Annotated in this window: 60 protein-coding genes (2 of these 60 running past the window's edge); 36 read left to right on the plus strand and 24 right to left on the minus strand. The window is 63.4% G+C overall.

Features of this window, described 5'->3' with window-relative positions:
* A protein-coding gene (locus tag ABIB73_RS01695) for a hypothetical protein (RefSeq protein ID WP_354220801.1) crosses the window boundary here: on the minus strand, window positions 1-107 show its 5' portion. It extends 19 nt beyond the left edge of the window; the window shows 107 of its 126 coding nt (coding positions 1-107); it begins with the start codon at window positions 105-107; its stop codon lies beyond the left edge, outside the window.
* A 394-nt stretch (window positions 108-501) separates the two neighbouring features.
* Entirely contained in the window at window positions 502-1,170 is a 669-nt protein-coding gene (locus tag ABIB73_RS01700; protein ID WP_354220803.1) for a hypothetical protein, read from the minus strand.
* 322 nt (window positions 1,171-1,492) lie between these two features.
* On the opposite strand from ABIB73_RS01700, the gene ABIB73_RS01705 reads away from it, so the two are divergent.
* The 3 genes from ABIB73_RS01705 to ABIB73_RS01715 all read left to right on the plus strand — a co-directional run bounded on the left by ABIB73_RS01705 (window position 1,493) and on the right by ABIB73_RS01715 (window position 2,849).
* Window positions 1,493-1,663 (plus strand): hypothetical protein, encoded by a 171-nt coding sequence (locus ABIB73_RS01705; protein ID WP_354220805.1) that lies wholly within the window; start codon window positions 1,493-1,495, stop codon window positions 1,661-1,663.
* Window positions 1,664-2,138: 475 nt separating this feature from the next.
* Entirely contained in the window at window positions 2,139-2,381 is a 243-nt protein-coding gene (locus tag ABIB73_RS01710) for a hypothetical protein (RefSeq protein WP_354220807.1), read from the plus strand.
* A 228-nt stretch (window positions 2,382-2,609) separates the two neighbouring features.
* Window positions 2,610-2,849, plus strand: coding sequence for a hypothetical protein (locus ABIB73_RS01715; protein ID WP_354222521.1), 240 nt, complete (start codon window positions 2,610-2,612; stop codon window positions 2,847-2,849).
* Between the two features lie 139 nt (window positions 2,850-2,988).
* Here ABIB73_RS01715 and ABIB73_RS01720 read toward each other — a convergent pair whose 3' ends face one another.
* Window positions 2,989-3,264 carry a hypothetical protein gene (locus ABIB73_RS01720; protein ID WP_354220809.1) on the minus strand — a complete coding sequence of 92 codons (276 nt, stop codon included), beginning with the start codon at window positions 3,262-3,264 and terminating at the stop codon, window positions 2,989-2,991.
* 104 nt (window positions 3,265-3,368) lie between these two features.
* A complete protein-coding gene (locus ABIB73_RS01725) occupies window positions 3,369-4,289 on the minus strand; it encodes a LysR family transcriptional regulator (protein WP_354220810.1) in 921 nt (306 codons plus the stop codon).
* A gap of 107 nt (window positions 4,290-4,396) precedes the next feature.
* Here ABIB73_RS01725 and ABIB73_RS01730 point away from each other — a divergent pair, with 107 nt between their 5' ends.
* From ABIB73_RS01730 to ABIB73_RS01780, 11 genes are all read left to right on the plus strand, one after another.
* Window positions 4,397-4,720 carry a Dabb family protein gene (locus ABIB73_RS01730; RefSeq protein ID WP_354220812.1) on the plus strand — a complete coding sequence of 108 codons (324 nt, stop codon included), beginning with the start codon at window positions 4,397-4,399 and terminating at the stop codon, window positions 4,718-4,720.
* Window positions 4,717-5,796, plus strand: coding sequence for a maleylacetate reductase (locus tag ABIB73_RS01735; protein ID WP_354220814.1), 1,080 nt, complete (start codon window positions 4,717-4,719; stop codon window positions 5,794-5,796). Before ABIB73_RS01730 ends, ABIB73_RS01735 begins: the two co-directional genes overlap by 4 nt.
* A gap of 5 nt (window positions 5,797-5,801) precedes the next feature.
* Window positions 5,802-7,175 (plus strand): amidohydrolase family protein, encoded by a 1,374-nt coding sequence (locus ABIB73_RS01740; protein WP_354222523.1) that lies wholly within the window; start codon window positions 5,802-5,804, stop codon window positions 7,173-7,175.
* Between the two features lie 21 nt (window positions 7,176-7,196).
* A complete protein-coding gene (locus ABIB73_RS01745) occupies window positions 7,197-8,099 on the plus strand; it encodes an NAD(P)-dependent oxidoreductase (RefSeq protein WP_354220816.1) in 903 nt (300 codons plus the stop codon).
* A gap of 15 nt (window positions 8,100-8,114) precedes the next feature.
* Window positions 8,115-8,999 carry an intradiol ring-cleavage dioxygenase gene (locus tag ABIB73_RS01750; protein WP_354220818.1) on the plus strand — a complete coding sequence of 295 codons (885 nt, stop codon included), beginning with the start codon at window positions 8,115-8,117 and terminating at the stop codon, window positions 8,997-8,999.
* A 63-nt stretch (window positions 9,000-9,062) separates the two neighbouring features.
* Complete coding sequence (locus ABIB73_RS01755; RefSeq protein WP_354220820.1) at window positions 9,063-10,454, plus strand: FAD-linked oxidase C-terminal domain-containing protein; 1,392 nt, start codon at window positions 9,063-9,065, stop codon at window positions 10,452-10,454.
* Window positions 10,451-11,989: a sugar ABC transporter ATP-binding protein gene (locus tag ABIB73_RS01760; protein WP_354220822.1), complete on the plus strand. Its 1,539-nt coding sequence runs from the start codon at window positions 10,451-10,453 to the stop codon at window positions 11,987-11,989. Before ABIB73_RS01755 ends, ABIB73_RS01760 begins: the two co-directional genes overlap by 4 nt.
* A complete protein-coding gene (locus ABIB73_RS01765) occupies window positions 11,982-12,932 on the plus strand; it encodes an ABC transporter permease (RefSeq protein ID WP_354220824.1) in 951 nt (316 codons plus the stop codon). Before ABIB73_RS01760 ends, ABIB73_RS01765 begins: the two co-directional genes overlap by 8 nt.
* Window positions 12,929-13,906: an ABC transporter permease gene (locus tag ABIB73_RS01770; RefSeq protein ID WP_354220826.1), complete on the plus strand. Its 978-nt coding sequence runs from the start codon at window positions 12,929-12,931 to the stop codon at window positions 13,904-13,906. Before ABIB73_RS01765 ends, ABIB73_RS01770 begins: the two co-directional genes overlap by 4 nt.
* Before the next feature lie 42 nt (window positions 13,907-13,948).
* Complete coding sequence (locus ABIB73_RS01775) at window positions 13,949-14,926, plus strand: sugar ABC transporter substrate-binding protein (RefSeq protein ID WP_354220828.1); 978 nt, start codon at window positions 13,949-13,951, stop codon at window positions 14,924-14,926.
* A gap of 72 nt (window positions 14,927-14,998) precedes the next feature.
* A complete protein-coding gene (locus ABIB73_RS01780) occupies window positions 14,999-15,286 on the plus strand; it encodes a YciI family protein (protein ID WP_354220830.1) in 288 nt (95 codons plus the stop codon).
* Between the two features lie 166 nt (window positions 15,287-15,452).
* Here ABIB73_RS01780 and ABIB73_RS01785 read toward each other — a convergent pair whose 3' ends face one another.
* The 3 genes from ABIB73_RS01785 to ABIB73_RS01795 form a co-directional block, all read right to left on the minus strand.
* A complete protein-coding gene (locus tag ABIB73_RS01785; protein WP_354220832.1) occupies window positions 15,453-15,845 on the minus strand; it encodes an NUDIX hydrolase in 393 nt (130 codons plus the stop codon).
* 150 nt (window positions 15,846-15,995) lie between these two features.
* Window positions 15,996-17,114, minus strand: a complete 1,119-nt coding sequence (locus tag ABIB73_RS01790) for an AI-2E family transporter (protein WP_354220834.1) — start codon at window positions 17,112-17,114, stop codon at window positions 15,996-15,998.
* A 161-nt stretch (window positions 17,115-17,275) separates the two neighbouring features.
* Complete coding sequence (locus ABIB73_RS01795) at window positions 17,276-18,001, minus strand: outer membrane protein (RefSeq protein ID WP_354220836.1); 726 nt, start codon at window positions 17,999-18,001, stop codon at window positions 17,276-17,278.
* Window positions 18,002-18,264: 263 nt separating this feature from the next.
* Here ABIB73_RS01795 and ABIB73_RS01800 point away from each other — a divergent pair, with 263 nt between their 5' ends.
* Window positions 18,265-18,492 carry a hypothetical protein gene (locus tag ABIB73_RS01800; RefSeq protein WP_354220838.1) on the plus strand — a complete coding sequence of 76 codons (228 nt, stop codon included), beginning with the start codon at window positions 18,265-18,267 and terminating at the stop codon, window positions 18,490-18,492.
* Between the two features lie 45 nt (window positions 18,493-18,537).
* On the opposite strand, the gene ABIB73_RS01805 is transcribed toward ABIB73_RS01800, so the two are convergent.
* The gene (locus tag ABIB73_RS01805; protein ID WP_354220840.1) at window positions 18,538-19,446 is read right to left on the minus strand and encodes a hypothetical protein; all 909 of its coding nucleotides are present in this window, start codon (window positions 19,444-19,446) and stop codon (window positions 18,538-18,540) included.
* Window positions 19,447-20,752: 1,306 nt separating this feature from the next.
* Here ABIB73_RS01805 and ABIB73_RS01810 point away from each other — a divergent pair.
* Window positions 20,753-22,801: an acetoacetate--CoA ligase gene (locus ABIB73_RS01810; RefSeq protein ID WP_354220842.1), complete on the plus strand. Its 2,049-nt coding sequence runs from the start codon at window positions 20,753-20,755 to the stop codon at window positions 22,799-22,801.
* Window positions 22,802-22,809: 8 nt separating this feature from the next.
* On the opposite strand, the gene ABIB73_RS01815 is transcribed toward ABIB73_RS01810, so the two are convergent.
* On the minus strand, window positions 22,810-23,022 hold the full coding sequence (locus ABIB73_RS01815; RefSeq protein WP_354220844.1) for a hypothetical protein: 213 nt from the start codon (window positions 23,020-23,022) through the stop codon (window positions 22,810-22,812).
* Between the two features lie 207 nt (window positions 23,023-23,229).
* Here ABIB73_RS01815 and ABIB73_RS01820 point away from each other — a divergent pair, with 207 nt between their 5' ends.
* A complete protein-coding gene (locus tag ABIB73_RS01820; RefSeq protein WP_354220846.1) occupies window positions 23,230-23,532 on the plus strand; it encodes a hypothetical protein in 303 nt (100 codons plus the stop codon).
* A gap of 5 nt (window positions 23,533-23,537) precedes the next feature.
* Here ABIB73_RS01820 and ABIB73_RS01825 read toward each other — a convergent pair whose 3' ends face one another.
* Entirely contained in the window at window positions 23,538-23,771 is a 234-nt protein-coding gene (locus tag ABIB73_RS01825) for a hypothetical protein (RefSeq protein WP_354220848.1), read from the minus strand.
* Between the two features lie 340 nt (window positions 23,772-24,111).
* Window positions 24,112-24,399 carry a hypothetical protein gene (locus tag ABIB73_RS01830; protein WP_354220850.1) on the minus strand — a complete coding sequence of 96 codons (288 nt, stop codon included), beginning with the start codon at window positions 24,397-24,399 and terminating at the stop codon, window positions 24,112-24,114.
* 188 nt (window positions 24,400-24,587) lie between these two features.
* Here ABIB73_RS01830 and ABIB73_RS01835 point away from each other — a divergent pair, with 188 nt between their 5' ends.
* The 3 genes from ABIB73_RS01835 (at window position 24,588) to ABIB73_RS01845 (ending at window position 26,203) form a co-directional block, all read left to right on the plus strand.
* Entirely contained in the window at window positions 24,588-25,175 is a 588-nt protein-coding gene (locus ABIB73_RS01835; protein ID WP_354220852.1) for a formyltransferase family protein, read from the plus strand.
* 184 nt (window positions 25,176-25,359) lie between these two features.
* A complete protein-coding gene (locus ABIB73_RS01840; protein ID WP_354220854.1) occupies window positions 25,360-25,710 on the plus strand; it encodes a hypothetical protein in 351 nt (116 codons plus the stop codon).
* Entirely contained in the window at window positions 25,655-26,203 is a 549-nt protein-coding gene (locus tag ABIB73_RS01845; protein WP_354220856.1) for a hypothetical protein, read from the plus strand. Before ABIB73_RS01840 ends, ABIB73_RS01845 begins: the two co-directional genes overlap by 56 nt.
* Window positions 26,204-26,255: 52 nt before the next feature.
* Here ABIB73_RS01845 and ABIB73_RS01850 read toward each other — a convergent pair whose 3' ends face one another.
* Entirely contained in the window at window positions 26,256-26,654 is a 399-nt protein-coding gene (locus tag ABIB73_RS01850) for a RidA family protein (RefSeq protein ID WP_354220858.1), read from the minus strand.
* Window positions 26,655-26,797: 143 nt separating this feature from the next.
* On the opposite strand from ABIB73_RS01850, the gene ABIB73_RS01855 reads away from it, so the two are divergent.
* Together ABIB73_RS01855 and ABIB73_RS01860 are read left to right on the plus strand one after the other, a co-directional pair.
* Window positions 26,798-27,673: a DMT family transporter gene (locus ABIB73_RS01855; protein WP_354220860.1), complete on the plus strand. Its 876-nt coding sequence runs from the start codon at window positions 26,798-26,800 to the stop codon at window positions 27,671-27,673.
* A gap of 201 nt (window positions 27,674-27,874) precedes the next feature.
* Entirely contained in the window at window positions 27,875-29,299 is a 1,425-nt protein-coding gene (locus ABIB73_RS01860) for a caspase family protein (RefSeq protein ID WP_354220862.1), read from the plus strand.
* A gap of 65 nt (window positions 29,300-29,364) precedes the next feature.
* Here ABIB73_RS01860 and ABIB73_RS01865 read toward each other — a convergent pair whose 3' ends face one another.
* The gene (locus ABIB73_RS01865) at window positions 29,365-30,324 is read right to left on the minus strand and encodes a LysR family transcriptional regulator (RefSeq protein WP_354220864.1); all 960 of its coding nucleotides are present in this window, start codon (window positions 30,322-30,324) and stop codon (window positions 29,365-29,367) included.
* Window positions 30,325-30,448: 124 nt separating this feature from the next.
* On the opposite strand from ABIB73_RS01865, the gene solA reads away from it, so the two are divergent.
* The 5 genes from solA (at window position 30,449) to ABIB73_RS01890 (ending at window position 34,955) form a co-directional block, all read left to right on the plus strand.
* Entirely contained in the window at window positions 30,449-31,618 is a 1,170-nt protein-coding gene (gene solA, locus ABIB73_RS01870; RefSeq protein ID WP_354222525.1) for an N-methyl-L-tryptophan oxidase, read from the plus strand.
* A gap of 78 nt (window positions 31,619-31,696) precedes the next feature.
* A complete protein-coding gene (locus tag ABIB73_RS01875; protein ID WP_354220866.1) occupies window positions 31,697-32,509 on the plus strand; it encodes a transporter substrate-binding domain-containing protein in 813 nt (270 codons plus the stop codon).
* Window positions 32,510-32,608: 99 nt separating this feature from the next.
* Complete coding sequence (locus tag ABIB73_RS01880) at window positions 32,609-33,352, plus strand: amino acid ABC transporter permease (protein ID WP_354220868.1); 744 nt, start codon at window positions 32,609-32,611, stop codon at window positions 33,350-33,352.
* Window positions 33,349-34,191: an amino acid ABC transporter permease gene (locus ABIB73_RS01885; RefSeq protein ID WP_354220870.1), complete on the plus strand. Its 843-nt coding sequence runs from the start codon at window positions 33,349-33,351 to the stop codon at window positions 34,189-34,191. Before ABIB73_RS01880 ends, ABIB73_RS01885 begins: the two co-directional genes overlap by 4 nt.
* A gap of 11 nt (window positions 34,192-34,202) precedes the next feature.
* Entirely contained in the window at window positions 34,203-34,955 is a 753-nt protein-coding gene (locus tag ABIB73_RS01890) for an amino acid ABC transporter ATP-binding protein (protein ID WP_354220872.1), read from the plus strand.
* A 78-nt stretch (window positions 34,956-35,033) separates the two neighbouring features.
* Here ABIB73_RS01890 and ABIB73_RS01895 read toward each other — a convergent pair whose 3' ends face one another.
* Both ABIB73_RS01895 and cysK read right to left on the minus strand, forming a co-directional pair.
* The gene (locus ABIB73_RS01895; RefSeq protein WP_354220873.1) at window positions 35,034-35,273 is read right to left on the minus strand and encodes a BrnA antitoxin family protein; all 240 of its coding nucleotides are present in this window, start codon (window positions 35,271-35,273) and stop codon (window positions 35,034-35,036) included.
* A gap of 3 nt (window positions 35,274-35,276) precedes the next feature.
* Window positions 35,277-36,254, minus strand: coding sequence for a cysteine synthase A (gene cysK, locus ABIB73_RS01900; protein WP_354220874.1), 978 nt, complete (start codon window positions 36,252-36,254; stop codon window positions 35,277-35,279).
* A gap of 224 nt (window positions 36,255-36,478) precedes the next feature.
* Between cysK and ABIB73_RS01905 the strand changes: the two genes are divergently transcribed.
* Entirely contained in the window at window positions 36,479-36,700 is a 222-nt protein-coding gene (locus ABIB73_RS01905; RefSeq protein WP_354220876.1) for a hypothetical protein, read from the plus strand.
* A 60-nt stretch (window positions 36,701-36,760) separates the two neighbouring features.
* Here the strand turns inward: ABIB73_RS01905 and tgt are convergent, their stop codons facing one another.
* Window positions 36,761-37,909, minus strand: coding sequence for a tRNA guanosine(34) transglycosylase Tgt (tgt, locus tag ABIB73_RS01910; protein ID WP_354220878.1), 1,149 nt, complete (start codon window positions 37,907-37,909; stop codon window positions 36,761-36,763).
* 292 nt (window positions 37,910-38,201) lie between these two features.
* Here tgt and ABIB73_RS01915 point away from each other — a divergent pair, with 292 nt between their 5' ends.
* The 4 genes from ABIB73_RS01915 (at window position 38,202) to ABIB73_RS01930 (ending at window position 42,284) form a co-directional block, all read left to right on the plus strand.
* A complete protein-coding gene (locus tag ABIB73_RS01915; protein WP_354220880.1) occupies window positions 38,202-39,290 on the plus strand; it encodes a patatin-like phospholipase family protein in 1,089 nt (362 codons plus the stop codon).
* Window positions 39,291-39,424: 134 nt separating this feature from the next.
* A complete protein-coding gene (locus ABIB73_RS01920; RefSeq protein ID WP_354220882.1) occupies window positions 39,425-40,171 on the plus strand; it encodes a TetR/AcrR family transcriptional regulator in 747 nt (248 codons plus the stop codon).
* Between the two features lie 255 nt (window positions 40,172-40,426).
* Window positions 40,427-41,032: a PepSY domain-containing protein gene (locus ABIB73_RS01925; RefSeq protein ID WP_354222527.1), complete on the plus strand. Its 606-nt coding sequence runs from the start codon at window positions 40,427-40,429 to the stop codon at window positions 41,030-41,032.
* Between the two features lie 214 nt (window positions 41,033-41,246).
* Entirely contained in the window at window positions 41,247-42,284 is a 1,038-nt protein-coding gene (locus ABIB73_RS01930; protein WP_354220884.1) for an aspartate-semialdehyde dehydrogenase, read from the plus strand.
* A gap of 110 nt (window positions 42,285-42,394) precedes the next feature.
* On the opposite strand, the gene queA is transcribed toward ABIB73_RS01930, so the two are convergent.
* The 5 genes from queA to coaD are packed head-to-tail and all read right to left on the minus strand — an operon-like array spanning window position 42,395 to window position 45,505.
* Entirely contained in the window at window positions 42,395-43,468 is a 1,074-nt protein-coding gene (gene queA / locus ABIB73_RS01935; protein WP_354220886.1) for a tRNA preQ1(34) S-adenosylmethionine ribosyltransferase-isomerase QueA, read from the minus strand.
* Between the two features lie 48 nt (window positions 43,469-43,516).
* Complete coding sequence (locus tag ABIB73_RS01940) at window positions 43,517-43,981, minus strand: peptidylprolyl isomerase (protein ID WP_045007486.1); 465 nt, start codon at window positions 43,979-43,981, stop codon at window positions 43,517-43,519.
* Entirely contained in the window at window positions 43,978-44,388 is a 411-nt protein-coding gene (locus tag ABIB73_RS01945) for a UCP034077 family protein (RefSeq protein WP_354220889.1), read from the minus strand. The genes ABIB73_RS01940 and ABIB73_RS01945 overlap by 4 nt, the downstream gene beginning before the upstream one ends.
* 8 nt (window positions 44,389-44,396) lie before the next feature.
* A complete protein-coding gene (locus ABIB73_RS01950) occupies window positions 44,397-44,972 on the minus strand; it encodes a peptidylprolyl isomerase (protein WP_354220891.1) in 576 nt (191 codons plus the stop codon).
* Between the two features lie 35 nt (window positions 44,973-45,007).
* Window positions 45,008-45,505: a pantetheine-phosphate adenylyltransferase gene (coaD, locus tag ABIB73_RS01955; protein WP_354220893.1), complete on the minus strand. Its 498-nt coding sequence runs from the start codon at window positions 45,503-45,505 to the stop codon at window positions 45,008-45,010.
* A gap of 266 nt (window positions 45,506-45,771) precedes the next feature.
* On the opposite strand from coaD, the gene ABIB73_RS01960 reads away from it, so the two are divergent.
* The 3 genes from ABIB73_RS01960 to ABIB73_RS01970 all read left to right on the plus strand — a co-directional run bounded on the left by ABIB73_RS01960 (window position 45,772) and on the right by ABIB73_RS01970 (window position 49,779).
* Entirely contained in the window at window positions 45,772-46,029 is a 258-nt protein-coding gene (locus ABIB73_RS01960; protein WP_354220895.1) for a hypothetical protein, read from the plus strand.
* Between the two features lie 189 nt (window positions 46,030-46,218).
* A complete protein-coding gene (locus ABIB73_RS01965) occupies window positions 46,219-48,072 on the plus strand; it encodes a potassium transporter Kup (protein ID WP_354222529.1) in 1,854 nt (617 codons plus the stop codon).
* 141 nt (window positions 48,073-48,213) lie between these two features.
* A complete protein-coding gene (locus ABIB73_RS01970) occupies window positions 48,214-49,779 on the plus strand; it encodes a serine hydrolase (RefSeq protein WP_354220897.1) in 1,566 nt (521 codons plus the stop codon).
* Between the two features lie 22 nt (window positions 49,780-49,801).
* On the opposite strand, the gene gyrA is transcribed toward ABIB73_RS01970, so the two are convergent.
* From gyrA to ABIB73_RS01985, 3 genes are all read right to left on the minus strand, one after another.
* The gene (gyrA, locus tag ABIB73_RS01975) at window positions 49,802-52,540 is read right to left on the minus strand and encodes a DNA gyrase subunit A (RefSeq protein ID WP_354220899.1); all 2,739 of its coding nucleotides are present in this window, start codon (window positions 52,538-52,540) and stop codon (window positions 49,802-49,804) included.
* A gap of 168 nt (window positions 52,541-52,708) precedes the next feature.
* Entirely contained in the window at window positions 52,709-53,107 is a 399-nt protein-coding gene (locus ABIB73_RS01980; protein ID WP_354220901.1) for a DUF2306 domain-containing protein, read from the minus strand.
* A 197-nt stretch (window positions 53,108-53,304) separates the two neighbouring features.
* The gene (locus tag ABIB73_RS01985; protein ID WP_354220903.1) at window positions 53,305-53,802 is read right to left on the minus strand and encodes a single-stranded DNA-binding protein; all 498 of its coding nucleotides are present in this window, start codon (window positions 53,800-53,802) and stop codon (window positions 53,305-53,307) included.
* A gap of 557 nt (window positions 53,803-54,359) precedes the next feature.
* Here ABIB73_RS01985 and ABIB73_RS01990 point away from each other — a divergent pair.
* Window positions 54,360-54,455 carry the beginning of an outer membrane protein gene (locus ABIB73_RS01990; RefSeq protein WP_354220905.1) on the plus strand. Its footprint extends 588 nt past the window's final position, so only the first 96 of its 684 coding nucleotides appear in the window; it begins with the start codon at window positions 54,360-54,362; the stop codon falls past the right edge of the window.

Here is a 54,455-nt window from a genome sequence, read left to right on the forward strand (position 1 = left end):
TCCTCGGTGACACCGCCAAACATCGCGCCGAGATCATCCGCGAGGAGATCGATCGTCGGAAGCTCCGAACCGATCGGATCGAGTGGCCGAGTAGATAGATCAAACAAGCGATTTAGCCCTGGCCGGGCTGGATGCTTTGGCTAGGGAGCAGCGCCCATCACAAGACTAATCTTGATCACTGCGCAAATGAGCATTCCCCAGAGCGCCAAATTGATCTGCAATGCCGCCATCGCCATTGCCCTCCGTTTCCGGCCCAACAGTGCGATTCTACTCCCGATCCTGTTTTGCGAATTCTGAGCCGATCACACATTCCACGACAGACCGAAATTCATGCTAGTCGCTACGGGCTAGTCGCCGACGACATGACATCGATCACAGGGTGAACTCCAGACGCGTCACCGTCGTTCCATAATTCCGAATCTGGATAAAATTACCCGTCAGCATGAACCCGCGGGCAAGGTTAGCGCGGACATAGTCCCAGGTGATTTGCTTGACGTGCCTTCAGCTTTCCGGGGCTGAAATTGCAGCTGGCACGCTCAGGGGAGCTCCTCCAACCGAAACGGGCCCGGCAGATTTCGACTGCCGAGCCATCCGTTTGCGCATCGCTGCGGAGAGTCCATAGCGAGCATGCGCTCTTCGAATGGAGGACGTGACGTCCGACATCATCGCATTTTGCAGCGAGTCGACTTTCGCAATGAGCGCGGAAAGCTGCGAAGATATCTTCCTCACATCGACCCGTTCGTCCGTGATGCTCTGTCGCAGGGAAAGGAGCACCATTGAATCCTGCTGCTGCAGAGACGCGTTTTGCTGCAACGAGTGATTATTCTCCTGCAGCGAGGCGGCATGTTGCTGCTGGGCCGACTGAATATCCTTCAAGGCAGCGACAACCGGATCCGGTTTCGGCGCGGAATCTTCCCAGCGTGGAAGCAGTTCAGCCAAACTGCTGACATTCGACGACGGAAAATCAAACGGCGATGTATAGATGGCCGCCGAGCCATTTATGGCCAGGGCACATATCGACAGCGCCAGGACCGATTTCCGGCTGGACCGCTCGATCGGGGCTGGAGCTTCCGGGGCTGCAGGTTCGGTTGCTGCGACTGCGAGCGCAAGTGCTGCGGGGTCGAGTTGTTCGACGAGGCCTCGCGTTTCGGATGTCGTGGTCACGTGCATTGACCTCAAATGAGCGAGCGAAAGGAAGCCGTCGCGGGGACGTCCTCGCGACGCCTCCTCTACGCAGCACCCGCCTACAACTGCTTACAATTGTAGGCTTTTCGGATTAATTCCACGTTAGCGACGTGGCCGCCTGGCATGCCCAGCCACCCCGGCCGATTACGGGGCGATGCGATGGAATTGCCCGAGCGGCGCGTCCCGGCTCCCGCCGAAGCGCAGTGTTGTGCTCCCCTGAGGAATGGGGCAGCCTGCTTCGAAGCGCGACAAAGCCGCAGACAACTCACGCGAAAAGTGTAGGATTCGACAAAACAGGAGGAACGGCATGTTTGAAATCAGCGGTTTCGACACGGCAGGCGTCGTGAGCCTCAAGCGGCCGTCACTCACCGCCGCCCTCAAGAAAGCCAAAGAGCTTGTCGAGGACGGGTGCTGGGACGTTCAGATCGTTGATCCAAATGGTCGCGTACACATCTCGTTTGAGGAACAGGCCGCTTAGCCACCTCGCCTCCCTCATCTCCACCGCGCAAGCGACTTCGGTTGTTAGCCGCCCCGTCCGACATTGGACGAGGCGTTATTCAGCCAGCGCAGCGTTGCATCATCACTCCACCCGGGGACCGCGAAGCGCGCCCGAGAATTCACATCCGCGCTCGGACGCTCCGCCGCGGGTTGGCGCGCACGAAGGTGACGCGCCATTGCAGCGTTTGCAGAGGTGCACAGGACGATCAAGCAGCTCATCACCAAAACAGAGCGCATCGCAACAGCTCCAATCGCGCAACCGCTCACTTTTATTTGGTGCGCCGATTGTTCCGACACAATCTGTAACGGCTTCACAGCTGCGAGATGGAGGCGAAAGCGTCGCTGTCACGGTGCCGTCAGCCAGCCATCAACTCCCGCATGTCACACCGTTGCCAATCAACTCGTTTGGGAGCACGCTCTCTCCAGGCGCGCAGACGCCGCACGGGGAGAGACACATGAAGGAACCGGGCCTGGATGGTCGCCATCGGGACAAGGATGGCGCGATCAGCAAGAAGCACGGCAACACGCTGGTCGGTACGTTACGCAAGATCTACGGCAAGGGCTTTGCGGCCGGTTATCCGGATGCGACCCAGCTCAGTGAGGTCCTGCTTCAGTTGAACGAGACGTCGCTGAGCCAGTTGCGTCGCGATCACGACACCGGGCATTTGGGGCACAAGATCGACCACGCCCCGAAGTAACGGACTTCACGCGGCCGAATTCATATCGCCGAAACCAACCCTGCCGCCAGGCACCCCCCAGCGCCGTGGCTCGGACAGGCGCGAGATCGGTCGCCTCAAGCAAAGCGCCGGTGCCCCAAGTGAATGGCACCTGGTGCGTGGGGCGGACGCAGATACCGGCGAGCTCTCAACTACAGTTTGAGCGTTCGCACACTCAGCGCTAGGATGAGCCTTTCTACGGAGGCTTATTTGAAACCAGTCATTGTCATCGTGGCCATGGTGCTCGCTGCCACGGCTCCCGCAGGCTCACAGGCGCTGGTCGATCCCACCAAGGTTGCTCCCGAATATCGCGAGGCTGCGGAAAAACGCCGGGCCGAGCAGATACGTCAGCGCGAATGCGCGATGAAGGCGGATCTCGACAAGGTGCTCCCGAGAGATCGAACCGTCTATCTGAACCATTGCCTGGACGCATTGGCTGCCAAGCAATAGCGGCTGATTGGGCGGTTTTGACGAACCGGACCCGCCGCCTTATCGCGGCGGTTGGTGGCGCATTCCGCGAGCGCCGCCTGCAAGCTCGCCTCCGTTAGAGGGTCCGCCGGCAAGACCTGCGAGAGGTCGCAACCGGCTTTCAACCTTTCTTCAGACCTTTGGGATCACCTTGTGATCCATTTCCATTAGTCATTGTTGTCCGCACATGAGTTCCGTCCAGGTCCAGTGCACGCGGTGCAAGACGATGTTTCGCGATCGCGCCGGGCGATTGCAGGACGGCTATTCCAGGCAATGTCCCTGTTGCGAAGTAGTGCTGTTCTTCGCCGAGGACTCGCAACACCCCTTCATCAAGCGCGCGATGAGAAATGCGCGAAAAGTCCGAAAGGAACTGCGCGAAGCCGCGGCGGCCAGGCATTCCGCGTCGGACTCGCGCGCGACCTCGCCGAGGTCGTCTACCCGGCCGACGCGGGCGTCGGGGCGATCGGAATAGAGCCCGCGGCGGACCGCTGACAGAGTCGTCTAAGTTGCCTCGATCCAGATCCCGGCATCGGAATGCGCGCGGATGTGGTCAACCAGGAAGTCCGAGAACACCCTGATTTTCGCCGGCAACCGGACGCGGTTCTGGTAGGCCACGTTCATCGTAAGCAGCGGCAGCTCCCAGTCCATCAGCACCGGCACGAGATTGCCGGCCGAGATATCGCCCCGCACGATGTAAAGCGGCTGGATCAGGATGCCGAGGCCCGCAAGCGCGGCACCGCGGATGACCTGGCCGTCATTGCTGTCCAGCGTCGGTGCGATGCGGACAGTCTGCGCCGCATTGCCCTTCTGAAGCCGCAGCGAATAGGGGTCGTTGGCAAGGTTGTAGATCAGCATGTCGTGGCGCGCGAGATCGGCGGGATGCTCGGGCCGGCCGTGCGTGGCGATGTAGGACGGTGCGGCCGCCAGCACCCGGCGCATCTGTCCGATGCGGCGGATGATGATGTTGGAGTCCGGCTCCTGCTCCCGGGTGCGGATCGCGACGTCGATGCCGGCTTCGATGAAATCGGGATAGCGGTTGGCAGCAATGATCTGAACGTCGAGCTTCGGATAGAGCTTGCGAAATGCCGGCAGCATCGGCGCCATGTAGATCATCGCAAACGACAGCGAGCTCGTGACGCGCAACATGCCCTTTGGCGACAGCGCACGGTCACTGACGGCATCCTCGGCTTCGGCGAGTTCGTTCAGGAGCGGGCTGCAACGCTGCAACAACTCTTGGCCTGCCTCGGTCAGCCATTGCCGGCGCGTGTTGCGCTCGATCAGCCGGACTGCGAGCCGCTCCTCCAACGCGCTCAGGTGCCGACTCGCCGCCGCGTTCGACATCCGCAAGATGTCCGCAGCCTTGGAGAGGCTGCCGAGCTCAGCCGTCTTGGCGAAAACCTCAAGCTGAAGCAGCCGGTCCATTTTTTCACATATCGGAAAAGAGACTTACGAATTTTGGTCTTTATTTCCGATTTCTGCAAGGCAAAATGGGGCCAACAAGCAAGATGGCAGGCGAGGAAATCTGGGAAATGTCGGGCCCGATCAAGCACATCGTAATGTGGCGGCTGCGCGGAGAGACGACCGCGGAGCGGGCGGCGGCCAGGTCCAAGGTCAAAATCCTGTTCGAAGGCCTCAAGGGCCGGATCGACGGCCTCACCCATATCGAGGTCGGGGTCGACGTCAGCGATGTCGATTACGCCTGCGACGTCGTCCTGGTCTCCGAATTCACCGACAGCGCAGCCCTGACAGCCTACGCCACCCATCCCGAACATCTGCGGGTGCGGGAGGAACTGGGCGACTTGCGGATCGGCCGCTTCCAGGTCGATTATCCCGTCAAAGAGACCGGCGCATGATCGGTTCGTTCACCTTTGAAAATCTGCCCTGCCGTGTCGTGTTCGGCAGCGGAACGTTGGCTGCGGCCAAGGCCGAGATCGAGCGTCTCGGCGGCAAGCGCGCGCTGGTGCTGACCACGCCGCAGCAGGAGGCGCAGGGCGCCAAGCTTGGCGCCGCGCTCGGCCCGCTCTATGCCGGCATCTTCGCAGGCGCCACGATGCACACGCCAGTCCAGGTGACCGATCAGGCACTCGCGGCAATGAAGGCGTGTGATGCCGACTGCGTGGTTGCGCTCGGCGGCGGGTCGACCACGGGCCTCGGCAAAGCGCTCGCCTTGCGCACCGGAACCAACCAGCTCTGCATCCCCACCACCTATGCCGGCTCGGAGATGACGCCAATCCTCGGCCAGACCGAGAACGGCCTGAAGACCACTGTACGCGACACAGCCGTGCTGCCGGAGACCGTGATCTACGACGTCGACCTGACGTTGACGCTGCCGGTTGGCCTCGCCGCCACCTCCGGCATCAACGCCATCGCCCACGCTGTGGAGGCGCTCTATGCGCGCGACACCAATCCCGTGACCTCGCTGATGGCGGAAGAAGGCATCCGCGCGCTGGCGCGTGCCCTGCCCGCCATTGCCGCCAAGCCCGACGATCGCGCAGCCCGCAGTGATGCGCTCTACGGCGCCTGGCTGTGCGGCGTATGCCTTGGCACCGTCGGCATGGCGCTGCATCACAAGCTCTGCCACACGCTCGGCGGCACCTTCGATCTGCCGCATGCCGAGACCCACACGATCGTGCTGCCGCATGCGCTGGCCTACAACGCGCCCGCTGCGCCCGAGGCGATGGCGCGGATCTCGCGCGCGATCGGCGCGGCTGATGCGGCGCAAGGTCTCTACGATCTTGCCTCGCGGCTCAACGCGAAACTGGCGCTGCGCGACATCGGCATGCCCGAAAGCGGCATCGACAAGGCGGCCGACCTGGCCGTGACCAACGCCTACTGGAATCCGCGGCCGCTCGAGCGCAATGCCATCCGCGACCTGATCGCGCGCGCCTGGGCGGGCGAGCCGCCGGTCGCAACCAAAGCGGCGGCGTGATCGATATGCTGCGCACCCTGATCAGATCCGCAACAATCATCAGCATGGACGCTCGCGTCGGCGATCTCCGTGCCGGCGATTTGCTGGTCGAGAATGGGCGGATCGCAGAGGTCCGTCCCGATATCGACCTCGGCAGCGGCGCCACTGATGCCGAGATCGTCGACGGCCGGGGACGCATCGTCATCCCCGGGCTCATCAACGCGCACATGCACACCTGGCAGACGGCATTGCGCGGCTTTGCTGCGAACTGGACGTTGCTCGAATATTTCCGCCGCATGCATGCCGGGCTCGCGACACTGTTCGGACCCGACGACATCTACATCGCCACCCTCGTCGGCGCGCTGAACCAGATCAATTGCGGCGCCACCACGCTGGTCGACTGGTGCCACAACAACCCGACGCCTGATCATACCGACGCGGCCGTGCGCGGCCTGATCGAGAGCGGCATCCGCGCCGCCTTTTTCCACGGCTCGCCGAAGCCCGAGCCAAAACCGGGCCAGCCGCATTTCTCGGAAGTTCCGCATCCGCGCCACGAGGTCGAGCGCCTGCTGGCCGGTCCCCTGGCCGACCGCAGCGGCCTCGTTACGCTCGGGCTCGCCATTCTCGGCCCGCATTACTCGACGCTCGACGTCGCCATGCACGATTTCCGTCTCGCGAGGGAACTCAACCTGATCGCCTCGATGCATCAGGGCGGCGGACCGGCGAAGACACAAGGCGGCTGGGAGAAGTTGATTGGGGCCGACCTGGTCGGTCCCGGCGTCAATATCGTCCATGGCAACGACCTCCCCGACGATCTCCTCGATCGCCTCGTTGATCTCGGCGCATCGTTCTCGGTGACGCCGGAGAACGAGATGATCCAGGGCCACGGCTTCCCGATCACCGGACGGCTGCTCAAACGCGGCGTCCGCCCCACCATCGGCATCGATCTGGAATCGGTGCTGCCTGGCGATCTCTTCTCCGCCGCGCGCGTGGCGCTGTCGATGCAGCGGGCCCTCGACAATGCGGAGATGCGCAAGAGCGAGGGCGCGATCCCGGCGACGAGCACCATCCCGGCGCGCGAGGCGCTGCGCTGGATCACCACCGAAGGCGCACGGATGCTCGGCCGCGAGAACGAGATCGGTTCGCTGACGCCGGGAAAGCTCGCCGATCTCGTGGTCATCAACGCGGACGATCTCAACCTTGTCCCGGTCCACGATCCCGTCTCCACCGTGGTGATGCAGACGAGCCTCGCCAATATCGAGTCGGTCATGATCGGCGGCGTCTGGAAGAAGCGGGATGGAAAAATGCTGGTCGACGGGCTGGCACAGAAGAAAGAACTGCTCGCGCGGTCAGGCCAGCGGCTGGTGCGGGATATCGAACGACAAGGGCACGCCGCATGATGCGGCCAACGGACAACAAAAATGACTGATACGACCAAACATGTCGCCTTCATCGGTATCGGCAAGATGGGCCTGCCGATGTCGCAGCTCGTCGCCAAGGCCGGCTACAGCGTCACCGCGTTCGATCAGAGCGCAGCGCGGCTCAACGAGGCGCGCCAACACGGCATCGCCGTCGCAAGCTCGCCGGCCGACGCCGTCAATGGCTGCCTGGTGGCCATCACGTCGCTGTCCGACGACGCCGCGTTGCGCGCCGTGATGCTCGGTCCGACCGGTCTCATCGGCGCGATGGCGCCGAAAGCTGTGCTGATCGAGACCAGCACGGTCAGCGCCGAGGCCTCGGCCGAGGTCGATGCCGCCGCGCAGGGACGCGGGATCGCTTATCTGCGGGCGCCCGTCTCGGGCAATGCCAGCATCGTCCATACCGGTGCGCTGAGCTGTTTTGTGTCCGGTCCCAAGGACGCCTTCGAAAGCGTCAAGCCGTTGTTCGCGAGCTTTACCCGTGCGCAGACGTATCTCGGCCCGAGCGAGGAAGCACGCTACGCAAAACTCGCGGTCAATCTCATGATCGCGGTCTCGGCGGCGATGATGGCCGAGAGCCTGGCGCTGGCGCGCAAGGGCGGCATTGGCTGGCAGGACATCCTGAAGGTGCTGGACGACAGCGCGGTCGCCTCACCCATGGTGAAGTACAAGACCGCACCGCTTCGAACCCGCAACTTCGAGCCAACCTTCTCCTGCAAGCAGATGGCCAAGGATCTCGACCTCATCCTCGGCGCCGGCCATGCCGCCGGCGTGCCGTTACAGCTCGCGGCCCAAGTGCGCGAGACCTATGGCGCGCTGGTCGCGCAAGGCGACGGCGAGACCGACTTCATCGCGACCGTCAAGCATCTCGAACGGCTGTCCGGCCTTGGCGAGCCCAAACTCTGATCGACGGAGCCACATATGCGTAACTTCAACGAAAACACGATCACCGACGCCGTGCTGGAGCGCATCGCCGGCGCGACCGATCCGCGCATCAAGCAAGTCAGCGAAGCGCTAGTGCGGCACCTTCATGCCTTCGTGCGCGAGGTTGGCCCGACCCAGAAGGAATGGGAGTTCGGTATCGACTTCCTGACCCGGACCGGCCACATGTGCGACGACAAGCGCCAGGAGTTCATCCTGCTGTCGGACACGCTCGGCGTCTCCATGCTGGTCGACGCGATCAACCATCCGGTGCCGGAAGGCGCCACTGAGACCACCGTGCTCGGCCCGTTCTTCGTCCAGGCTGCCCCCGAGAAGCAGAACGGCGACGACATCTCCGGCGCCATGGAAGGCGATCCCATGATCGTCACCGGTTCGGTCTCGACCGTCGACGGCCGGCCGCTCGCGGGCGCCGTGGTCGACGTCTGGCATTCCGACAATGACGGCTATTACGACGTGCAGCAGCTCGACGAGATCGGCGATCTCGCGATGCGCGCCCGCTTCCACACCGACGCCAACGGTCGCTTCCATTTCTGGTCGATCAAGCCCGCCGCCTATCCGATCCCGCATGACGGCCCGGTCGGCGATATGCTGGAGGCGCAAGGACGCCACCCCTGGCGGCCCGCGCATGTGCACTTCATGATCTCGGCACCGGGCTTCGAGCAGCTGGTGACGCATGTCTTCGTGGCCGGCGACAAATATCTCGATTCCGACGTTGTGTTCGGCGTCAAGGACAGCCTGATCCACGACTTCGTGCGCTGCCCGGCCGGCCGTGCGCCGGATGGTCGCATGGTGGACGCCGCCTACTTCCATCTCAACTATGATTTCGGCCTGAAGCAGGTCGCAAGCAACGCGCAGGCGGCATAAGCCGGACGTAGAATTGAGGGACTGACAACAGTCCGCGACGAGAACGGACGACGGGGAGAGACGATGGTACCGCGGGTCAGTAGTGCCGCATTGGCTGAACGCCTCACAGGCGTGATCGGTCCGCGCGCCAGCATCGCGCGCGGCGTGCTCGATCAGCATGGCCAGAGCGAGTCCTATTATCGCGCCCTGCCCCCGGATATCGTCGTCTATCCGGAGACGACCGCGGAGGTCGCCGAGATCGTCAAGCTCTGCGCCGGCGCGGCCATGCCGATCGTGCCGTTCGGCGCCGGCACCTCGCTCGAGGGCAATGCGTCGGCGGTCGCAGGCGGCGTCTGCATCGACTTCGCGCGCATGAACAAGGTGCTGACCGTCCATGAAAGCGACATGAATGTCGTGGTTCAGCCCGGTATCACCCGGAAGCAGCTCAATACGGAGCTCCGCGGCACCGGACTGTTCTTTCCGATCGATCCGGGCGCCGATGCCTCGATCGGCGGCATGACGTCCACCCGCGCATCGGGCACGATGGCGGTGCGCTACGGCACCATGAAGGACAACGTCATGGCGCTCGAAGTGGTGCTGGCCGACGGTCGCGTGATCCGCACCGCCAGGCGCGCCCGCAAATCGGCGGCCGGCTACGACCTGACGCGGCTGTTCGTCGGCGCGGAAGGCACGCTTGGCGTTATTACGGAGATCACGCTGAAGCTGCATCCCCTGCCCCAGGCGATATCGGCTGCGGTATGCAGCTTCGACACCTTGCACCACGCGGTCGATACCGCGATCGGACTCATCCAGGCGGCCATTCCGGTGGCGCGCGTCGAGCTGCTCGACGACGTCATGATGCGCGGCATCAATGCCTACGCGAAACTCGGCTATCGGGAGGCGCCGACGCTCTTTTTCGAATTCCACGGCTCGGAGACCGCCGTTGCCGAGCAGGCCGAGCTGGCGCAGGCCATCGCCGCCGAGCATGGCGGCCGCGGCTTCGAATGGGCGAAAGCGCCGGAGGATCGCAGCCGGCTCTGGCACGCCCGCGACAACACGCTCTATGCCGGCCTGGGCCTCCGGCCCGGCGCGCGCGCCGTCATCACCGATGTCTGCGTCCCGATCTCGCGGCTTGCCGAATGCCTGACCGATACGCGCCGCGACGCAGATGAGCACGGCTTCACCGCGCCCATTGTCGGCCATGTCGGCGACGGCAATTTCCACATGCTGATCCTGGTCGATCCCGCCAAGCCGGAGGAGATCGACGGCGCCAAGGCGCTCCAGGCCCGCATGGTCGCCCGCGCCATCGCCATGGACGGCACCTGCACGGGCGAGCACGGCATCGGGCTCGGCAAGATCGACTATCTCATGGATGAGCTAGGCGAAGCCGTCGACGTCATGCGGTCGATCAAGACAGCGCTCGATCGGGACGGATTGATGAATCCCGGCAAGATCTTTGCGGGAGCGCGGGCATGAGCACGGCTTTGCAGATGGACGCGCCCGCGTCCAACCAAGACACCACGCCGCCACTGCTGGAGCTGCGCGGCATCAGCAAGGAGTTTCCCGGCGTCAAGGCGCTGGACGACGTGTCCTTCGCGCTCTACGCGAGCGAAGTGCACATGCTGCTCGGCGAGAACGGCGCGGGCAAGTCGAGCCTGATGAAGGTTTTGTGCGGCGCCTACAAGGCCGATGCCGGCGAGTTCTTCTGCAAGGGCGAGAAGGTCACGATCGCGTCCACCGCGGACGCCCAGAAGCTCGGCATTGCCGTGATCTTCCAGGAGTTCTCGCTCGTCCCCTATCTTGACATCGCGCAGAACATCTTTCTGGGACGCGAGCCTAAGGGCCGCATCCCCGGCACCATCGACCGCCGCAAGATCCTGGCCGATGCGAAGCGCCTGCTGGACATGATCGGCTTCGACATCGATCCTTCCGTCATCGTCAACACGCTCGGCGTCGCCCAGCAGCAGATGGTCGAGATCGCGAAAGCGATCAGCCAGAACGCGCGCATCCTGGTCATGGACGAGCCGACCGCCGCGCTGTCCGACCGCGAGACCGAACTGTTGTTCGCGCTGATCGCGCGGCTGAAGGCCGACGGCGTCTCCATCGTCTATATCTCGCACCGCATGGCCGAAGTGTTCGCGCTCGGCGACCGCATCACGGTCTTGCGCGACGGGCGCCGGATCGACGGCGTTCGCCCTGCCGACGTCACGCCCGACCAGCTCGTTCGCATGATGGTGGGGCGCACCGTCGACATGACCTATCCGCGCAATTTCACTGACAAGCCCGGCGAACTGCTGCTTGAGGTCAAGGGGCTGACCTCACTGAGCGGAATCTCCGACATCAATATCGAGGTGCGCCGAGGCGAGATCGTCGGCCTGTGCGGCCTGGTCGGATCCGGCCGCAGCGAGGTCGCGCGCGCCATCTTCGGCGCCGATCCAACAATCTCCGGCGAGATCATCTTCGACGGCAAGCCAATCTCCGGCGAGCCTGATGTCGCGGCCCGCCGCGGCATCGCCTTGATCCCCGAGAGCCGCAAGAGCGAAGGGCTCGCCCTGCTCCGTTCGGTCGGTGACAATTTGGTAGTGTCGGCGCTTCGAAAATTGTTCCCGAGCGGGCTGTTCGATCCGCGCAGCGGCCAGCGCGCCGCCGACGGTCTGATCCGGCAGCTCCGCATCGTCACCCCGAGCGCGCGCCAGACCGTTGGCCTCCTGTCCGGCGGCAATCAGCAGAAGGTCGTGATCGGCAAATGGCTGGCGGCCGGCGCCAAGCTCTTCATCTTCGACGAACCCACCCGCGGCATCGACGTCGGCGCGAAGTCGGAGATCTTTGCGCTGATCGACCGGTTGGTCGCCGAAGGCGCAGCAGCGCTGATGATCTCCTCCGAGCAGGTCGAGATCTGCCATGTCTGCGACCGCGCCTATGTGATGCGCGAGGGCCGCGTCGCCGGGCACCTGGCACGCAATGAGCTGACCGAGGAGAACATCGTGCGATTGGGGATGCATCATGCGTGAGGCCGCGGTCGTATCACAACCCAATCCGCTCCAGCGCATCCCCGGCGTCGCGATCGTGCTGGGCGCACTGATCGTACTGTTCGGCGCGATCGCGCCGGGCTTCCTCTCGGCGGCCAACCTCTCCAACGTGCTGGTGCAGTCGACCATCCTGACCATGCTGGCGCTACCGATGACGCTGATCATCATGACCGAGGGGCTCGACCTCTCGATGGGTGCCGTCCTGACGCTGACCTCGCTCTGCGTCGCCATCGTCTCGCTCGCGACCAAATCGATGCTGCTTGGGCTGTGCGCCGGCGTCGCCGTCGGCGCGGCCTTCGGCACCGTCAACGGCTGGCTGGTCGCGATCGTCGGTATCCCACCGTTCGTGGCAACGCTCGGCACCCTCGGGATGGCGCAGGGCCTGTCGCTGATCGTGTCCGACGGCCAGAGCGTGGTCGGTATTCCCCACACCGTCCGGGACATCTATTCGGCGACGCTTCTCGGCATCCCCGTGCCGATCGTGATGGCGCTTGTGACTTATGCCGCCTTTCACGGCCTGCTCTATCACACCCGCTTCGGCAGCTACGTGTTCGCGCTCGGCGGCAATCGCGAGGCGCTCAGATATGCCGGTCTCTCGCCCAACCGGCTCTTGATCGCGGTCTACGCCATCGGCGGCACCATGGCCGGTATCGCCGGCCTGTTGATGACCGCCCGGATGAATTCGGGGCATCCGACCGCGGGTCTCGGGCTCGAATTCGATGCGATTGCGGCGGTCGCGGTCGGCGGCACCTCGTTCGAACGCGGCAATGGCTGGCTGCTCGGCACTTTGCTTGGCGTCATCGCCGTCGGCGTACTGCGCAACGGGCTCAATTTGATCTCGATGCCTTCGTCAGTGCAGGTGGCGAGCGTCGGCGTCCTCGTCATCGTCGCCCTCTTCCTCGATGGCCTGCGGAGCCGGGCATGACCGACATCACCAAGGAAGCCTTATCGCCGCCGCGCTCCTTCCTGTCCCAGGACGCGATCCAGCTGTTCTATCGCCTGCTCGCCGTGTTCCTGATCTGCGCGGTGCTGGCGGTGCTGAACGACTCGTTCCTCAGCCTCGGCAACATTCTCAACGTCCTGCGCCAGGCGAGCCTGACCTTCTTCATCGCCTCCGGCCTGACGCTGGTGGTGCTCACCGCCGGCCTCGACCTCTCGGTCGGCGCCAATGTCGCGCTGTCGGCCTGTGTCGCCGGAACCGTGATCCACACGACCGGCTCGCCGGCGCTCGGCATCCTGACGGGGCTTGCCTGTGGCGGCATCGTCGGGCTCCTCAACGGCGTCATGGTGACGGCGCTGCGCATCCCTTCCTTCATCGCCACCTACGGCATGCTCTGGGTCCTGAACGGCCTCACCTATTGGTACATGGCCGGCGAAACCCTTCACGGCTTCCCGGCGGGCTTCCGCCAGATCGGCAGCGGCTATTTGTTCGGCCTGCCCATTCCCGTCTATCTGCTGCTGGTGTTCCTCGCCATCGGAACGCTGTTTGCCCAGCGGACGATCTGGGGGCAAGAGATTTATGCGATCGGCGCCAATCCCGTCGCAGCACGGCTCTCCGGCATCCCGGTCGCGCGCCGCCTGCTCCTGGTTTACGCCGTCTCCGGCACCATGGCGGGGCTCGCCTCGATCATCTTCCTGTCGCGGCTCAATTCGGCGGAGGCCGATATCGGCGAGAGCCTGACGCTGCCGGCGATCGCGGCGGTGCTGATCGGCGGCACCTCGCTGTTCGGCGGTGTCGGCACCGTGTTCGGCACCTTCATCGGCGCGTTGATCCTGACGCTGGTGCTGAACGGAATGAACCTGTTGTCGGTCAGCGCGAACTGGCAACCGCTCGTCACCGGCATCATCGTCATTCTCGCCGTCTGGCTCGACATGAAGACGCGCCGCAGGGCGCAATAAGCTACTAAATATCCAACAAGCAAAATGAGGGATGGAGGCAACATGAGACAACAGAAACTGGGCTACCTGGCGCTGCCGCTGCTGATGGCGGCCGCGTTCACCACCGAGGTGCGCGCCGATGGTGAGACCATCGCCATCTTCACCAAGAACCAGACCAACCCGTTCTTCCAGACCGTGCGGGTCGGCGCCGACAACATGGCGAAGACCCTGAACGCCAAAACGCTGCAATATATCCCGACCAAGCCGGACTCGATCCCCGAACAGCTCAGCCAGATCGAGGACGTCGTGGTGAAGAAGCCGAGTGCCATCGTGTTCACGCCGGTCGACTACAAGGCGATGGTGCCGGGGGTCGAAAAAATCAACGACGCCAAAATCCCCGTCGTCAATATCACCGACCGCTCCGCCGGCGGAAAGTTCATCTCATTCATTGGGGCGGACGATTACAGCCTCGGGCTTGAGACCGCGCGCTTCCTGCTCAAGACATTGGGTGGCAAGGGCAACATTGTCATCATCGAGGGCGTCAAGGGCTCGCTGACCAATGTCGATCGCGTCCGCGGCTTCAACGACGCGCTGAAGGAAGCGCCTGGCGCCAAGCTCCTGGCCTCGCAGCCCGGCAACTATCAGCGGCTCCAGGCGCTCCAGGTGATGGAGAACCTGATGCAGTCGAACTCGCAGATCGACGGCGTGCTCGCCGCCAACGACGCCATGGCGGTCGGCGCGATCGAGGCGCTCGACGGCGCCAACCGGAAAGCCCAGGTGATCGGCATCAACGGCACCAAGGAAGCGATCGACGCCATCAAATCCGGCAAGCTGCTGGCGAGCGGCGACTATAACGGGTTTGCGCAAGGCTGCCTCGGCACCATGATGGCGATCCGCAGCTTGCGCGATCAGCCCGTCATCAACGAGATCGTGCTGAAGCCGACCGTGATCACCAAGGACAACTACCAGCCCTTCGACACACCGCTGGAGCAGCGGACCTGCCCGACCTTCGAGGAGGCCAGCAAGCTCGGCGGGAAATAGCCGCGGCCTGTTCTGATCACGCATTGGGACGGCTGACATGACAGCCGTCCCCAAAAAACTCCCGGAGACATCATGCTATTTGCCATCCATGCTCTCGACCGCACCGGCGCACTGCCGACGCGGCTTGCCAATTACGACGCCCACAAGGCGTTCCTCGGCGATACCTCGCGCTTCGGCGTCAAGATCGTCATGTCGGGACCGCTGGTCTCCGACGACGACGCCACGATGATCGGCAGCCTGTTCCTGATCGAGGCCCCCGGCCGCGCTGAGGTCGAGGCCTTCAATCGTGCCGATCCGTTCGCGGCGGCCGGCATCTGGGAGAAGGTCACGATCACGGGGTTCTTGCGCCGGCAAGGCTGACGCACAAGAAACCCCGGTGCCTGGGGCACCGGGGCGTTTCAACGAAAATGAATTGATACGGCAATGACGCCTTCATAGCAGCCAACTCAGCGACAGTTTGTGAACTGGTTCACATGCGCGGCGACGGGCGACAGGACTATTTGTCACACCCAGGGCGGCCCCGGGTTCAGCTCCGCCGCTGCTTCCTCGGAAACAGGCGATCGCGGATGTAGCGGGAGGTCGCGGTCAGGCGAATCCCGCGCGGCTTCTGCCAGGCGGCGCGGTCGATCTCCTTCTTGTCGCCGATCGCGAGCGTGCCTTTGGCACCCTTCGCAATGAAGATGGCGTCGCTCATCTTGCGACCGGAACGCTTGTTCCTGGCTGTCACTTCCTTCCAGAGGCTGATCCGGCCGAGCTTCAGCTTGGGCAGTTCCTCCTTGATCTCCCGGCGCAGGCAGTCCTTGTCGGACTCACGCGCGCGCTTGCGGCCGCCCGGGAACATCCACAGGCCGTCCGACCGCCGCCTGACCAACAGAACCTTGCCGCGCTTCGCGGCCACCAGCTTGGAAGACTTCGCCATTGCTACAGTAATCAAGAACAGAATCGGGCCATGGTAACTTGTCTATTTCATTAGACAAGTTCGAAGGCCCCTCCGGTTGCCGGCGGGGCCTGCCGTTTTCCACACCTGCGAGATGCAGCAGATCTCGCACGTTTCCTCAGGCGTTCCGCGCTATCGAACCTCGTCGGCTGCTGGCGAGGTCGCATTCCTCTTCTCTGCCACCGCCCGGTCTTCCGTCCGGATCCACGCCGCCGCCATCTCCCACGCCACCGACAGGATGATCGGCCCAATGAACAGGCCGACGATGCCATGGGCGAGCGTGCCGCCGATCACGCCGACGAAGATCACGATCGTCGGCGTCGTCAGGCCGCGCCCCATGACCAGCGGCTTCAACATGGTGTCGATGAAGCCGACAAGGACAAGAAACACCGTGAGCACCAGCGCCGTGGTGACGTCCTTGGCGGTCCAGATCCAGATGATCACCGGCAGCAGCACGAGGAAGGCGCCGATCTGCACGATCGACAGCAGCAGCACGATGAAGGCGAGCAGGCCAGCGCTCGGCACGGCCGCGAGCTTGAAGCCGATGCCGGCGAGCAGCGCCTGCACGATCGCGACGCCGATCACGCCCTGCGCCACCGCGCGGATGGTGGCGCCCCCAAGCTCGAGAAAATGCTCGCTCTGCTCGGGCACGATGCGAAACAGGAAGCCGCGCCCGGCGGCAACGAGCCGCGGCCCGTGTGGAAACAGGAAGCCGGCCACGAACACCGAGACCAGAAATTGAAGCGTTCCGAGGCTGGCGTCGCCCGCAAGCGACAACAGCGGTCCCGCCAGCGGCTGGAGATAGGGCGCCACCTCGCGCAGCACCGCGCGGATGTTGTTGTAGGCCTGATCCCAGAGCTCGAAGAGCGTCGGGCCGATGACGGGCCACGACTTGATCTGCTCCGGCGCCGATTGAAGCGCGAGATCGCCGGTGCCAAGCTGGTGCGCAAGCTCCCGCGCGCCGTCCACCGCACTCAGGCCGAGCCAGGTCGCGGGGCCGAGGACGATGCCGAGCGTAATCAAGGTGAGGATGGCGGCCGCGGTCTTGGGGCGGCCGCCGAGGATCTTGGCGACCCAGCTGAAGGCCGGATAGAACGCGACCGCGAGCACGGCGCTCCAGGCCAGGATCGGCACGAACGGCCGGATGATCAGAAATGTCCAGATGATCAGCAGCGCCAACAGGCCGAGCCGGATCACGAACTGGATGACGTCCTCGCCCGTCAGGAGCTGACGCAGACTTTTCACAGGCACGGCTTTCCTTGCGGCATCAACGCGGGTTCCGGCACTTGCGCGGGCTAGCGTTATTGCCAGCAACGAGCCGGGCGTCAAGACGACCGGGGCTGTGGCCGGTCCTCGAAGGGCCGGTTGTGCCGAGATGGCGCGGTTGTGGCGAAACCGGCGCGGGCGGCGCCCTAGAAATGATAGTTCACGCCCACGGTGCCGGTCTGGATGTTCAGCTTCACGTTCGCCGGCGACGCCACCAGATTGCCCGTCGTCACCGGCTGCTCGGTGATGCTGCCAAAGCCCATGTAGTTGTATTCGGCCCTGACCGACCAGTTCGGCATGAACATCCATTCGACGCCGCCGCCGGCGAGCCAGCCGGTGCGGTTGAAGCTGCCCGAGGCGGAGCCCGCGAGCGCACCGGCAAGGCCGTTATTGGCGTCGTACTTGTCGCGGGTGAAGGCGGCGCCGCCCTTGGCATAGAGCAGCACGCGGTCGAAGGCGACACCGAAGCGCCCGGCAACCGTGGCAACATAATCGTTCTTCAGCGTGAGGGTGAACCCTGCCCCGCCCCCGAACGGGCCGCCTGCATTGACCTTGACGCCCGACCAGGCGCCAGTGCCCTCGAGGCCCACCACGAAATTGCTGATCTGATAGTTGCCGCCGATCTGGCCGCCGACGATGCCGCCGCTGGCGTTGACCGAGCTCGCGACGGCCAACGGTTCGGTCGGGTCGATGCCGGTCCACTTGCTCCAGGCGCCGCCGCCATGGGCGCCGATGTAGAAGCCGGTCCAGGTGAAGATCGGAGCCGGCGGGATAGGCGCCTTCATCATCGGCGCAGGTTCGATGATGTCAGCCGCAAACGCCGGCGTTCCCAGCGACAGCAGCGCAGCCGTCAAAATCAGTTTCTTGCCCATGATCTCACCCCCAATGACTTCCGCCTCTCCCGACCGAGGCGACGGGATGAAATCTAGCTGTCCGATCAAAGGCGCGCTTGGACCGACCGGCGGCATGACTTGGACTGACGGGCGCTCCGCATACCGGGAAAATCCAGCAATACTCGCGACCGGTGCCGGGTTTGGCTAACGGCGATTAACCGGATTTCAGCCGCCCGGTTTACGCCGATGCAAAGGCTCGCACCTACGCTTCACATCGAGGTCCCAAAAACACTTTCGGTGCAATGGCCAACAGCATCTGGACGATCGAAGAATTCACCTGCCCCGGTTGCGGCATGAATTACACCGCGACAAGGGAGGAGCACGCCGAGCCGCACGCCGGCAGCTTCAAATGCAGCATCTGTAGCGGCGTGGTGCACAGCTGGTCGGGGAAGCATCATTTCTTCGGCTGGAAAGCGGTGAAGACAAAGCCGACCGTGTTCGGAAGGCGCTGGGCCGGCGTGGGGTGGTAGGCGCCAAGCGCGGCGCCGAACTGCGCTGGTAAGTCTATCCCGGCCCTACACCACAAGACTTCGCAGCACCGCGTAGAACGTCTGAACCGTGGGGATCAGAAGAAGGCCAAATCCAAGCGCGTAAAAAGTCACCGTCCAGACCCGCAAAACCGGCTTTGTATTATCGTAAGCCATGTACGCCAAGGCCAGCACATCAGCTCGGGTTGCTTCGTCATACGAGGCGTCGAGCATCTCATCAGCAAAAAACGTCTCAGGCCTGTGCCTCGGAAACGCAATTGCGCATCCTATCTTCCATGGATCTGGGATACCGCGAACATCATAGTAATCCGAATGATCCTCTGCACTCTCTGGATTCCGCCGACACCATTCCGCGTAAATCTCCCTAACAACCCGATGAAAAAGAACATTGAAATCCGTCGGCGAGCCGGCACGCCTTACAACCAATGAGGTCTTAAACGTGACGATATGATTCTCTTCACTCTCCCAATCCCAAAAGTATGCCTCTCGCGCGGCGTCGCCCAGCAAGATGTGGACTCTCGGCTTGCTTGCCAAGTTAATCTCGGTAGTCTGGAAATGTGTGGCGGAGCTATGGTCCTTGACAATTGTCGGGCAAAATAGCGCGAAGAGCGACGATCCGAACCCCAAAAAACTCAATCCGAAATAGACGTAATACAGCCGCGACAGAGTAAGACTATGAGCAACTGCGCGGACCTGCTCTGCCTGACCATCTAAGTGAAGCCAGCGTCGGACAAGGTCGGGAGACAGCGTCAATACGTCGACCACGGCTTGGTTGAAAAGAATGACAGAGCCCAAGAACGGAACGACGATCGTTAGCGAAAGCAGGCGAGACTGACCAATGCGTCGTATCGCAGACCACGGAATGCGCGATATAAGCCGTCGGTCTAGAACTCCGCTCTTCGCGCCCGACCATCGATCTGCCCAGAGCCGGGTCACGTCCGGCCTCTCAACAACGCCAGCAGGACGTCCATCCCCCTCGCTAGCGCGACCTTTTCGAGAAAACGCAGCCCATTCCCATCGCCGTATTTGTGCGCCTCCATTTGTAATCCCCCCGCCAATCATTCAACAGCAACCACGCCGGGAGATCAATAGTACCCACATCCAGTCAGCGCGATGGGTCACCAGACGACTTGCCGACCGGAGGCCGCAGATCGATGGTGACGTTCAGGTGCCTCGGTCCGTCGCGCAAAACAGCCCCAATCGTTGTCAACCCGCCGCATCACAAATATTCCACTTTACCGAATTTCGGATTTATCGTACAGACAAGACACCCTGGCCCGAGACAAGGGGCGGATCGCGATCGTCACGAACCGCGGGCCCGGGAGCGATGGACGCGACGGCGTCGGGCGCGGCGAGCCTTGCAGGGCGGGAATTCCCGTGAGCAAGGACTCTCGCGCGGACGACACGGCGCTGACAGCGTCTTCGCATGGCTTCGGGCGTGAGCACACGCCAGCTCTCGAAGTCCCAGCGAAGGTGTGCGCGGACGGCGAAGTCGTGTGGTCCTGACGCCCGGAGTCTGTGCGTCAAGTCTTGCGGTGATGTGTGCAGCCCGACCGGGCGCGCGCATCAGCTATCCGGAAGGTGACGGGGGCAATAGTGCATCGCTCCCCGGGGAGAGCGCGAAGTAAGCCGTAAACCACCGCGCAGGGAAGGCCGGGCGATCGGCTGAGCCTGTGGTCCAACCCGTGTGCATTTTAGTAGCGCACGGATCGCGGGTGCCGCCGGCGCCCGGCCTTCCCTGCGCCCTTGTTTCGACGAGGGCCAAGCAACGAAACAGAGCTCGGGCGAAACGCGCCGCGAGATCGCGGAGATGTGCCCCCTGTTCGATAATTTGGATCGAGATTATCCGTGCCCCGGACGCAGCGCAGCGTCCCTTCGACGATGCGCTGCTGAGCCGGGGCCCATGTTTCAGAGCGCGTTCGTGGGGACATGGGTCCCGGCTCAGCGCCACAACATGAAGGACGTTGCAGCGCGTCCGGGACACGAGATTGAGTTGCGCAATCGCCCGCACTCCGTCATTGCGAGCGCAGCGAAGCAATCCAGACTGGCGCCGTGGAAAGATTCTGGATTGCTTCGCTACGCTCGCAATGACGAGCTCGTTGAACCAGCGGCGCACCTCGCCAGCGTCGTCGTGAATGCCAGGACCCATTACCCGGGGCAGCGCTGTGTGGGAGAACTGCGACTTCTGCTACGCTCCAACACCGATTAAACTGCCCTTCCCCGCAATTGAAGTCGACACGCAATGACCGCTCCCTTCGTCCCCCAGATCGCCCTCTATCGCAATTGGCTCCAGGAGCAGCGCGGCCTCACCTTCGCGAGCTACGAGGACATGCGGCAATGGTCGGTGCGCGATCTCGACGGCTTCTGGCGCAGCATCTGGGACTATTATGATCTGCAATCGCCGACGCCGTTTGCGGCCGTGATCGCCGAGCGCAAGATGCCGGGCGCGGTCTGGTTTCCCGGTGCGCAGGTCAACTACGCGCGCCAGGTGTTCCGCCATGTCGCGGCGGCCGATGCGGCCGCCCTGCCCGCGATCGTCAGTGGCGGCGAAGACGGCAGGCTGACGGAGACGAGCTGGCCCGAGCTGCGGCGCAAGGCGGCCTCGCTCGCGCTGCATCTGAAGGACAAGGGCCTCAAGCCCGGCGACCGCGTTGCGGCCTATCTGCCCAACATCCCCGAGACCATCATCGCGTTTCTGGCAAGCGCCAGCATCGGCGCGATCTGGAGCGTCTGTGCGCCCGACATGGCCGCGCCGGCCGTGATCGACCGTTTCAAGCAGATCGAGCCAAAGGTGCTGATCGCCTGCGACACCGTCACCTATGCCGGCCGGCGGCACGACCGCCGCGACGTCGTCGCCGAGCTCAGGCGATCGCTGCCCACCGTCGAGCACGTCATCCTGCACAGCGAAGCGGGTACGGCTGCGGCGCCCGATGCCCTGCTCTCCGATATTGTCGCCAGGACAGATGCCACGGTCGATGCGTTCGAGCCGGTCTGGCTGCCGTTCGATCATCCGCTTTGGATCGTCTATTCCAGCGGCACCACCGGCCTGCCGAAACCGATCGTGCACGGCCATGGCGGCATCGTCATCGTGGTGCTGGCCCTGCTCGGCCTGCACAACGACATCGGCTGCTCCTATCACGAGAACTCGTTCGGCGAGCGCTATCACTGGTACAGCTCGACCGGCTGGATCATGTGGAATTCGCAGGTCGGCGGCCTGCTCGGCGGCACCACCTGCTGCATCTTCGACGGCAGCCCGGGAGGCGCGAAGGACAAACCGGACTGGACCACGCTGTGGCGCTTCGTCGCCGCCTCGAAATCGACGTTCTTCGGCGCCGGCGCGGCGTTCTTCGCGAACTGCGCCAAGGCCGAGATAGATCTCACGGCTGCCGGCGACCTCTCGCACCTACGCTGCCTCGGTTCGACCGGCTCGCCGCTCAGCGCCGATACGCAAGCCTGGTTCAACGACCGCTTTGCGGCATTGTCGAAGACCAACTGCAGCAAAGCGCAAGCCGATATCTGGTGGGCGAACATTTCCGGCGGCACCGATTTCGCCGGCGCCTTCATCGGCGGCAATCGCGAATTGCCGCAGACGCCGGGCGCGATGCAGTGCCGGCTGCTGGGGGCCGCCGTCGAGGCCTTCAGCGAACAGGGCCGCGCCGTGATCGACGAGGTCGGCGAACTCGTCTGCACGGAGCCGATGCCGTCGATGCCGCTCTATTTCTGGAACGACAAGGGCGACGTGCGTTATCGTGCGAGCTATTTCGAGACCTATCCCGACAATTTCGACGGCAGCGGACGCGGGCCGGTGTGGCGGCACGGCGACTGGCTCAAGGTCAATCCGGACGGCTCCTGCGTGATCTATGGCCGCAGCGATGCCACCATCAACCGGCACGGCCTGCGCATGGGCACGAGCGAGCTCTATTCCGCGATCGAAGCACTCCCGGAGGTGCTCGACTCCCTCGTCGTCGACCTCGAATATCTCGGCCGCGACAGCTACATGCCGCTGTTCGTGGTGCTGCGTGAGGGCGTTGCGTTCGACGACGCGATGAGGGCGAAGATCAACAAGGCGATCGAGGCCGGCCTCTCCCGGCGATTCCTGCCGAACGAAATCTTCGCCGTCGCCGAGATTCCGCGCACGCTCTCCGGCAAGAAGCAGGAGCTGCCGATCAAGAAGCTGCTGCTCGGCCAGCCCGTGGAGAAGGTCATCAACAAGGAGGCGATGGCCAATCCTGCCTGCCTCGACTGGTATCTCGCCTTCGCGCGCGACTATCTCGCCAGAACTGCGGCGTGAAGCTTCAATCAGCCGCCGCCGAAATTGGAGGGATCGAGATTCCTGTTCTCCGACGGCGGGATCGGCGGGCGGCCGGGAAACTTGTACCAGCCGGGCGGCACCGGCGCGTCCTCGGCCGGGCGAACGACGACATGAGGGCGCGGCCGCGCGCGATGTGCTGGCGCCGCGACGGCCGACGCGCACGCCGAAATCAGCAGGACCAAGGTCAGGACAGACCGCATCGTAGGAGCTCCAGACGTCCACCCGCCCTCTCATATGGTTCGGGAACCGGCCTCGCCTACGCGCCTGCGGCGTCACATTCGGTCACATCAATGGCATCACGGATGCCGCGGCGCGTCGGAGATCGACCCAATTGCGCCATCGGCATTTGCACTCCGTTCACCGATCGCCGCTAGATCGGAAAGGACCCTTCTCAGCAAGTGCCCGAGATGCCCGACCTCAACGCCGTCCTCTCCAGGCTGAACGACCGCCTGCTCCGCCTCGAGGGCGAGCTGTTCGTGCTGCGCTCGCTGGCGCGCGCAACATTGACGGCCGGCGACGATCACGCCACGCGCATGCGCAAGCTGGTCGAGGCCGCCAAGATCGCGCTCGAGGACGAAGCCAAGCGTCCCCTCGACAAGCCGACCCGCAAATATGTCGATGCGGCAACCGCGCTGGTGGAGGAGCTGCTGGTCGAACCGACCCCGGCGCGGCCGCTGTTCACCGTCATCGACGGCGGCAAGCGCGACTGACCGCCTCAGCGGAGCCGCGTCGCACCGAGATCGGCCGCATCCGCCTTGAGCCGGCTGATCCCCGCCTCGATGATCGCGATTTCCTCGTCGATCTGTCCGATCGGCCGACTGAAATCAAAGCCCGATTTGCTCTTGAGATCGACCGCGAGCCGCTGCCTGTGCATCATCAGCTCGTCGAGGCCGCGGCGGTTCTTCAGTCGCACATAGGTGTCGACGATCTGCTCAATCGCGCTCGGCATGAAATCGGTCCCGGCCAAAAAGCCCGCGCGGCGCGCCCGCGCCGGCAGGACATTTTCGGTGTCGCAGTACGCAATACTAATCCGCGACAGATTCGTCGATACGACAGTCAGGTTGAGAACGTGTTACCATCAGATGATTTCGCGATTGCCGAGCATGAAAAGGCCGCTGGCGATCGCGCCAGCGGCCCAAGCCGGGTTTGAAAACGGATCCGGAATCAAATGTCCTCAGCCCCGGGTGCATGCAAATTCTAACGGCGGCGACGGATTCCTACTGTTAAAATTGAAACACTGGAACTGGAATGCCCGTCCCTTGCTGCCTGACCGTGGCCGCGCGGCAACGCTAGTCGATGACGCAGAAATAGGTCCGCGGCAGCCTGCGGTAGGCGCTGTAACGGTAGTAAGGCCTGTAGGCGTAGCCGCGATAGAGCGCCGGCGGCTCCTCACCGTAATAGGCCCCATCATAGAAATTGTAGACGGGTCCCTGGGCGCAGCGATACGCCTCCCAGGTCGGGCCGATGAACGGCGCGACTCCGATCTCGGGCGGCACCGCCGGATACGGCGGACCGCCGGCGTGAGCCGGGGCTGCCGTGATCAATCCGGCGAGAACGAAAAACCACGCGCTTCGCATTCACCTGCTCCGAGCTGGCGGAACACTCCCATGGAAGCACCGGAGGGGGCGGCTGCGCAATCGCTGAGTTCATCGCGCCTCGCGTCCGGCGCGCTGTTGATAACCGGCGCAAACGCCGCGCGGGTGGTGACAGGACGGCCTGACGTGTTATCGGGGGACGACGCATTTGCGAGACGGATCAAACACCCATGCGGATTACCCTCGTCGGCTCCCGCCATTTCGGCGTGACCACCCTGAACATGCTCCGGGAGCACGGCGTCTCGATCGTGCGGGTCGTGGTGGCCGACGCCGAGGATCGCCTGGCCACAACTGCCAAGGCCGCCGGCATCGAGGTGGCGGTCCAGGCCGACCCGAAGCTGGTGGTGGCGTCCGAGATCGCCCCCGACACCGACCTGATCATCACCGCACACAGCCACGCCCGGATCGGCAAGGATGCGCTCGCCGCCGCAAAACTCGGCGGCATCGGCTACCACCCCTCGCTGCTGCCCCGCCATCGCGGCAAGGCCGCCGTGGAATGGACCATCAAGGAAGGCGATCCGATCGCCGGCGGCACGATCTACCAACTGGCGGACCGCATGGACGCCGGCGCCATCGCCGCCCAGGACTGGTGCTTCGTCAAGAAGGGCGAGACCGCGCGGGAATTGTGGGAGCGTGCGCTGGCTCCGCTCGGCCTTAAGCTGCTGGCCGATGTGATCGATTATGCCAAGGTCCACAAGGCGCTGCCGTCCAAGACTCAGGACGAGCAGTTTGCGACCTCGGCGCCAAGTCTTTCCTGAGTCCTCTCCTGACGTTCACCCTTAACGCAAAGCCGCATTGATTTTGCTTCGAAAATTGCAGCCGGAAACGCAAATAAACCATTGCTTCCACAGGAACAATTTTCAGTTTGGCATTGCAACAAATTTCCGTCACATTTCGTCCCAATAAGTGACAGCATCTCGGACATATTCAAGGACGGAATTCATGCGTTTAGGTCGCATCGCGGCGTTCTGTGCCGCTTCAGTTTTCACCGGCAGCCTCGCCGCCCCCGCGTTTGCTCAGACCCCCTATGACGGCAACTGGCAGGTCACCATCGTGACCAAGACCGGCACCTGCGAGCCGACCGCGAGCTCCATGCTGACGGTTGCCGACGGCAAGATCTCGGCGCCCGGCGCTAACGTTTCCGGCACCATCGGCCGGGAGGGTCTTGTGAAAGTTTCGATCAACGGTGCATATGCCAACGGTCAACTCAGCGGCAACGCCGGATCGGGGAAGTGGAATGGAGCATCTGCAGGCATACCGTGCAGTGGGCGGTGGGAAGCATCGCGCCAATAAACCAATTGAGGCTCGCGCCGGAGGCTGGCGGCGGCTGCTGATCGCGGCCACTGTATTCTCTGCAGCGGCCATCGCGAATTCTGAAAGCAAGGCTCAGTCCGGCCCATTCGCGCCCATGGCCGGGAACTGGAGCGGCGGCGGTACCGTCAGCCTCGACGACGGGTCCAGCGAACGCATTCGGTGCCGGGCCAGATATACGCCGATCGGTCCGACCATGGAGATGGTGCTGACCTGCGCCAGCGACGCCTACAAATTCAACCTCTCCGCCAACGTCCGGGCCGATGGCAGCGACATCACCGGCAGCTGGAGCGAGGCCAGCCGCAACATCAGCGGCTCGCTACAGGGCCGCGGCGGCGGCGGGAATTTCGAGGTGGTCGCCTCTGCCGCCGGCTTCAACGCCAACATCGCGCTGCGGACCAGCGGCAACAAGCAGACCGTCACGATGCGGGCGGATAGCCAGTTCCGTGGCGCCAACATTTCTATGTCGCGCTAAGGCAGCACGGAGACGCAACAGTCGGTCCGGCCAACTGGCCAGACCGATTTTTTTATACGTTGGGAACGAACGCCGTCACCTCGATCTCGACCTTGGCCCGCGCATCCACGAGGCCACCGATGTAGAGCAGCGTCGAGGGCGGGAAGTTGCGCCCGAGCGTCTCCTTCCAGGCCGCGCCGATGCCGGCGCCCGCGGCCTCATATTCGCTGCGGCTGGTCAGATACCAGGTCAGGCGAACGATGTGCTCGGGACCAGCGCCGGCCTCCGAGAGAAGCTTGATGATCCGCTTCAGCGCAGTCGCGACCTGTGCCGCCACGTCGGGCGCATAATTGCCCATCTCGTCGCCGCCGGTCTGCCCGGCGAGTACCACCCAGCGGCCCGGCCCTTCCACCATCACACCATGTGAAAAGCCGCGCGGTTTCGACCATTCGGCCGGCTGCAAGATACGCATGAGCGAAGATCTCCCGATTTTATCGTTGTTCGCTCAAGCCTTAGCACGCCCCCCTGCAACGCTGCACCCGCAGATTTGGCCGTTGCAAACAACGGCTATGTCGCCGATACCGGCCTCCCCGCAGGATTCCGATCTCCGCACCGATGAACACGACACCGTCCAAAACGATGGCTGCATTCTGGATGGCCGGCTGGTTGTCGCTGATGCTGATCATGGCGATTGCCGGGCGCGAGACCACGCGGGAGTTGAACGTCTTCCAGATCATGGAAGTGCGCTCGCTGGCCGGGTTCGTGCTGCTCTCGCCGATCATCTACCGCGCCGGCGGCTTCAAGGTGCTCAAGACGTCGCGCCTGCGGCAGCACATCGGCCGCAATCTGGTGCACTACGTCGCCCAGCTCGGCTGGTTCTTCGCGCTGACGCTGATCCCGATCGGCCAAGTGGTGGCGATCGAGTTCACGATGCCGATCTGGACCGCGATCCTCGCGGCAAGCTTCCTCTCCGAGCGCATGACGCCATGGAAGATCGCCGCCATCGTGCTCGGCCTTGTCGGCGTGATCGTCATCGTCCGGCCCGCGACCGGCGAGATCAATCCCGGCCAGCTCATCGCGCTCGGCGCAGCCATGGGCTTTGGGGTGTCGATGGCGCTGGTCAAATCGCTGACCCGCACCGAAAGCGCGCTGTCGATTCTGTTCTGGATGCTGGTGGTGCAATCGGTCGCAGGCTTCGTCCCGACGCTGTTCGTCTGGACCTGGCCGTCCGCCTATGTCTGGGCCTGGCTCGGCGTGATCGCGTTCTGCGGCACCTTCTCGCACTACTGCCTCGCCAGCGCGATGCGCTATGCGGATGCAACGATCGTCGTTCCCATGGACTTTTTGCGGGTGCCCCTGACCGCGACCGCCGGCTGGCTGCTGTATTCCGAGCAGCTCGACACCTGGATCGTACTCGGCGCGGCATTGATCCTGTTTGGCAATCTCCTGAATTTGAAGCCCGCTGCGCCGGTTCCCGTCCGCGCGCAGTGAACCGCGCGTCGCCTCAAGCGACAAAACAAAGTGGTCGAGCGTGATTTGGATCACGTTGGAGGGGCAGTCCATCGTGCACGTTCGGCAGCAAAGCCACGGGTTGGCCGAACTGTCGTTTCGCTAGCGCGAGGCCGGGCGTTTTCGTGTAAGTTCGCTGCCGATTTGTTGCTGCCTATTATTCGATTCAGTTGGGGATTTCAGATGCGCACTCTCACCATCCTCGTTTCGCTGATGTGCATGGCGCTCTCGGTCAGCGCCGCAAAGGCCGACCGCCGCGTCGCCTTCGTGGTCGGCAACGGCGCCTACAAGAACGTCGCCCAATTGCCGAACCCGCCGATCGACGCCAAGGCAATGGCATCCACGCTGCGCAACGTCGGTTTCGAGGTGATCGAAGGATCCAACCTCACCCGCGACCAGATGACGGAGAAGCTGCTGGACTTCGGCCGCAAGGCGCAGGGCTCCGATGTCGCAGTGTTCTACTATGCAGGCCACGGCATCGCCGTCGGTGGCAGCAACTATCTCCTGCCCGTCGATGCCGACATTAAATCGGAGATGGACGTCAAGCTCGGCGCCGCCATCAATATCGACCTGACGCTCGACCAGACCATGGGCGACGCCAAGGTCAAGCTCGTCTTCCTCGACGCCTGCCGCGACAATCCCTTTGCCGCCAAGATCAAGTCCAACTCGGCAACCCGCAGCATCAACGTGCAGAGCGGTCTTGCCGAAATGAAGTCCGGCGAAGGCACGCTGATCGCGTTCGCCACCGGCCCGGGCCAGACCGCGCTCGATGGACAGGAGGGCAACAACAGCCCGTTCACCCGCGCGCTGATCGACAACATCACCAAGCCCGGCGTCGAGATCCAGCAGGCGATGACGTCGGTGCGCGCCCAGGTGAACGAGGAGACCCATAAAGGTCAGCTTCCCTGGGGCCACACCAACCTGATCGGCGCGGTCTACCTCAACCCGGCGCAGCAAACCCAGCAGGTCGCCAATGCGGCACCAACCGCCTCCAGCAGCGCGCCGGCGGCTGCCGCCGCCAGCAGCTCCGACGGTGTCGAACTCGAATACTGGCGCTCCGTGAAGGAGACCAACAAGCCGGAAGAGCTCAACGCCTACCTCTCGGCCTATCCGAACGGCCAGTTCAAGGCACTCGCGCTGGCGCGGCTCGCGGCGATCCAGAACGGTCCTTCGACCACAACCCGCAACCTCAATGCCGGCGTCGATCCCGCCACCTTCACCGATGACGCCAGCCAGCTCACCGAAGATCAGATCGGGCTCGACAAGGGCCAGCGCCGCGATGTGCAGCGCCGCCTCAACGGGCTCGGCTTCGACACCAAGGTGACCGGCGCCTTCAATGACGAGACCCGGACCGTGCTCAAGCGCTGGCAGGCGGCCCGCGGCTATCCATCGACGGGCTATCTCAACAAGCTCCAGCACAAGGCCCTGCTCTCCGAGATCGTTGCCTCGACCTCGCCGACCGCAAGCGACGACAGCTCGAAGCCGGCCCGGCGCCCGAGCGCACCCTCCGGCGGCGGCGGTGGCGGCCATCGTGGTGGCGGCGATCCCGGTGCGGCCTTCATGGGCGGTGTCGTCGGCGGTATGATGGGCGGCATGTTCCGCCGCTGAGGCGCCAGTCACCGGCGACCAAGCAGCGACAAAAAGGGCTCGGCTCGCGCCGGGCCTTTTCCTTGCTAGTAATCCTGGGTGAACCAGGGCACGAGCGTCCGGATACGCGGCATCGCCTGCGTCGTAATGCTCGACCGAGCCATCTCTGCGATGCGCGGCGCCAGTGACGAGAGATCTCCACGGCGAGTCACCAGAAGCAGTTCACGAAAAAATCCAGGGCCCGGCAGAGGGAGAGCGCTGACTTGACCGGCGTGAGCCAGCCCCTGCAACAGACACAGCGGCGTGGTGATCGCGACGCCCATCCCGGTCGCGACCATGGCGACCAGGCTGTCCGAGGTGTCAAACTCAAAGGCCCGTGGTGGGCGAATACCCAAACGGCTCAGATGGCGCTCGACCTGAGCACCGACGTAGGAGCGCTCACTGTGCCGGACGAGACGATGCCGGGCGAGGATGTCGCGCAAATCAAGGTCGGCAAATTCGGCTTCCAGTCCGCGTGGCACCACCAGCAGGTACGGTTCGCGATAGAATGGGAAGCGTTCGACATCATACAGATCGTCCATTGCATCGCACGTGATCGCCGCGTCAATCATGCGACGCACCAACGCCTCCGCATGAGAATGCGCGAGACCAGACCACGCAGACAGGCTTAGCGCGATCGCGCCCGTCATCAGCTCTTTGACAAGGTGCGCGCCGACCGTGCCAGCATAGGAATCGACCAGGCCGAGCCTCAGGTCAACACGTTCGGACTGTTCCGCCGCGGCCCGCAGCGTGCTCAGTAGCGCATCAAAGTTGCGGTTTAGATCGAGAACGCGGCCTGCAAGGATGCGTCCCGCCCGAGTCGGCACGAGCGGCCTCCGGCTACGGTCGAAAAATGCGACCCCGACCGAGGCCTCGGCACGCCGCACCGCCTGAGAGACCGCGGATTGCGTCATCCCGAATTGGCGCGAGGCTTCGAGCATGCTGCCCGAGTCCGCAACCGCAGCGACAATCTGCAAGCTTCGCAGGTCTGGAATGGAGGACGCCATGTCATGAATTAAGCAGAAATTATACTGGTGTGCAAATTTGCTTAATTACATGGATTATCCTTGTCGCGGAGCTGATTTTAAAGGCAAACTCTCGGTCATCTTAATAATTGAGCAGCTTCAAGTCATGAGCGAACGAGCGGACATTCTGGTGATCGGCCTCGGTGCCATGGGCAGCGCGACCCTCTATCAATTGGCCAAGCGAGGGGTAAAGGCGATCGGCATCGATCGCTTTGCGCCTCCCCACGTGATGGGATCCAGTCACGGTGAAACCCGCATCACACGGCAGGCCGTCGGTGAAGGCCGCGATTACGTTCCCCTGGTCCTCGATACGCACCGGATCTGGCGCGAGCTCGAAGCCGAGACGTCTGACCAGCTCCTGAATCCGTGTGGCCTCGTCGTCATGGCGCCCGGCGTTGGCGAGACGTCGCATCATGGCAAGCCGGATTTCGTCGCACGTTCGATCGGGGCAGCTCGCGACTTCGGCATCGCGCATGAGGTGATCGACGGGCGCGAGGTAGCCCATCGCTTTCCGCAGTTCTTGAACCTTCAGGGCAACGAGAAGGCCTATTACGAGCCCGGCGGGGGATACGTCTTTCCGGAGCGCTGCGTTAAAGCGCAACTAACGTGCGCGCAGCAGCTTGGCGCAGTGATCCGCACGGGGGTCGAAGTCCTCTCGATCGCGCAGACGGGCTCTGTCGTTCGGGTGGAGACGTCTTCAGGCAGCTTCGAAGCGGACCAGGTGGTCGTGTCGGCGGGCGGCTGGAATGCTCATCTGCTAGGGGCGCCGTTTGACCGTGTGCTCACGGTGAAACGTCAGGTGCTCCACTGGTACGAGCTCGAGGACACGAGCGCGTATCGTGCAAACGCCCCGGTGTTCATCTGGATGCATGGTGCGACGGATGTCGATTACCTCTACGGCTTCCCGCCGCTGCCAGGCGATCCTCGCCTCAAGGTGGCGACTGAGCAGTATGAGACCAGCACGACAGCCGATACCGTCGATCGCACCGTCGATCCGGCGGAGTCGGCCAAGATGTACCTGGAGCACGTCAAGGGACGGCTCGCAGGCGCCACGCCCCGCGTCGCACAGGCGGCCGCCTGTCTCTACACGGTAACGCCCGATCGGGGCTTCATCATCGACCGCCATCCCGGCCAGGATAGAGTCTTTGTCGTCTCGGCGTGCTCCGGTCACGGCTTCAAGCACTCGGCCGGCATCGGAAACGTCGTCGCTGAGATGATGGCTCATGGTCGAAGCTCGATCGACCTTGCTCCATTCTCTGTGTCTCGCTTTTTGTGACCGTTTGGCACGAACCTTGTACTGCGAAAAGAGTGCGCGTCGGTCGCGTCGAGTTTCAATCCTTGGAGGTGTCATCCGATGAGAAATATGCTCCGTTCCATGATGACAGGTGCCACGGTGCTGCTGATGCTCGGCAGCGCTCAGGCGGCTGATGGCGTCGATGCCATCAAGCAGCGCGGCACGTTGAACGTCGGCGTCAAGGCAGACTACAAGCCCTTTGGATACCGCGATCCCACCGGAAATGTCGTCGGCATCGAGCCGGATCTTGCCGCAGACATCGCCAAGCGCCTCGGCGTCAAACTCGAGCTCGTTCCAGTCGGGGCCTCGAACAGAATCGAGTTTCTTCAGCAGGGAAAGATTGATCTGCTGATCGCGACCATGTCGGACAGGCCGGAACGCCGCCGCGTCGTTCAAGCCATCGAACCCCTATATTACTCGGACTATGTGAACATCCTTCTCAACAAGAAGGCCGGCATCAAGGACTGGGCCGACCTCAAGGGAAAACCCGTATGTGCAACGTCGGGCGCCTGGTACAACAAGGACGTTGCCAAATCCTACGGCCCCGAAATTGTTGCGTTTGACGGCTCGGAGAAGCCCCTGTTCGCCATGAAGCAGGGCAACTGCATCGGCTATGTCTACGATCAGACCTTCCTGCAAGGCAAGCTGCTCGAGGATGAGTGGAAGGCGGACTACGCCCTTCCCCTGAAAGGTGTTCTGCCTTCGCCGTGGATGATCGCCGTCGCGCTCGATAACGCCAGCCTTCAGAAGCTGCTCGAAGATACGACAAAGGATTGGATGAAGACGGGCTTCATTGTGGAAGCTGAAAAGAAGTGGGGCATTACTCCGACAGAGTATTCGCTCTTCATGCACGAGCAATACAAGGACAAATAAACGCGTGAAGCGGAGCGCCAGATCCATCTCGCGCTCCGAACAGGTCAAGCCCATGCACTGATCCGGGGTGATTGCCTTAACAATTCGGTGTCGCGCAAAATGCAGGCAATCGGCAACTGGTTTCAGCATCTCTATGAAACGACGGGGCTGAATTTCTCCGTATTCTATGATGCGTACGACTGGGATCGTTATCTTAGCGGGCTCAAGATGACGCTGTTTCTCAGCGTCACGACCATCGTGCTGAGCCTGATCATCGGCGCGGCAGGCGCCCTGCTCCAGGGTAGCCCGTCCAGATTGTTGCGGCTGGCCGTCAATGCGTTCGTCGTGGTGTTCCGCAACACGCCACCGCTGGTCCAGATCTTCTTTTTCTATTTCGGCCTCGGCACGATGCTTCCCGCCGTCGAGACCGCCGGCATGCGCGTTCCACTGCTGAGCAACGTTCAGTGGGCCATCATTTCGCTGTCCCTGTTTGCGGCCGCCTTCAACGTGGAGATCTTCCGCTCCGGCATCGAGGCGGTGCCGAGGACCACAATCGAAGCCGCGGAAGCGCTCGGATACACGCGTCTCAGGGCCTACATCCATATCGTTCTTCCGCTGGCCGTTCGCGTCTGCCTTCCTGCGCTGAACAACAACCTTGTGAATCTGCTCAAGACGACCACGCTTGCCTACGCGATCGCCGTTCCCGAAACGCTGTACGCGGTCAAGCAGATCTGGTCGGAATCGCAGAACGTCTTCGAAATGATGATCGTATTGCTCGCAACCTACGGCATTCTCGTCGGCGTGCTCGTCTGGCTGATGCATCGCTGGGAGCGGGCGATGCGCATTCCGGGATACGGACGATGAAACCCGCCGAGCCCCCGCACGGCCTTCCAGTCCTTCTGCCGTATCGTATCGTACCGGTCCGGATGCCCATTCGGATCAGTCCGCTGTTCGCCGCGATCCTCTGTTTCTGCGCCATGATGGCTGCGTCCACGGCGTGGGCGCAGACGGCACCAACGATGCTTTCACCGCTCCAGATCATCTTGAAGTGGTCGCCGCTCCTGCTGCGAGGGTTCGCTTTCAATATCCTGATCTCCTTGCTGGCCATGCTGCTGGGCACCGTTGCCGGTCTCGGTCTGGGTCTGGCCCTGTTGTCGCAGTTCCGGTTGCTCTCCAGCATCAGTTGGTTCGTGACTCAATTTTTCCGCAACGCGCCCTGGCTGGTGTTGTTGTTCTTTGTGATGTTTCTGGTGCCCTTCCAGATCACCATCTTCAAGACCACCATCCCTCTGCCGGACTGGATCAAGGCGACCGTGGGCTTCGCCCTACCCGTCATGGCGAACGTCGCCGAGGTCGTACGTGGAGCCGTGCGTTCCGTTCCGTCGACGCAATGGGAAGCGGCAGAGTCGCTATCATTCACGCGACGCCAGATCATGTGGCTGATCATACTACCGCAATGCGTCAAGCGAATGCTGCCACCCTGGATGAACATCTATGCGCTCGTCGCCATGGCGACGGTCCTCGCATCGATCGTGGGCGTCTCTGAAATGCTTACTCTGACGGCGCAGGTGCACGCCGCCGAAGGCGGCAGACCGGAACTGTTCGCGCCGCTCTATGGTTTCGCGCTGCTGTGTTTCTTTCTCTACTGCTATCCGATCAACCTATGGACGGCTCGCCTCGAGCGTCGGTTCCACATACGCTGAGGAGGCAGAGCATGACCACGAACTGGACTCCGGATCAGCCCATCGTCCAATGCGTTGACGTCAGAAAGTCATTCGGAGCTCTCGAGGTTCTGAAAGGCATCAGCCTGTCGGTCAAGAAGGGTGAAGTGATCTGTATCATCGGCCCGTCGGGATCAGGGAAGTCCACACTGATCCGCTGTATCAATGCTCTTCAGCCGATCTCGTCCGGCAGCATCCAAATCGAAGGTATCGAGGTGACCGATCCCAGGCTCGACAAGCTGGCGCTGCGCCGCAAGGTCGGGATGGTATTCCAGCAGTACAACCTTTTCCCGCACAAGACCGCGCTCCAGAACGTGATGATGGCGCCGATCCATGTTCTCGGCCAGAAGCGTGCCGAGGTCGAAGCGCGCGCCCGAGCGCTGCTCGCCAAGGTGCGGCTCGCAGGGAAAGAAGGCAGCTATCCTGGTGAACTCTCAGGCGGACAACAGCAGCGAGTGGCCATTGCCCGTTCGCTGGCGATGCGGCCGGACATCATGCTGTTCGACGAAGTCACGGCCGCTCTCGATCCGGAAACCGTCAAGGAGGTCCTGGTCACGATCCGAGAGCTTGCCGAGGATGGGATGACATGCCTCCTCGTCACTCATGAGATGAACTTCGCGCGTGAGATCGCCGATCAGGTCTACTTCACCGACCGCGGTGTGATTGTCGAGCACGGGCCGCCGGAAACATTGTTTACTGCGGCCAAAGACGAGCGAACGCAACGGTTTCTGTCGCAGGTCCTCTGAGCAAGCTGCGAGGATCCCGTCTGAAACTCGCTTCTGAGCGGGTCGGTTTTCGAACGCCCCCGACCCGGCGGTAAGGGCCTACTTCCCCGCCGCCTTGCGGAGCGCGTCGTTGATGCGGTCCTGCCAGCCGGGACCGCCCGACTGGAAATGCTCCAGCACGTCCTGATCGATCCGCAAGCTGACCTGCTCCTTGATCCCCGGCGTCACGTTCTTCTTCACCGGCGCCTCGGCGACCTTGGCCGTCACCTTCTTGAACGCCGCCTCGGCTTCGCTCCGCGCATCGCCCAATGTCCGCGGCCGCCTCGGTTGATCCGCCATCTGCTATATTCCTTCAAACAGTGCGGTCGAAAGATAGCGCTCGGAGAAGGACGGCACCACCGCAAGAATGGTTTTTCCCGCAGCTTCCGGCCGCTTGCCGATCTGGAGCGCCGCTGCGATTGCGGCGCCCGAGGAGATGCCGCCCGGAATACCCTCATGCCGCGCCAGCGCCCGCGCGGTCTCGATCGCCGTCGTCGAGTTGATCTTGACGATCTCGTCGATCACGGAGCGGTCGAGGATGTCAGGAACGAAGCCGGCGCCGATACCCTGGATCTTGTGTGGCGTGTGCTGGCCTCCTGACAGCACGGGGCTCTCTTCCGGCTCGACCGCAACGACGCGGAGGGACGGTTTGCGCGGTTTGAGGACCTGGCCGACGCCGGTGATCGTGCCGCCCGTGCCGACGCCAGCGACGAAGAAATCGATGTTGCCGCCGGTGTCGTTCCAGATCTCTTCTGCGGTGGTGCGGCGATGCACCTCGGGATTGGCGAGGTTCTTGAACTGCTGCGGCATCACCGAGTTCGGCGTCGTCTTCAGCAGTTCTTCGGCGGTCGCGATCGCGCCCTTCATGCCCTGGCCGGCCGGCGTCAGCACCAGTTCGGCACCGAGGAAGGCGAGCATCTTGCGCCGCTCGATCGACATGGATTCCGGCATCACCAGCTTCAGCCGGTAGCCGCGCGAAGCAGCAACGAAGGCGAGCGCGATGCCGGTATTGCCGGAGGTCGGTTCGATCAGCACGGTGTCAGGCTTGATGATGCCGGCCTTCTCCATGGCGATGATCATGGCCGCGCCGATGCGGTCCTTCACGCTCGCGGCTGGATTGAAATATTCAAGTTTTGCCAAAATGGTCGCGTTCACGCCGTGCATGCCCGGCAGCCGGCGCAGGCGCACGATCGGCGTGTCGCCAAAAGCCTCGACAATCGAGTCGTAGATCCGGCCGCGGCCGGCTTGGTGCGCTGCACCCGTCTTGGACGATGCGTCCATGATGAACTCCCTGTGGCGACAATTTGCGCGCTATTCGCAGCTTTCGCGCAGTTAGAGACAGCTTGTGATGACACGCAAGCAACAATGCGGCACATGTTAAGTACGCTGCATCGCAAAATCGCGTGAGCTGTAATTATCAGAAAACCAACGCATTTGTGTTGCGACCTCGTCAACTGATTCTGCTTATGCTAGACTTAGGTCTTAGAGCAGGAAGGGTCACCACGATGTCAGCAATTGCTGAAGTGTTGTCGACCGTCGTCGCGTCAACCCGCGATCCGCGTTGCAGCGAGTTGCCCACCTGTCCTGTCTGCGCCGACTCCATGGTCGCCGCCGAAGCCTCCGCCTACGTCTCGGACCATGTGATCAGCTATCTCTGGACCTGCGACACCTGCGGTTATGGCTTCGTGACCAAGCACGCCGTCAAGCAGCGGTTTACGTGCAATTGACTTCTATTGCTTGAGCATGATCTCGCCGGAAAACCGCTCCACACTTTTCCGGATCATGCTCTAACGCGGGGCAATGTCGCCCTTCGCCCAGTCCTCACGCGTACGCCGGTAGAACTCCTCGAACGTTCCGTGTGCGATCGCGTCCCTGATGCCCTGCATCAGGAACTGGTAGTAAGCGATATTGATCTCGGACAGCAGCATCGCCCCGAGCGTCTCGCCGGCCTTGACGAGATGGTGCAGGTAGGCGCGCGCATAGTTGCGCGTCGATGGCCATCTGCTCTCGTCGTCGAGGGGACGCGGATCGTCGGCGTGGCGCGCGTTGCGCAGATTGACCTGGCCGAAGCGGGTGAAGGCGACGCCATGACGGCCATTGCGCGTCGGCATCACGCAATCGAACATGTCGATGCCGCGTTTCACCGCCTCGAGCATGTCGTCCGGCGTGCCGACGCCCATCAGATAGCGCGGCCGATCGGACGGCAGTGCCGGCGCGGTCTCGTCGATCATCGCGAGCATCACGGCCTGCGGCTCGCCGACAGCAAGGCCGCCGATCGCGTAGCCGTGGAAGCCGATCTCGACCAAGCCTTCGGCGCTGGCATGGCGAAGCTGCGGCACGTCGCCGCCCTGCACGATGCCAAACAGCATGTAGCCGTCCGGAGCGCTCTCGAATGCGCGCTTGCTGCGCTCGGCCCAGCGCAGCGACAAGCGCATCGCGCGTTCGATGTCGTCGCGCTCGGCCGGTAGCCGCACGCATTCGTCCATCTGCATGGCGACATCGGAGCCGAGGAAACGCTGCACCTCGATCGAGCGCTCCGGCGACAACTCGACCTTGGCGCCGTCGATATGCGAGCGGAAGGTGACGGCGTGCTCGGTCACCTTGCGCAGGTCCGACAGCGACATCACCTGGAAGCCGCCGGAGTCCGTGAGCATCGGCCCGTTCCAGCCGGTGAACCTCTGCAAGCCGCCGAGCGCACCGATGCGCTCCGCGCCAGGACGCAGCATCAGATGATAGGTGTTGCCGAGCACGATGTCGGCGCCGGCGTCACGCACCTCGCGCCAGTGCATGCCCTTCATGGCGCCGGCGGTGCCGACCGGCATGAAGGCCGGCGTCCGCACCACACCGTGCGGCGTGGTCAGGCGGCCGGTGCGCGCGGCGCCGTCGGTGGCGAGCAGTTCGAAATGATTGGGAAGACCTTGATCGGAAAGACTCATGGCGGTGCTTATTGCGTGTCGGGAGAGACCGATCAACCCGCTCGGGGCTGCCGCTGCCTCAGACTGGGACACAATTGCCGTTGACTTGAGTCCGCTGCGGCTTGTCAAATAAAACGATACAGTGTAGTTTTATCTTGGGGGTTGGATCAAATGCCGCAGGGACGTTGCCTGCGGCAGCATATGCGTGATCTCCAGCCACCGCCCCATGCCCAACCCCTCATGTCCGACCGACACATCCGGCCCCTCGCATGGCCGGATAAGGCAGACAGCTGGTCGCCTGATTGGCGCGCTCATGCTGGCGTGCAGCGTGGCCGGCTGTACCTCCCTGCCCCGCACGCCCTACACCGCGGCCGATGCCAGCAGTTCGCGCGTGCTCGATATCGAGGGCTTGAGGCGCTACACCGACGAGCCAATCACGAAATTCAGCTTCGAAAAGGACAACAGCACCGCGACCAAGAGCTATCTGGCGCTTTCGGGCGGCGGTGCCGACGGCGCCTACGGCGTCGGCGTGCTGAACGGCTGGAGCGCGGCCGGGACCCGCCCCGCCTTCTCGGTCGTGTCCGGCGTGAGCACCGGCGGCCTGATCGCGCCGTTTGCGTTTCTGGGGTCGCAGTACGACGACACGCTCAGAGAGGTTTACACCAGCGGCATCGCGGAGAGCCTGCTGAACGATCCCAGCATCATGCGCGTGCTGTTTGGCTCCGGTCTGTTCGGCAATACGCGGCTGCGCGAACTCGTCGCCCGCTACGTCGGGCCGGAGATCATGGCGCAAGTCGCCCGCGAGAATGCCAAGGGCCGACGGCTGCTGGTGGTCACGACCGATCTCGACACCCAGCGAACCGCCATCTGGGACATGGGCAAGATCGCCGCAGTCGGCACGCCCGAGGCGCTTAAACTGTTTCGCGACGTGATGGCGGCCTCCGCCAGCATTCCCCTGGTGTTTCCGCCGATCCTGATCGAAGCCGAAGGCCAGGGCCACAAGTTTCAGGAGATGCATGTCGACGGTGGCGTGACGGCCCCGGTGCTGACGCTGCCGGAGGCCCTGCTCTTCCAGGGACGCCTGCCAGGCAACGCGAAGATGGACATCTACATTCTCGTCAACAAGAAGATCGAACGAAACTTCGAGCTCGTCGCCAACAGCACGATCGATGTCGCCTCACGCAGCCTGTCCTCGATCACCCAGTCGCAGACGCGCTCGATCATCTTCTCGACCTACGATTTCGCCAAGCGCAACCACCTGGGCTTCCATCTCTCCTATATCGAACGCGAGTATCCGGCACCGCCCTCGGAAGGGTTCGACACGGCCTATATGCGGGCGCTGTACCAATACGGATATGAGAAAGCGGCGGCCGGCCAGGCCTGGACCTCGAGAATACCCTAAGACCGCGCGAGGGAACGACGTCGCACCGGGACCGTTGACGATACGGCCAATTCGGCCAAATTCGCAATGACGTCCCGGTTGCTGCGCGTTATAGAGCAATGACCATTGTCACGACCGCGCAGGAATCATTGGGCATGGGATTGACTGCGACCAAGGCAAGAACGGCAACGCCGCGGCGCGAGGTGTCGAAATCGCGCGGCGGCCGGCCGACGAAAAGCGCCGCGATCGAGCGCGACCAGCGGCTCATTGAAGTCGCCACCCGCCTGTTCCTGGATCGCGGTTTTGACGCGACCTCGCTCGATGCGGTTGCGGAAGCGGCCCGCGTGAGCAAGCCCACCGTCTATGCCCGTTATGGCGACAAGCGCGGGCTGTTCACGGCCGTGCTGAGGCGCGAAATCGCGCGCTGGCTTGCCCCGCTGTCTGCGGCGGCCGAAATGCAGCTCGGCAGTTCATCGGACATCTCGGTCGAGCAGCGGCTCGTCGAGATCGGGCGTGAAATGCTGACGTTCACCTGCGGGTCTGACGCCATGGCCTTCAGCCGCATGATGACGTCACAGGCCATCAACTTTCCCGACATTGCCAAGCTCGGCAAGGAAGAGGGCTGGCTGAAGGCTGTCGCCACGACCGCACGTTTCTTCGATCATCTGGTGGAGCAAGGCGCGCTCGACGTCGATGACACCACCATCGCAGCCGAGGTGTTCCTCGACGTCGTCGTCGGCCACACCCACCGCATGGCGACGTTCGGAACGCCGACCGAGCTCAAATCCGCCGAAAAGCGGATGCGTGCGGCGATCAAGCTGTTCCTGGCCGGCGCGCTGGGATCGGTCGACCGCGTCCAGAACGCCGCCAAAGGCACGCAACGGCGCCGGCCGTCCCGCTGACATTTCCGTGAGCTCGGCGATCTGTCCCCAACGGACGACGGTCTGTCCGTTGACCAAAATAAAACGATACGGTATGGTTTTGTTATGGTTCGGGCCCGTTTTTCACCAGCCCCAAATGGATTCGGACCGGCTTTGTGACCATGATCGCCGTGACAGGTACAGCCCGTTGCGACAATCAGCGGCCGGCCACTGCCCATGGTCGGCCGCGACTTCTTTACGATTATCCGGCACACTCGTTGGCCGAGGATTTCGAGCATGAACGCAGCAAGACGACGGGTGTGCGAGTTGCTGGCGATCGCCCTGTCGGGGCTGCTCATCGCAGCGCCGGCAAACGCGCTCGTCACGGCGGGTGGCACACCCACCGCCCTCCATGGCGAGACAGATGGTGACGCCGAGGCCGACCGCCAAGCCGTCAGCCGCGAAATCGAACGTTTCCGCAGCTCGTCGATCTCGATCAGCCAGGCCATGGCGATTGCGGAGGCCCGGCACGCAGGCTCGACGACCGCGGATGTCAGCTTCGACGGCGGCTCGGACGTTCCGGTCTACCGGGTCAAGACCCTGCACAATGATCGTCTCTGGCGGCACACCATCAATGCCGCGACCGGCGAGCTCATTGGCGGCGAAGCCGCCCTGCCCCTCGCCGAGCTCGACCTTGACGATCGCAGCAATCTCGCAGCGCTCGGTGCTATCAGGCATCGTCTGGCGGATGCGGTGCGTGTCGCCGAACGGGCGGCGTCCGGCAAGGCCATCAGCGGCGGGCTGGTGCGCGAACGCGGCCGGCTCAATTTCGCGATCGTCGTCATCAGCGGCGACGACCTCAAGGAGGTCATCCTCGAGCCGCCGGGGGCGCGAGCAAAATAGCGGCGGCCACAATCCCGCCGAAAAGCCATTGACGGCCGCAAAACTCTCCCGCATAAGTCGCCGCCATGTTCACGACCACCAAACGCACGACCAAAACCACCACGGCCTTCGGGGCCTGGGGAGGCGTGCGCGTGTAGTCGTCGACTAAAACGCAATCAGCTCTACCGAAGCCCCGCCCATGATGGTCCGGGGCTTTTTTGTTGTCTTTAGCTCAATGGAGGAGAATGTGAGTAACGATCCCGTCGTCGCGATTGTCGGCGTCACCGGTGCGGTTGGCGCCGAATTCATCGCCACCATGGACAAGCGCGGCTTTCGCGTCGGCAAGCTCAAGGCGCTCGCCAGCGCCCGCTCGGCCGGCAAGACGGTGTCGTTCCGCGGCAAGGACGTCGTCATCGAGGAATTGACCGAGCGCGCCTTCGAGGGCGTCGACATCGCGCTGTTCTCCGCCGGCAGCGGCATCTCCAAGAAGTTCGCGCCAATCGCGGTCAAGGCCGGCGCCGTCGTGGTCGACAACTCCTCCGCCTTTCGCATGGACCCGAACGTGCCGCTGGTGATCCCCGAGGTCAACGGCAACCGCATCCGCGATCACAAGGGCATCATTGCCAACCCGAACTGTGCCGCGATAACCGCGCTGGTGCCGCTGTGGCCGATCCACCAGAACAACCGCATCAAGCGCGTCATCATCTCGACCTACCAGGCGGCAAGCGGCGCCGGCGCCGCCGCGATGGACGAGCTCGTCGAGTCCACCCGCGCCAACCTCAACGGGCAGGTCTATACGCCCAAGGTGATGCCGCACCCCTATGCCTTCAACCTGTTCAACCACAACACCGCGGTCGATCCCGAGACCGGCTACAACGACGAAGAGACCAAGGTCATCAAGGAGACCCGCAAGATCTTCGAGGACGAGAACATCGCCATCGGCGTCACCTGCGTGCGCGTGCCGGTGCTGCGCGCCCATTGCGAAGCCATCACCTTCGAATGCGAGAAGCCGATCAGCGAGGACCAGGTCCGCGCCATCATGGCGCAGGCGCCGGGTGTGAAGGTCGTCGACGACCGCGTGAAGAATTACTTCCCGATGCCGATCGACGCCTCGGGCCAGGACGACGTCCTGGTCGGCCGCATCCGCAAGGATCTCAGCGACCCCTCCGGGCATTCGATCTCGATGTTCGTGGCGGCCGATCAGCTGCTCAAGGGCGCGGCGCTCAACGCGGTGCAGATCGCGGAGCTGTTGCCGCATCGCGTGATGGCGTAGCAGGTGAGTTGTAGGGTGGGCAAAGGTGCGCAAGCGCCGTGCCCACCACTTCTCTCGCGCATTCCTAGTTGGTGGGCACGCTTCGCTTTGCCCACCCTACGGCGACGGCGCTACTCTCGCTCACGAAGCAGCAGACACGCATCCCCGTACGAATAGAACCGGTAGCCGCTCGCGATCGCGTGCGCATACGCCCGCTTCATCGCCTCGAGCCCGACAAATGCCGACACCAGCATGAACAGCGTCGAGCGCGGCAGGTGGAAGTTCGTCATCAGCACGTCGACGGCGCGGAAACGATAGCCGGGCGTGATGAAGATCGACGTCTCGGCTGTAAACGGCTGGATGGTGCCGTCCTCGCTGGCTGCGCTTTCGAGCAGCCGCAGTGACGTGGTGCCGACCGCGACGACACGCCCGCCATTCTTCCGCGCGGTGTTGAGCCGCTCCGCCGTCTCGGCCGAGATCGTACCCCACTCGGCGTGCATCCTGTGGCCTTCGGTGTCGTCGACCTTGACCGGCAGAAAGGTCCCTGCCCCGACATGCAGCGTCACCCGGTTGATGCCGACGCCGCGGTCGCGCAACGCCTGCTCCAGCGCGGGCGTGAAATGCAGACCTGCGGTGGGAGCCGCGACGGCCCCTTGATTCGCCGCGAACATGGTCTGGTAGTCGGCGAGGTCCTGATCGTCAGGCGTGCGTTTCGAGGCGATATAGGGCGGCAGCGGCGGGCTGCCGAGATCGGCGATGGCCTGGTCGAGCGCCGGGCCGTGAAACGAGAACGAGAGCGTCACCTCGCCCTCCCCGCCCTTGGCTTCGACCTCGGCATCGAGATGGCCGAGCAGGCAGACCTTGCCTTCATTGCCGAAGCGGATGCGGTCGCCGGCTGTGAGCTTCTTCGCCGGCTTCACCAACGCCTGCCAGCGCGAGCCGTCGAGACGCTTGATCAGCGTCGCCTCGATCTTCGGCTCGGTCTCACGGCCGATGCGGCGGCCTTTCAGCTGCGCGGCGATCACCTTGGTGTCGTTCACGACGAGCTGGTCGCCATCCTTCAGCCATTGCGGCAGATCGGAGATGATCTGGTCGCGCAGTACGCCTCCCTCCACGACCAGCATCTTCGCGGAGTCGCGCGGGTGCGCGGGGCGCAACGCGATGCGCTCGGCGGGCAGGTCGAAATCGAAGAGATCGGTGCGCACGTTTGGTACCTTGTCATGCCCCGCGAAGGCGGGGCATGACGGCAGTCTTTACTCCGCGTCAGCGGCCATCCGCGCCTTGACGATCTTGTCGGGATTTTGCACGGGCTCGCCGCGCTTGATCTTGTCGACGTTCTCCATGCCCTCCGTCACCTTGCCCCACACCGTGTACTGGTTGTCGAGGAAGCGGGCGTCGTCGAAAACGATGAAGAACTGGCTGTCGGCGGAATCGGGGCTCGCAGCACGGGCCATCGAGGTCACGCCGCGCACATGCGGCTCCTTGTTGAACTCGGCCTTCAGCTTCTGGCCGGAGCCACCGGTGCCGGTGCCGTGCGGGCAGCCGGTTTGCGCCATGAAGCCGTCGATCACGCGGTGGAACACGATGCCGTCGTAGAAGCCTTCGCGGACCAATTCCTTGATGCGGGCGACATGGCCCGGCGCGAGGTCGGGCCGCATCTCGATGGTGACGGGGCCTTGCGTGGTCTCGAGGATCAGGGTGTTTTCAGTGGCGCTCATGCTCGTCTCTCTGGAGTTGGGGGTGAAGTCTTCCGGTTACGGAACTGGACCGCGAATGGACGCCCCGCAGCGGCGCCGGCCATCGCATCGGTAAATGGCATCGGCGTGCAGCGTTGCAATGCCTCCATCACCGCGATCCGGTATTGCACCCGGTCATCGTCGGAGGCCTCCGCGGATTCATAGGTAATCCTCGGATGGCCCAGAATGTTTCCGGCCCGGTTAAAGCTCACGACGACGGTGATGTCGATGGGGCGAGCCCTGGCCGCCGGCGGCGGTTTCCAGCAGGTGCGCAGGTGCTGGAAGATGTCCTGAATGGTGTTGACCTGCGCGTCCTCTGCGGCCGCACTGGTGATGCCGAGCAGCAGCGCCGCGGCAGCGAGCAGGAGTCTGTCGCCACGGCGCACCATCGTCTCTCCTACTTGATGTCGGAGGCGACCTGCACCTTCACCATCTTGTCGGGATCGGTGACGGTGCCGCTCGACGAGCCGGGCGGTGCCTTCTTCAGCTTGTCGACGACGTCCATGCCCTGCACGACCTCGCCGACCACGGTGTACTGGTTGTCGAGGCTGCCGCCGTCGGCGAACATGATGAAGAACTGCGAATTGGCGGTATCGACGCTGTCGCCGCGCCGGGCCATGCCGACGATGCCGCGCGCGAAATGAACCTTGGAGAATTCCTGCTTCAGATTCGGATATTTCGAGCCGCCGGTGCCGTTGAAATTCTGGCCGTCGCCGGTCTGCGCCATGAAGCCGTCCATCACGCGGTGGAACGGTACGTTGTTGTAGTAGCCTTCGCGCGCGAGCTGCTTGAGGCGCTCCGCGTGCTGGGGCGCAAGGTCGGTCCTGAGCTTGATGACGATGCGGCCCTTGGTGGTGTCGATGACGAGCGCATTGGCCTTGTCGAGGCCTGCCGGCAGGGTCTGCGCGACCGCCGGGACCGCGCCAATGAGCACGACAAAAATCGTGGCAAGAATTGCGAGACGACGGATCATGAAAACTCCGGATCAGGTGAGATGAAGAAGCGCCGTTACGCGGCGAATTTGGCTTTGAGCAGGCTTGCTACGAGCGGCGGCACGAACGTCGAAACATCGCCACCCATGCCCGCGATCTGGCGCACCAGTGTGGCGGTGATCGGGCGGACCATCGGGGATGCCGGCAGGAAGACCGTGTGCACCTCCGGCGCCATGGCCTCGTTCATGCCGGCGAGCTGCATTTCGTAGTCGAGGTCGGTGCCGTCGCGCAAACCGCGAATCATGATGGTCGCGCCGTGCTTGCGCGCGGCGGTCACCGAGAGGTCGTCAAACGTGGTGGCCTCGAGCACGCAGCCGGCCGCGGCCGCCACCGGCCCGCAGACATCGTGGAGCATCTTCAGCCGCTCCTCGGTCGAGAACAGCGGCTTCTTGCCGGGATGGACCCCGATCGCGACAACCAGCCTGTCGCACAGGGGAACGGCATGCCGGACCACGTCCAGATGGCCGTTGGTGATGGGGTCGAAGGAACCTGGATAGAAGGCGATGCGCGGCATGGCCTCCTCCTACCGCGCCCGGACCGGCCCGGCAAGCCGGGCAGGTTCCCTGCCGGTTTTTCCGGCAATCCAGATCTTTTCGCCAAATCAGGTCGGAAACCTCCGGTTTGTTTCGTCCTGGGGGCCACCACGAAACAAAGCCGGGCGCGAACGAAACCATTTACCGCATCCGCGAAGACGTCCGGAAACTGGCCATGGTTACTAATCCAACCAACGAACAACGGGCCGCAAACAAGGCGCAGCGGCCGCATCACAGGGGACCGTCAATGATCAAGGCTCTTTCAGCGATCGCAATCGCTGCGTTTGTTGCTGCCGCCCTCACCCTCCTGCCCGGCTTTGCTCCGACCGTCGAAGCCAGCGTGCCGCAGCCGCTCGCCAAGAGCGACCGCCTCGACATCAAGACCATCGGCAAGGACTGCTCGCAGCAAGCCTGGCCGAATTTCGAGGCATCCTGCCTGCGCCGTGCCGGCACCAAGGCCGACGTGCGCGAGGCCAGGCTGGTGACCGCCGATCGCACGCCGTAGGCGGTCTGTCAGCTTCGCGTCATAAACCCCGATATGAATCCCATGGATATTTGCGACGTCTCGTCGCAGACTGTTCGGTGCTCGCGCCCGTCGGAATGACCCGTCGGGCGTGATCCCATCGAGGGGTCGCCGTTGTCCAGTACGCCCGCAGTCGCTTCCGGCCATCATCCTGATCCGCTGCCGCTTGCAATGACCATGGGCGCCCTCGGGGTGGTCTATGGCGATATCGGCACCAGCCCCCTCTACGCCCTGAAGGAAGCCGCCAAGGCGGCTGCCCAAGGCGCGACAGTGACTCCGCAAGCTGTTCTGGGGGTTGCTTCGCTGATCCTCTGGGCGCTGCTGCTGATCATCTCGCTGAAATATGCGCTGCTGATCCTGCGCGCGGACAATCGCGGCGAAGGCGGTATTGTCGCGCTGCTGGCGGTGCTGCATGCCCGCCACGCCCAGCCCGGCACCTGGCGTGCGCACCTGCTCGTCGTTGGCCTCGTCGGCGCCGCGCTGCTCTATGGCGATGGCGCGATCACGCCGGCGATCTCGGTGCTCAGTGCCATCGAGGGCCTCAAGGTCGACGCACCCTCGCTCGCGCCCGTGGTTGTGCCTGTGACCATCGCCATCCTGGTCGGCCTGTTCATGATACAGAGGCAGGGCACCGGCTTCATCGGCCGCATCTTCGGTCCGGTGATGCTGGCCTGGTTCGTCGTGCTGGCCGCGCTCGGCATCCACGGCATCATCAAGGCGCCGGCGGTGCTCGCCGCACTCAGCCCGCTCTATGCCTTCGACTTCCTGATCCACCAGGACTTCCACGTCTCCTTCGCGATCCTGGGTGCCGCCTTCCTCGCGGTGACCGGGGGCGAGGCCATGTATGCCGACATGGGGCATTTCGGACGCTTCCCGATCCGGCTCGCCTGGTTCGCCATCTGCCTGCCCGCGCTGGTGCTGAACTATTTCGGCCAGGCCGCGCTCTTGATCACCGATCCCGGCATGATCGAGAACCCGTTCTTCCAACTCTGCCCCGACGCCCTGCACTACCCGCTGGTCGCCTTCTCGGCGGTGGCAACCGTGATCGCCTCGCAGGCGATCATCTCCGGCGTGTTCTCGCTGACGCAGCAGTCGATCCAGCTCGGCTTCCTGCCGCGCATGCAGATCCGCCACACCACGAGTGATGCGATCGGCCAGATCTACGTGCCGCTGGTGAACTGGCTGCTCGCCGCCGCAACGCTCGGCGCTGTCTTGAGCTTCGGCACTTCGGATGCGCTCGCCGGCGCCTATGGCATCGCGGTGTCGCTTCTGATGGCCATCACCACGCTGCTCGCAGCCCTGGTCGCGATCCAGTGGGGCTATTCGCCGTGGCTCGTGGTCGCCGTCAACGGCTTCTTCTTCGTGATCGACGTGATCTTCTTCTCGGCCAACTCGATCAAGTTGTTCGAGGGCGGCTGGTTTCCGCTGCTGCTCGCGGCCCTCGTCGCTTTCCTGATGCTGACCTGGCGCGCCGGCGTGAAGCTGGTCGAGGCCGCGCGCGGAAAGCTGCGCCAGCCCGAGGAAGACCTGATCGAGACCGCGGTCAACAAGTGCAGCGCCAGGCTGCCGGGCACCGCGGTGTTCCTGGCATCGGCGCCGAACGGCGTGCCGCTGGCGCTGACCCAGTTCGTCAAGCACAACCACGTCCTGCACGAGCGCATCGTCCTCGTCACCGTCCTGATCGAGGAATTACCGCATATTGCTGACGAGGAACGCGCTGAGGTGATCGAGATCATCACCGGCATCACCCGCGTGGTCCTGCATTACGGCTTCATGCAGAACCCGACGATCTATGACGGGCTGACGCTCGCCTGCCGCCAGGGCAAGCTGCCCGGCATCGACCTCTCCGACATCACCTACTACGTCGGCCGCGAAACCATCATCCCGAGCGAGGATATTCCCGGCATGTGGGTCTGGCGCGAAGGCCTGTTCGCGTTCCTCCAGCGCAACGCCGAGCGCTCGGCCGCGTTCTTCGGCGTGCCGACCAAGCAGGTGGTGGAGTTCGGCACGGAGCTGGAGATTTAGGACGCCTCCTCGTTCAACACCTGCTGAACCGGCACGACCGTGCCGGACGACGGATCGCGAGAGCCGATGAGAGCGCTGCTTCTTCTTGTTTCGACCGCCGTGCTCTATGCAACGCCGGGCTTCGCCATCAGCAACGACGATGTGCGCGCGGCGCTCGAACTGCGTTTCAAGGGAGATCGTACCGGTGCCTGTATCGCAGCCGGAGTGATCGACGCCGGCGCAATTGCGACGGGCTATTATTGCGCGAATGGGAGCTCCCAACGCCCATACGATGACCACACGGCCTTCGAGATCGGCTCGATCACCAAGACGATGACTGCGGCACTGCTCGCCGAACTCATCGCACGCGGTGAAGTCGCACTCGGCGATCCCATCGCCAGGCTGTTACCACCGGGGACGCGTGTGCCCTCATTCAACGGGCACGAAATCACCATCGGGCAAATCGTGACTCACACGTCGGGCCTGCCGGGCGTCCCGGCTGACTATCGCCCGCCCGACATCAACAATCCCTACGTCAGCGTGACCGAACGCGAATTGCTCGATGCTTTGGCCGAGGCCAAGCTGACACGTGAGCCCGGAGCGAAGTGGGAATATTCGAATTTTGCGATGATGGTGTTGTCCTACGCGCTCGCCAAGCGCGCCGGCAGGGATTACGAGACGCTGCTCCGCGAACATTTGCTTGTCCCGCTCGGCATGACCGAAACCTACGTGGCCCACCGCCCTCCACAGGTTCGCGTGGCCGAGGGGCACTTCCCTAACACCGCCCCCGCCGGACCATGGGATTTTCCGCCGGACATGGCCGGTGTCGGCGGCGTGCGCGCGACGTTGCCGGACATGTTGCGGTACCTCGAGGGCCAGCTTGGCACGCGCGAGAGCGCGATCACGCCTGCCCTGGCCCAGACCCAGGAACAGGTCGCAAGTGTCGGCGGACACACCATGGGCATGAACTGGAATCTGTTCACCCGGAACGGACACACGATCGTCGCGCACGAAGGCGGCACCGGCGGTTACTCGTCCTACGCGGGATTCGATCGCACGGCCAAACGCGCTGTCGTCCTGCTCTGCGATACCGCACTGACGTCCATCGGCGGCCTTGGACAGCTCGGAACGCACCTGCTCGATCCGTCGGCGCCGGCTGGCGCGCCGCGTGTGGTCGCGACGGCGGATACCAAATTGATCGACGCCTTGGTCGGAAAGTACCGCCTGCAAGGCGGTCTCGGCATGGAATTGCGCCGCAAGGGAAGCAATTTGACCATCCAGGCGGATGGCCAGCCCGAATTTGAGATGGACTACGACAGCGCGGGCGACTTCTATCCGCTCAAGTTCGATGCCCTGTTGCGGCCCAAGCTCAAGGCGGACGGCACCTATACCTTCACCTGGTTTCAACTTGGTGGCGTTGCAGAGGCCGAGCAAATCGACACCAGGCCGGTCGCAGCCAAATGGACCCCCTCCGAAGACCAGCTCAAGGAATACATCGGCAACTATCCGCTGACGTCCAGTTTTTCGCTTCGCGTCTTTTCCACCGACGCCAAGCTATTCGTGCAGGGTACTAACCAACGAGCGCTCGAATTGGCGTCGGTCCAACGGGATCTCTTCGTCGCCGAATCCGTTGCCGCCGAAATCAACTTCGAGCGCGACGCCAACGACAAAGTTGTCTCGCTGACTTTGAAGCAGCGAGGACAGATCTTGAAAGGCGAGCGTCGCTAGAACGCTGCGACGAAACGAAGCGTCACGCCCCGTTGCCGTTCTCGCCGTTGCCGCTCTCGGCCTCTTCCGTGATGTGCTCGACCGAGACGACGTGCTCGTCCTCGGCGGTGTCGAACACGATCACACCTTGCGTCGAGCGGCCGGCGATGCGGATGCCTTCGACCGGGCAGCGGATCAGCTGGCCCTTGTCGGTGACCAGCATGATTTGATCAGCGTCCTCCACGGGGAAGGACGCTACGAGGTTGCCGTTGCGGTTGTTGACGCTCATGGCGACGATGCCTTTGCCGCCGCGGCCCGTGGTGCGGTACTCGTAGGACGAGGTCCGCTTGCCGAAGCCATTGACGGACACCGTCAGCACGACCTGCTCCTGCGCCGACATTTCAATGTAGCGCTCCTGCGAGAGCTGGAAGCTGCCGGAGGTCTCCTCGGCCTCAGCATCCACCGCCGCCTCCTCAACCGCAGCTTCGCCGGCGACCGCACGGCGCATCTTCAGGTAAGCCGAGCGCTCGTCCGAAGAGGTCTCGACATGGCGCAGAATCGCCAGCGAGATCACCTTGTCGCCCTCGCCAAGCGCAATGCCGCGCACGCCCATCGAGGTGCGCCCGGTGAACACGCGCACGTCAGTGACGGGGAAGCGGATGCACTGGCCTCCGGCACCGGTCAGCAGCACGTCATCGCGCTCTGTGCAGATCTGCACGTCGACGATCGCTTCATTGTCGTCGAGCTTCATGGCGATGATGCCGGAGCGGCGGACGTCAACGAAGTCGGACAGCTTGTTGCGGCGGACATTGCCGCCGGTGGTCGCGAACATCACGTCGAGGTTGGCCCAGGTGGATTCATCCTCGGGCAGCGGCATGATGGTGGTGATGCGCTCGCCCTGCTCCAGCGGCAGGATGTTGATCAGCGCCTTGCCGCGCGCGTTGGGCGCAGCCATCGGCAGCCGCCAGACTTTTTCCTTGTAGACCTGGCCGCGCGACGAGAAGAACAGCACCGGCGTATGCGTGGAGGCTACAAACAGCCGACTGACAAAATCCTCGTCGCGGGTCTGCATGCCGGCGCGGCCCTTGCCGCCGCGGCGCTGGGCCCGATAGGCCGACAGCGGCACGCGCTTGACATAGCCGGCGTGCGAAACAGTGACGACCATTTCCTCGCGCTGGATCAGGTCCTCGTCCTCGACCTCGCCTTCCTGCTCGATGATCACGGTCCGGCGCGGGGTGGCGAACTCGGCCTTCACTTCGGCAAGCTCGGTCTTGACGATGTCGAGCACGCGAGCGCGTGAGCGCAGGATGTCGAGATAATCGGCAATTTCGCCGGCGAGCGTGTCGAGCTCTTCGCGGATCTCGTCACGGCCGAGTGCCGTCAGGCGCTGCAAACGCAGATCGAGAATGGCCCTGGCCTGCTCCATCGACAGCCGGATGGTGCCGTTCTCGCTGATGCGGTGGCGCGGGTCATCGATCAGGGTCAGCATGTCCTCGACGTCCCGGGCCGGCCAGTCGCGCGACATCAGGGTGTCGCGCGCCGTGGTCGGGTCCGGTGAGGTGCGGATGACGCGAATCATTTCGTCGATATTGGCAACGGCGATGGCGAGACCCACCAGGATATGCGCGCGGTCGCGCGCCTTGCCCAGCAGGAACTTGGTTCGCCGCGTGACGACCCGCTCACGGAAGTCGACGAAGATGGCGAGCAGGTCTTTCAGATTCATGATCCGCGGCCGACCACTGTCGAGCGCCACCATGTTGACACCGAAGCTCGTCTGCAGCGGCGTGAATCTGTAGAGCTGGTTCAGCACCACGTCGGGCACGGCGTCGCGCTTCAGCTCGATAACGACGCGGAAGCCGTCGCGGTCGGATTCATCGCGCAGATCGGCGATGCCTTCGATCTTCTTCTCCTTGACCAGTTCGGCGATGCGCTCGACCATCGTCGCCTTGTTCACCTGGTACGGAATCTCGGTGACGATGAGCGCCTCGCGCTCCTTGCGGATGGTGTCGATCGTGACCTTGCCGCGCATCACGACCGAGCCACGGCCCAGATGGTAGCCGGCGCGGATACCCGCCCGTCCGAGAATGATGCCGCCGGTCGGGAAATCCGGTCCGGGAACGATGTTGATCAGTTCGTCGATGGTGAGCGCGGGATTGTCGATCAGCGCCACGCAGGCATCGATGACCTCGCCGAGATTGTGCGGCGGAATGTTCGTGGCCATGCCGACTGCGATGCCGCCCGCACCGTTGACCAGAAGGTTCGGGAACTTGGCCGGAAGAACCGACGGCTCGGTCTCGTTGTTGTCGTAGTTCGGCTGGAAGTCGACGGTGTCCTTGTCGATGTCGGCCAGCAGGGCCAGCGCCGACTTGGTCAGCCGCGCTTCGGTATAACGATAAGCGGCCGGCGGATCGCCGTCGACCGAGCCGAAATTGCCCTGGCCGTCGATCAGCGGCACGCGCATCGAGAAGTCCTGCGCCATACGGACCATGGCGTCGTAGATCGACTGGTCGCCGTGCGGATGATACTTACCGATGACGTCGCCGACCACGCGGGCGGACTTGACGTACTTCTTGTCGGGCGTGTGCCCCTGCTCGTGCATCGAGTACAGGATGCGGCGGTGCACCGGCTTCAGTCCGTCGCGGGCATCAGGCAACGCACGCGCCACGATCACGCTCATGGCGTAATCGAGGTAGGACTTTTTCATCTCCTCGAAGATCGAGACGGGGCGAATGTCCGAGGGTTGCGCCGGCTGGTCGCCGGGCTTGTTGTCGTCGTCAGCCAAGGGGGAATCCGGTGAGTTTTTATCTGGGAATCATATAGCGCATCGCCCCCCTGATAACCACCCTTGCAAGCTCCAGGGAAGCGCTTTTTCCGACTGTTTTTCCAGAGACTTACGCACTCCGCGCCGCCATCAGAAACGGGCTCCAAATCGGCCGCCGCAAACCGCCCGTCAGGCCCCGAAAATCACCCGGTGCATGATGCGCCCGGGCACCAGCGTGAACAGGCCCGCCACCACCAGCGCACCCGCGAACAGGAGGATCATGATGCGCCGGTGAGCGGCGACGCGATGGGCGTGGGCGCGCCATACCGCCAGCGGAAGCATTACAAGCGTGAAGATCGACAGGAGGTGGATCGGGCTGAACGGCCCCGCCAGGCGGATCTGGTGGATCCAGAACGAGGACGCGGCCACCAACGTCATCAGGGCCACCCAGATCCAGCCGACCGTCCGGTGCGGCAGCGTACCCTTGGGGGCCGCGAACTGGACGAGGCCGAGCAGGAAGGCCGCCATCGCGGCGAAAGCATGCAGCGGGATGGCCGGAGCAGCCTCAAGCAACGGCGCAAGGCTCATGCGGGGCTTCCTCCAAATCGACCGGCAACCCATGTAAACAGGATTAACATAAAGTTAATACCATTCACATGACAGCCCGTCAAAACCTGAAGGCAGCACAAGACGTAAGCCGGGAAAAACCGAGCTTTACCCGCAAATTGGTAAGAAATCCTGCCGCATCACGCGAGCAAGGCGACGGTCAGGACGAGGCGCCCACCTCAGAACGGGATGTCGTCGTCCATGTCGCTGTTGCGGCCACCACCACCACCAGCGGCCACCGGCCGGCGCGGCGCGCTGCTGACGGGACCGGACGAGCCGAAATCGCCACCCGGCTCCTCACCAAAGCTGCCGCCTCCCCCGCCGCCACGGCCATCGAGCATCGTGAGGGTCGAGTTGAAGCCCTGAAGCACGACCTCGGTGGAGTACTTCTCCGCACCGCTCTGGTCAGTCCATTTGCGCGTCTGGAGCGCACCTTCGACGTAGATCTTGGCGCCCTTTTTCAGGTACTGTTCGGCAACCTTGCAGAGACCTTCATTGAAGATCACGACACGGTGCCACTCGGTCTTTTCCTTGCGCTCGCCGGTGGCCTTGTCACGCCAGGTCTCCGAGGTGGCAACGCTCAAATTTGCAATCGGCCGCCCATCCTGGGTGCGGCGGATCTCCGGATCCTTGCCGAGATTTCCAACCAGAATGACCTTGTTGACGCTTCCCGCCATCGCCGCTCTCCACTCCAATGCCACTGAATTCATGAGGCCGGGCCGCGCCCCGCGGTCCTCTTCAGCCTGTTGACGCGACCCTATACGCTTGCGCGGACCGATCAGCCCATCAGCCCTCGGGTTATCCCCACATATAGCATCGGCCCAAGCTTTGTTCCAGATTTGTTCCAGCGAGATTTTAATGCCGAATGTGCTCCGGCAACTTCGCCGGCGCACCACCTGGCGTTGCTGCACGCTCCGAGCGGATCAGCCAGGACGTCGATATCCACCTCATCCGCGTGAACTTCGCTGGGGTGGCCCGGTGATCGCGAAGTACCGATATCCCTCTGACATCACTTGAAAATCGAAAGCCGGCTTCGTGTCGGCCCTTTTGCTGCGTGCTCCCCGCGGGAATTAATAGGACAGTGAGTGTTACATTATGCGTCTGTTGTGACTTTTGAGAGACACAACTTGCAGCTTCAGTGGTGTAAGCACGACATCAGTTGGACCAACGCGTCCGATGCCCTTCCGATCGTGGAAGGCCAAGAACAGAAACCGGGACTGGGATTAAGTTGAAAATGAAGAAGGTTTTGTTGGCTTCGGCCTGTTTGTTCGCTCTCGCTGCTCCGGCTTCGGCCGCCGATCTCGCAGCACGCCCCTACACCAAGGCTCCG

Source organism: Bradyrhizobium sp. F1.4.3, assembly GCF_040548375.1.
Classification (GTDB): Bacteria; Pseudomonadota; Alphaproteobacteria; order Rhizobiales; family Xanthobacteraceae; genus Bradyrhizobium.

What these genes read in the sequence shown, in the direction of transcription:
- ABIB73_RS01700 (WP_354220803.1), bottom strand. Translation starts at nt 1,170, where the DNA reads ATGCACGTGACCACGACATCCGAAACGCGAGGCCTCGTCGAACAACTC.
- ABIB73_RS01705 (WP_354220805.1), top strand. Translation starts at nt 1,493, where the DNA reads ATGTTTGAAATCAGCGGTTTCGACACGGCAGGCGTCGTGAGCCTCAAG.
- ABIB73_RS01710 (WP_354220807.1), top strand. Translation starts at nt 2,139, where the DNA reads ATGAAGGAACCGGGCCTGGATGGTCGCCATCGGGACAAGGATGGCGCG.
- ABIB73_RS01720 (WP_354220809.1), bottom strand. Translation starts at nt 3,264, where the DNA reads ATGCCTGGCCGCCGCGGCTTCGCGCAGTTCCTTTCGGACTTTTCGCGC.
- ABIB73_RS01725 (WP_354220810.1), bottom strand. Translation starts at nt 4,289, where the DNA reads ATGGACCGGCTGCTTCAGCTTGAGGTTTTCGCCAAGACGGCTGAGCTC.
- ABIB73_RS01730 (WP_354220812.1), top strand. Translation starts at nt 4,397, where the DNA reads ATGTCGGGCCCGATCAAGCACATCGTAATGTGGCGGCTGCGCGGAGAG.
- ABIB73_RS01735 (WP_354220814.1), top strand. Translation starts at nt 4,717, where the DNA reads ATGATCGGTTCGTTCACCTTTGAAAATCTGCCCTGCCGTGTCGTGTTC.
- ABIB73_RS01740 (WP_354222523.1), top strand. Translation starts at nt 5,802, where the DNA reads ATGCTGCGCACCCTGATCAGATCCGCAACAATCATCAGCATGGACGCT.
- ABIB73_RS01745 (WP_354220816.1), top strand. Translation starts at nt 7,197, where the DNA reads ATGACTGATACGACCAAACATGTCGCCTTCATCGGTATCGGCAAGATG.
- ABIB73_RS01750 (WP_354220818.1), top strand. Translation starts at nt 8,115, where the DNA reads ATGCGTAACTTCAACGAAAACACGATCACCGACGCCGTGCTGGAGCGC.
- ABIB73_RS01755 (WP_354220820.1), top strand. Translation starts at nt 9,063, where the DNA reads ATGGTACCGCGGGTCAGTAGTGCCGCATTGGCTGAACGCCTCACAGGC.
- ABIB73_RS01760 (WP_354220822.1), top strand. Translation starts at nt 10,451, where the DNA reads ATGAGCACGGCTTTGCAGATGGACGCGCCCGCGTCCAACCAAGACACC.
- ABIB73_RS01765 (WP_354220824.1), top strand. Translation starts at nt 11,982, where the DNA reads ATGCGTGAGGCCGCGGTCGTATCACAACCCAATCCGCTCCAGCGCATC.
- ABIB73_RS01770 (WP_354220826.1), top strand. Translation starts at nt 12,929, where the DNA reads ATGACCGACATCACCAAGGAAGCCTTATCGCCGCCGCGCTCCTTCCTG.
- ABIB73_RS01775 (WP_354220828.1), top strand. Translation starts at nt 13,949, where the DNA reads ATGAGACAACAGAAACTGGGCTACCTGGCGCTGCCGCTGCTGATGGCG.
- ABIB73_RS01780 (WP_354220830.1), top strand. Translation starts at nt 14,999, where the DNA reads ATGCTATTTGCCATCCATGCTCTCGACCGCACCGGCGCACTGCCGACG.
- ABIB73_RS01785 (WP_354220832.1), bottom strand. Translation starts at nt 15,845, where the DNA reads ATGGCGAAGTCTTCCAAGCTGGTGGCCGCGAAGCGCGGCAAGGTTCTG.
- ABIB73_RS01795 (WP_354220836.1), bottom strand. Translation starts at nt 18,001, where the DNA reads ATGGGCAAGAAACTGATTTTGACGGCTGCGCTGCTGTCGCTGGGAACG.
- ABIB73_RS01800 (WP_354220838.1), top strand. Translation starts at nt 18,265, where the DNA reads ATGGCCAACAGCATCTGGACGATCGAAGAATTCACCTGCCCCGGTTGC.
- ABIB73_RS01810 (WP_354220842.1), top strand. Translation starts at nt 20,753, where the DNA reads ATGACCGCTCCCTTCGTCCCCCAGATCGCCCTCTATCGCAATTGGCTC.
- ABIB73_RS01815 (WP_354220844.1), bottom strand. Translation starts at nt 23,022, where the DNA reads ATGCGGTCTGTCCTGACCTTGGTCCTGCTGATTTCGGCGTGCGCGTCG.
- ABIB73_RS01820 (WP_354220846.1), top strand. Translation starts at nt 23,230, where the DNA reads ATGCCCGACCTCAACGCCGTCCTCTCCAGGCTGAACGACCGCCTGCTC.
- ABIB73_RS01825 (WP_354220848.1), bottom strand. Translation starts at nt 23,771, where the DNA reads ATGCCGAGCGCGATTGAGCAGATCGTCGACACCTATGTGCGACTGAAG.
- ABIB73_RS01830 (WP_354220850.1), bottom strand. Translation starts at nt 24,399, where the DNA reads ATGCGAAGCGCGTGGTTTTTCGTTCTCGCCGGATTGATCACGGCAGCC.
- ABIB73_RS01835 (WP_354220852.1), top strand. Translation starts at nt 24,588, where the DNA reads ATGCGGATTACCCTCGTCGGCTCCCGCCATTTCGGCGTGACCACCCTG.
- ABIB73_RS01840 (WP_354220854.1), top strand. Translation starts at nt 25,360, where the DNA reads ATGCGTTTAGGTCGCATCGCGGCGTTCTGTGCCGCTTCAGTTTTCACC.
- ABIB73_RS01845 (WP_354220856.1), top strand. Translation starts at nt 25,655, where the DNA reads ATGGAGCATCTGCAGGCATACCGTGCAGTGGGCGGTGGGAAGCATCGC.
- ABIB73_RS01850 (WP_354220858.1), bottom strand. Translation starts at nt 26,654, where the DNA reads ATGCGTATCTTGCAGCCGGCCGAATGGTCGAAACCGCGCGGCTTTTCA.
- ABIB73_RS01855 (WP_354220860.1), top strand. Translation starts at nt 26,798, where the DNA reads ATGAACACGACACCGTCCAAAACGATGGCTGCATTCTGGATGGCCGGC.
- ABIB73_RS01860 (WP_354220862.1), top strand. Translation starts at nt 27,875, where the DNA reads ATGCGCACTCTCACCATCCTCGTTTCGCTGATGTGCATGGCGCTCTCG.
- ABIB73_RS01865 (WP_354220864.1), bottom strand. Translation starts at nt 30,324, where the DNA reads ATGGCGTCCTCCATTCCAGACCTGCGAAGCTTGCAGATTGTCGCTGCG.
- solA (WP_354222525.1), top strand. Translation starts at nt 30,449, where the DNA reads ATGAGCGAACGAGCGGACATTCTGGTGATCGGCCTCGGTGCCATGGGC.
- ABIB73_RS01875 (WP_354220866.1), top strand. Translation starts at nt 31,697, where the DNA reads ATGAGAAATATGCTCCGTTCCATGATGACAGGTGCCACGGTGCTGCTG.
- ABIB73_RS01880 (WP_354220868.1), top strand. Translation starts at nt 32,609, where the DNA reads ATGCAGGCAATCGGCAACTGGTTTCAGCATCTCTATGAAACGACGGGG.
- ABIB73_RS01885 (WP_354220870.1), top strand. Translation starts at nt 33,349, where the DNA reads ATGAAACCCGCCGAGCCCCCGCACGGCCTTCCAGTCCTTCTGCCGTAT.
- ABIB73_RS01890 (WP_354220872.1), top strand. Translation starts at nt 34,203, where the DNA reads ATGACCACGAACTGGACTCCGGATCAGCCCATCGTCCAATGCGTTGAC.
- ABIB73_RS01895 (WP_354220873.1), bottom strand. Translation starts at nt 35,273, where the DNA reads ATGGCGGATCAACCGAGGCGGCCGCGGACATTGGGCGATGCGCGGAGC.
- cysK (WP_354220874.1), bottom strand. Translation starts at nt 36,254, where the DNA reads ATGGACGCATCGTCCAAGACGGGTGCAGCGCACCAAGCCGGCCGCGGC.
- ABIB73_RS01905 (WP_354220876.1), top strand. Translation starts at nt 36,479, where the DNA reads ATGTCAGCAATTGCTGAAGTGTTGTCGACCGTCGTCGCGTCAACCCGC.
- tgt (WP_354220878.1), bottom strand. Translation starts at nt 37,909, where the DNA reads ATGAGTCTTTCCGATCAAGGTCTTCCCAATCATTTCGAACTGCTCGCC.
- ABIB73_RS01915 (WP_354220880.1), top strand. Translation starts at nt 38,202, where the DNA reads ATGCTGGCGTGCAGCGTGGCCGGCTGTACCTCCCTGCCCCGCACGCCC.
- ABIB73_RS01920 (WP_354220882.1), top strand. Translation starts at nt 39,425, where the DNA reads ATGGGATTGACTGCGACCAAGGCAAGAACGGCAACGCCGCGGCGCGAG.
- ABIB73_RS01925 (WP_354222527.1), top strand. Translation starts at nt 40,427, where the DNA reads ATGAACGCAGCAAGACGACGGGTGTGCGAGTTGCTGGCGATCGCCCTG.
- ABIB73_RS01930 (WP_354220884.1), top strand. Translation starts at nt 41,247, where the DNA reads ATGGAGGAGAATGTGAGTAACGATCCCGTCGTCGCGATTGTCGGCGTC.
- ABIB73_RS01940 (WP_045007486.1), bottom strand. Translation starts at nt 43,981, where the DNA reads ATGAGCGCCACTGAAAACACCCTGATCCTCGAGACCACGCAAGGCCCC.
- ABIB73_RS01945 (WP_354220889.1), bottom strand. Translation starts at nt 44,388, where the DNA reads ATGGTGCGCCGTGGCGACAGACTCCTGCTCGCTGCCGCGGCGCTGCTG.
- ABIB73_RS01950 (WP_354220891.1), bottom strand. Translation starts at nt 44,972, where the DNA reads ATGATCCGTCGTCTCGCAATTCTTGCCACGATTTTTGTCGTGCTCATT.
- coaD (WP_354220893.1), bottom strand. Translation starts at nt 45,505, where the DNA reads ATGCCGCGCATCGCCTTCTATCCAGGTTCCTTCGACCCCATCACCAAC.
- ABIB73_RS01960 (WP_354220895.1), top strand. Translation starts at nt 45,772, where the DNA reads ATGATCAAGGCTCTTTCAGCGATCGCAATCGCTGCGTTTGTTGCTGCC.
- ABIB73_RS01965 (WP_354222529.1), top strand. Translation starts at nt 46,219, where the DNA reads ATGACCATGGGCGCCCTCGGGGTGGTCTATGGCGATATCGGCACCAGC.
- ABIB73_RS01980 (WP_354220901.1), bottom strand. Translation starts at nt 53,107, where the DNA reads ATGAGCCTTGCGCCGTTGCTTGAGGCTGCTCCGGCCATCCCGCTGCAT.
- ABIB73_RS01985 (WP_354220903.1), bottom strand. Translation starts at nt 53,802, where the DNA reads ATGGCGGGAAGCGTCAACAAGGTCATTCTGGTTGGAAATCTCGGCAAG.